The organism is Sulfitobacter sp. BSw21498, from assembly GCF_006064855.1.
Taxonomy (GTDB): domain Bacteria; phylum Pseudomonadota; class Alphaproteobacteria; order Rhodobacterales; family Rhodobacteraceae; genus Sulfitobacter.
In genome coordinates this window covers 390,118-447,788 of sequence record NZ_CP040753.1, presented here as the reverse complement: position 1 = coordinate 447,788, position 57,671 = coordinate 390,118, and the positions used below count along the sequence as shown (strand labels likewise).

General features: G+C 59.0%; 50 protein-coding genes (2 of these 50 only partly in view). 15 read left to right on the top strand and 35 right to left on the bottom strand.

Features of this window, described 5'->3' with window-relative positions; genetic code table 11:
- The 3 genes from E5180_RS02275 to E5180_RS02265 form a co-directional block, all read right to left on the bottom strand.
- Positions 1 to 56 carry the beginning of a UDP-N-acetylglucosamine--N-acetylmuramyl-(pentapeptide) pyrophosphoryl-undecaprenol N-acetylglucosamine transferase gene (locus E5180_RS02275; RefSeq protein ID WP_138922967.1) on the bottom strand. Its footprint begins 1,045 nt before the window's first position, so the window shows 56 of its 1,101 coding nt (coding positions 1–56); its start codon is at positions 54 to 56; its stop codon lies off the left edge, out of view.
- On the bottom strand, positions 53 to 1,222 hold the full coding sequence (gene ftsW / locus E5180_RS02270; RefSeq protein WP_138922966.1) for a putative lipid II flippase FtsW: 1,170 nt from the start codon (positions 1,220 to 1,222) through the stop codon (positions 53 to 55). The genes E5180_RS02275 and ftsW overlap by 4 nt, the downstream gene beginning before the upstream one ends.
- A gap of 111 nt (positions 1,223 to 1,333) precedes the next feature.
- Positions 1,334 to 1,861 (bottom strand): peroxiredoxin-like family protein, encoded by a 528-nt coding sequence (locus E5180_RS02265; protein WP_138922965.1) that lies wholly within the window; start codon positions 1,859 to 1,861, stop codon positions 1,334 to 1,336.
- A gap of 110 nt (positions 1,862 to 1,971) precedes the next feature.
- Here E5180_RS02265 and E5180_RS02260 point away from each other — a divergent pair, with 110 nt between their 5' ends.
- Positions 1,972 to 3,150, top strand: a complete 1,179-nt coding sequence (locus tag E5180_RS02260; protein WP_138922964.1) for an NAD(P)/FAD-dependent oxidoreductase — start codon at positions 1,972 to 1,974, stop codon at positions 3,148 to 3,150.
- A gap of 480 nt (positions 3,151 to 3,630) precedes the next feature.
- A complete protein-coding gene (locus E5180_RS02255) occupies positions 3,631 to 4,344 on the top strand; it encodes a lysophospholipid acyltransferase family protein (RefSeq protein ID WP_138922963.1) in 714 nt (237 codons plus the stop codon).
- Positions 4,345 to 5,216: 872 nt separating this feature from the next.
- On the opposite strand, the gene E5180_RS15865 is transcribed toward E5180_RS02255, so the two are convergent.
- The 3 genes from E5180_RS15865 to murD form a co-directional block, all read right to left on the bottom strand.
- Positions 5,217 to 5,792 (bottom strand): HNH endonuclease, encoded by a 576-nt coding sequence (locus E5180_RS15865; protein ID WP_254700516.1) that lies wholly within the window; start codon positions 5,790 to 5,792, stop codon positions 5,217 to 5,219.
- Entirely contained in the window at positions 5,789 to 6,142 is a 354-nt protein-coding gene (locus tag E5180_RS15860; RefSeq protein ID WP_254700515.1) for a hypothetical protein, read from the bottom strand. The genes E5180_RS15865 and E5180_RS15860 overlap by 4 nt, the downstream gene beginning before the upstream one ends.
- A 174-nt stretch (positions 6,143 to 6,316) precedes the next feature.
- Complete coding sequence (murD, locus tag E5180_RS02245; protein WP_138922962.1) at positions 6,317 to 7,720, bottom strand: UDP-N-acetylmuramoyl-L-alanine--D-glutamate ligase; 1,404 nt, start codon at positions 7,718 to 7,720, stop codon at positions 6,317 to 6,319.
- A gap of 46 nt (positions 7,721 to 7,766) precedes the next feature.
- Between murD and E5180_RS02240 the strand changes: the two genes are divergently transcribed.
- Positions 7,767 to 8,678, top strand: a complete 912-nt coding sequence (locus E5180_RS02240; RefSeq protein ID WP_254700514.1) for a glutaminase — start codon at positions 7,767 to 7,769, stop codon at positions 8,676 to 8,678.
- 141 nt (positions 8,679 to 8,819) lie between these two features.
- Here the strand turns inward: E5180_RS02240 and mraY are convergent, their stop codons facing one another.
- The 8 genes from mraY to E5180_RS02200 all read right to left on the bottom strand — a co-directional run bounded on the left by mraY (position 8,820) and on the right by E5180_RS02200 (position 18,347).
- Positions 8,820 to 9,902 (bottom strand): phospho-N-acetylmuramoyl-pentapeptide-transferase, encoded by a 1,083-nt coding sequence (mraY, locus tag E5180_RS02235; RefSeq protein WP_138922961.1) that lies wholly within the window; start codon positions 9,900 to 9,902, stop codon positions 8,820 to 8,822.
- Positions 9,903 to 9,933: 31 nt separating this feature from the next.
- Positions 9,934 to 11,370 (bottom strand): UDP-N-acetylmuramoyl-tripeptide--D-alanyl-D-alanine ligase, encoded by a 1,437-nt coding sequence (locus E5180_RS02230; RefSeq protein ID WP_138922960.1) that lies wholly within the window; start codon positions 11,368 to 11,370, stop codon positions 9,934 to 9,936.
- Positions 11,367 to 12,854, bottom strand: coding sequence for a UDP-N-acetylmuramoyl-L-alanyl-D-glutamate--2,6-diaminopimelate ligase (locus E5180_RS02225; protein WP_138922959.1), 1,488 nt, complete (start codon positions 12,852 to 12,854; stop codon positions 11,367 to 11,369). Before E5180_RS02225 ends, E5180_RS02230 begins: the two co-directional genes overlap by 4 nt.
- Positions 12,855 to 12,870: 16 nt before the next feature.
- Positions 12,871 to 14,658, bottom strand: a complete 1,788-nt coding sequence (locus E5180_RS02220) for a peptidoglycan D,D-transpeptidase FtsI family protein (RefSeq protein WP_138922958.1) — start codon at positions 14,656 to 14,658, stop codon at positions 12,871 to 12,873.
- A complete protein-coding gene (gene ftsL, locus E5180_RS02215; protein ID WP_005854161.1) occupies positions 14,655 to 15,008 on the bottom strand; it encodes a cell division protein FtsL in 354 nt (117 codons plus the stop codon). Before ftsL ends, E5180_RS02220 begins: the two co-directional genes overlap by 4 nt.
- Positions 15,005 to 15,997, bottom strand: coding sequence for a 16S rRNA (cytosine(1402)-N(4))-methyltransferase RsmH (gene rsmH, locus E5180_RS02210; RefSeq protein ID WP_138922957.1), 993 nt, complete (start codon positions 15,995 to 15,997; stop codon positions 15,005 to 15,007). Before rsmH ends, ftsL begins: the two co-directional genes overlap by 4 nt.
- A 5-nt stretch (positions 15,998 to 16,002) precedes the next feature.
- Positions 16,003 to 16,506: a division/cell wall cluster transcriptional repressor MraZ gene (gene mraZ / locus E5180_RS02205; RefSeq protein ID WP_138922956.1), complete on the bottom strand. Its 504-nt coding sequence runs from the start codon at positions 16,504 to 16,506 to the stop codon at positions 16,003 to 16,005.
- Between the two features lie 770 nt (positions 16,507 to 17,276).
- Positions 17,277 to 18,347, bottom strand: coding sequence for an Mrp/NBP35 family ATP-binding protein (locus E5180_RS02200; RefSeq protein ID WP_138922955.1), 1,071 nt, complete (start codon positions 18,345 to 18,347; stop codon positions 17,277 to 17,279).
- A gap of 514 nt (positions 18,348 to 18,861) precedes the next feature.
- Here E5180_RS02200 and E5180_RS02195 point away from each other — a divergent pair.
- Positions 18,862 to 19,074, top strand: coding sequence for a DUF1127 domain-containing protein (locus tag E5180_RS02195; protein ID WP_093732517.1), 213 nt, complete (start codon positions 18,862 to 18,864; stop codon positions 19,072 to 19,074).
- Between the two features lie 221 nt (positions 19,075 to 19,295).
- Here E5180_RS02195 and E5180_RS02190 read toward each other — a convergent pair whose 3' ends face one another.
- Positions 19,296 to 21,716: an ATP-dependent helicase gene (locus tag E5180_RS02190; protein WP_138922954.1), complete on the bottom strand. Its 2,421-nt coding sequence runs from the start codon at positions 21,714 to 21,716 to the stop codon at positions 19,296 to 19,298.
- Between the two features lie 332 nt (positions 21,717 to 22,048).
- Here E5180_RS02190 and E5180_RS02185 point away from each other — a divergent pair, with 332 nt between their 5' ends.
- Positions 22,049 to 25,489 carry a pyruvate carboxylase gene (locus E5180_RS02185; protein WP_138922953.1) on the top strand — a complete coding sequence of 1,147 codons (3,441 nt, stop codon included), beginning with the start codon at positions 22,049 to 22,051 and terminating at the stop codon, positions 25,487 to 25,489.
- A gap of 88 nt (positions 25,490 to 25,577) precedes the next feature.
- Positions 25,578 to 26,060: a DUF2244 domain-containing protein gene (locus E5180_RS02180; protein ID WP_138922952.1), complete on the top strand. Its 483-nt coding sequence runs from the start codon at positions 25,578 to 25,580 to the stop codon at positions 26,058 to 26,060.
- Positions 26,061 to 26,063: 3 nt separating this feature from the next.
- On the opposite strand, the gene E5180_RS02175 is transcribed toward E5180_RS02180, so the two are convergent.
- Positions 26,064 to 26,522 carry a GatB/YqeY domain-containing protein gene (locus tag E5180_RS02175; protein WP_138922951.1) on the bottom strand — a complete coding sequence of 153 codons (459 nt, stop codon included), beginning with the start codon at positions 26,520 to 26,522 and terminating at the stop codon, positions 26,064 to 26,066.
- Between the two features lie 199 nt (positions 26,523 to 26,721).
- Here E5180_RS02175 and carA point away from each other — a divergent pair, with 199 nt between their 5' ends.
- Both carA and E5180_RS02165 read left to right on the top strand, forming a co-directional pair.
- Complete coding sequence (gene carA / locus E5180_RS02170) at positions 26,722 to 27,882, top strand: glutamine-hydrolyzing carbamoyl-phosphate synthase small subunit (RefSeq protein WP_138922950.1); 1,161 nt, start codon at positions 26,722 to 26,724, stop codon at positions 27,880 to 27,882.
- 97 nt (positions 27,883 to 27,979) lie between these two features.
- Positions 27,980 to 29,893: a glycosyltransferase family 2 protein gene (locus E5180_RS02165; RefSeq protein WP_138922949.1), complete on the top strand. Its 1,914-nt coding sequence runs from the start codon at positions 27,980 to 27,982 to the stop codon at positions 29,891 to 29,893.
- On the opposite strand, the gene E5180_RS02160 is transcribed toward E5180_RS02165, so the two are convergent.
- Positions 29,890 to 30,543 (bottom strand): GntR family transcriptional regulator, encoded by a 654-nt coding sequence (locus E5180_RS02160; RefSeq protein ID WP_093732510.1) that lies wholly within the window; start codon positions 30,541 to 30,543, stop codon positions 29,890 to 29,892. The genes E5180_RS02165 and E5180_RS02160 overlap by 4 nt on opposite strands.
- Positions 30,544 to 30,641: 98 nt before the next feature.
- On the opposite strand from E5180_RS02160, the gene E5180_RS02155 reads away from it, so the two are divergent.
- Both E5180_RS02155 and E5180_RS02150 read left to right on the top strand, forming a co-directional pair.
- A complete protein-coding gene (locus tag E5180_RS02155) occupies positions 30,642 to 31,289 on the top strand; it encodes a pyrimidine 5'-nucleotidase (protein WP_138922948.1) in 648 nt (215 codons plus the stop codon).
- A gap of 3 nt (positions 31,290 to 31,292) precedes the next feature.
- Complete coding sequence (locus tag E5180_RS02150) at positions 31,293 to 32,495, top strand: UbiH/UbiF family hydroxylase (protein WP_171048885.1); 1,203 nt, start codon at positions 31,293 to 31,295, stop codon at positions 32,493 to 32,495.
- A 19-nt stretch (positions 32,496 to 32,514) separates the two neighbouring features.
- Here E5180_RS02150 and E5180_RS02145 read toward each other — a convergent pair whose 3' ends face one another.
- From E5180_RS02145 to E5180_RS02135, 3 genes are read right to left on the bottom strand one after another with little or no spacing between them, the layout of a single operon-like run.
- On the bottom strand, positions 32,515 to 33,642 hold the full coding sequence (locus E5180_RS02145) for an aminotransferase class V-fold PLP-dependent enzyme (protein ID WP_138922946.1): 1,128 nt from the start codon (positions 33,640 to 33,642) through the stop codon (positions 32,515 to 32,517).
- A gap of 49 nt (positions 33,643 to 33,691) precedes the next feature.
- Positions 33,692 to 34,153 (bottom strand): Lrp/AsnC family transcriptional regulator, encoded by a 462-nt coding sequence (locus E5180_RS02140; protein WP_138922945.1) that lies wholly within the window; start codon positions 34,151 to 34,153, stop codon positions 33,692 to 33,694.
- Positions 34,150 to 34,605, bottom strand: a complete 456-nt coding sequence (locus E5180_RS02135) for an Lrp/AsnC family transcriptional regulator (RefSeq protein WP_138922944.1) — start codon at positions 34,603 to 34,605, stop codon at positions 34,150 to 34,152. Before E5180_RS02135 ends, E5180_RS02140 begins: the two co-directional genes overlap by 4 nt.
- A 135-nt stretch (positions 34,606 to 34,740) precedes the next feature.
- Here E5180_RS02135 and ilvC point away from each other — a divergent pair, with 135 nt between their 5' ends.
- From ilvC to E5180_RS02115, 4 genes are all read left to right on the top strand, one after another.
- On the top strand, positions 34,741 to 35,763 hold the full coding sequence (gene ilvC / locus E5180_RS02130; RefSeq protein ID WP_138922943.1) for a ketol-acid reductoisomerase: 1,023 nt from the start codon (positions 34,741 to 34,743) through the stop codon (positions 35,761 to 35,763).
- Between the two features lie 105 nt (positions 35,764 to 35,868).
- The gene (locus tag E5180_RS02125) at positions 35,869 to 36,210 is read left to right on the top strand and encodes a DMT family transporter (protein WP_254700513.1); all 342 of its coding nucleotides are present in this window, start codon (positions 35,869 to 35,871) and stop codon (positions 36,208 to 36,210) included.
- Positions 36,211 to 36,240: 30 nt separating this feature from the next.
- A protein-coding gene (locus E5180_RS02120; protein WP_138922942.1) for an IS3 family transposase occupies positions 36,241 to 37,400 on the top strand; the annotation gives its coding sequence in 2 pieces (ribosomal slippage) (positions 36,241 to 36,490 and positions 36,490 to 37,400; 1,161 coding nt in all).
- Between the two features lie 46 nt (positions 37,401 to 37,446).
- Entirely contained in the window at positions 37,447 to 38,052 is a 606-nt protein-coding gene (locus tag E5180_RS02115) for a DMT family transporter (protein ID WP_441351432.1), read from the top strand.
- Between the two features lie 119 nt (positions 38,053 to 38,171).
- Here E5180_RS02115 and glmM read toward each other — a convergent pair whose 3' ends face one another.
- The 8 genes from glmM to E5180_RS02075 all read right to left on the bottom strand — a co-directional run bounded on the left by glmM (position 38,172) and on the right by E5180_RS02075 (position 48,629).
- Complete coding sequence (glmM, locus tag E5180_RS02110; protein ID WP_138922941.1) at positions 38,172 to 39,518, bottom strand: phosphoglucosamine mutase; 1,347 nt, start codon at positions 39,516 to 39,518, stop codon at positions 38,172 to 38,174.
- On the bottom strand, positions 39,515 to 40,531 hold the full coding sequence (gene folP, locus E5180_RS02105) for a dihydropteroate synthase (RefSeq protein WP_138922940.1): 1,017 nt from the start codon (positions 40,529 to 40,531) through the stop codon (positions 39,515 to 39,517). The genes glmM and folP overlap by 4 nt, the downstream gene beginning before the upstream one ends.
- Before the next feature lie 3 nt (positions 40,532 to 40,534).
- Positions 40,535 to 41,458 carry a dihydroneopterin aldolase gene (locus tag E5180_RS02100; RefSeq protein WP_138922939.1) on the bottom strand — a complete coding sequence of 308 codons (924 nt, stop codon included), beginning with the start codon at positions 41,456 to 41,458 and terminating at the stop codon, positions 40,535 to 40,537.
- 108 nt (positions 41,459 to 41,566) lie between these two features.
- Positions 41,567 to 42,205: a cell wall hydrolase gene (locus tag E5180_RS02095; protein WP_138922938.1), complete on the bottom strand. Its 639-nt coding sequence runs from the start codon at positions 42,203 to 42,205 to the stop codon at positions 41,567 to 41,569.
- A gap of 128 nt (positions 42,206 to 42,333) precedes the next feature.
- Positions 42,334 to 44,856, bottom strand: a complete 2,523-nt coding sequence (locus E5180_RS02090) for a putative PEP-binding protein (protein WP_171048884.1) — start codon at positions 44,854 to 44,856, stop codon at positions 42,334 to 42,336.
- Between the two features lie 104 nt (positions 44,857 to 44,960).
- Complete coding sequence (glyS, locus tag E5180_RS02085) at positions 44,961 to 47,075, bottom strand: glycine--tRNA ligase subunit beta (RefSeq protein ID WP_138922936.1); 2,115 nt, start codon at positions 47,073 to 47,075, stop codon at positions 44,961 to 44,963.
- A 97-nt stretch (positions 47,076 to 47,172) separates the two neighbouring features.
- A complete protein-coding gene (locus tag E5180_RS02080) occupies positions 47,173 to 47,694 on the bottom strand; it encodes a DUF6446 family protein (RefSeq protein ID WP_138922935.1) in 522 nt (173 codons plus the stop codon).
- Complete coding sequence (locus tag E5180_RS02075; protein ID WP_138922934.1) at positions 47,691 to 48,629, bottom strand: glycine--tRNA ligase subunit alpha; 939 nt, start codon at positions 48,627 to 48,629, stop codon at positions 47,691 to 47,693. Before E5180_RS02075 ends, E5180_RS02080 begins: the two co-directional genes overlap by 4 nt.
- A gap of 157 nt (positions 48,630 to 48,786) precedes the next feature.
- On the opposite strand from E5180_RS02075, the gene E5180_RS02070 reads away from it, so the two are divergent.
- Positions 48,787 to 50,616, top strand: coding sequence for a serine protease (locus tag E5180_RS02070; protein WP_138922933.1), 1,830 nt, complete (start codon positions 48,787 to 48,789; stop codon positions 50,614 to 50,616).
- Between the two features lie 75 nt (positions 50,617 to 50,691).
- Here the strand turns inward: E5180_RS02070 and E5180_RS02065 are convergent, their stop codons facing one another.
- From E5180_RS02065 to E5180_RS02035, 7 genes are all read right to left on the bottom strand, one after another.
- The gene (locus E5180_RS02065; RefSeq protein WP_254700582.1) at positions 50,692 to 52,239 is read right to left on the bottom strand and encodes a 5-guanidino-2-oxopentanoate decarboxylase; all 1,548 of its coding nucleotides are present in this window, start codon (positions 52,237 to 52,239) and stop codon (positions 50,692 to 50,694) included.
- A 44-nt stretch (positions 52,240 to 52,283) separates the two neighbouring features.
- Entirely contained in the window at positions 52,284 to 53,732 is a 1,449-nt protein-coding gene (locus tag E5180_RS02060; RefSeq protein ID WP_171048964.1) for a TrkH family potassium uptake protein, read from the bottom strand.
- A gap of 113 nt (positions 53,733 to 53,845) precedes the next feature.
- Entirely contained in the window at positions 53,846 to 54,082 is a 237-nt protein-coding gene (locus E5180_RS02055; protein ID WP_138922931.1) for a hypothetical protein, read from the bottom strand.
- Between the two features lie 226 nt (positions 54,083 to 54,308).
- Complete coding sequence (folE2, locus tag E5180_RS02050) at positions 54,309 to 55,397, bottom strand: GTP cyclohydrolase FolE2 (RefSeq protein WP_138922930.1); 1,089 nt, start codon at positions 55,395 to 55,397, stop codon at positions 54,309 to 54,311.
- 93 nt (positions 55,398 to 55,490) lie between these two features.
- The gene (locus E5180_RS02045; RefSeq protein WP_138922929.1) at positions 55,491 to 56,675 is read right to left on the bottom strand and encodes an aminotransferase class V-fold PLP-dependent enzyme; all 1,185 of its coding nucleotides are present in this window, start codon (positions 56,673 to 56,675) and stop codon (positions 55,491 to 55,493) included.
- A gap of 275 nt (positions 56,676 to 56,950) precedes the next feature.
- Positions 56,951 to 57,556, bottom strand: coding sequence for an inner membrane-spanning protein YciB (locus tag E5180_RS02040; RefSeq protein ID WP_093732489.1), 606 nt, complete (start codon positions 57,554 to 57,556; stop codon positions 56,951 to 56,953).
- A gap of 12 nt (positions 57,557 to 57,568) precedes the next feature.
- On the bottom strand, positions 57,569 to 57,671 hold the end of the coding sequence (locus tag E5180_RS02035) for a DMT family transporter (RefSeq protein ID WP_138922928.1). It continues 800 nt past the right edge of the window; the window shows 103 of its 903 coding nt (coding positions 801–903); its start codon lies off the right edge, out of view; the stop codon is at positions 57,569 to 57,571.

Sequence of the window (57,671 nt, the reverse complement as noted above, 5' to 3'; positions counted from 1 at the left end):
GGGAACATATGCCCGCCCGTGCCGCCCGCCGCGATCACCAGCAGCGGGGCGCTCATCGGGCGCGACCTCGTCCAAGCAGGTCAGAAATCTGCCCCTGCGGCCGCGACCGTGTAAATGCCAGCAACATGCCCACGGCGATACCCGACGCAATCACCGACGACCCGCCATAGCTGACAAACGGCAATGTCATGCCCTTGGCCGGCAGCAGCCGCACGGCAACGCCCATATTGATCATCGCCTGCACGCCGAACATACACGCAAGACCGGTGCCCGCCAGACGCACGAAGGGATCCCGCTCACGCACCAGACGCAGCAGCGACCGCACAACGATCACGGCATAAAGCGCGATAACGCACATCACGAGGATCAGCCCGTATTCTTCGGCCGCAACGGCAATGATAAAATCGGTATGCGCATCGGGCAGCGACCATTTCACCTGCCCCTCGCCCACACCAACACCGAACAAACCGCCTTCGCGGATCGCATCAGTGGCATAGCCAAGCTGCGTGCGCGGGTCGATATCGGGCGACAAGAAGCCGTCAATCCGGCGGGCAAAGTGTTCTGAATTGGAATAGGCAAAAGTGCCCGCCAGTACGACGAGGCCGGCCATACCGACCAACAGCACCAAAGGGGCACCTGCCACAAAATACATCACGCCCCAGCCGAACAGCACCAGACACGCCTGCCCAAAGTCGGGCTGTAGCGCCAGCATCAACACAATAGAAATACACAAGGCAAAGGACCACGTCTTGCCCGGGGGGCCGTTGATCTCAAGTGACGCCGCCATCATCCACGCCGCTACGACCACAAAGCCGGGCTTGAGGAATTCTGATGGCTGGAAGGATGCAAAACCCATCGAATACCAGCGCACAGCACCCTTGCCGAAATCCGTTCCAAAGAACGGCAGCAGGGCCAGCGCGACAAAGGAAAGAAGAAAGCCGACGATCGCCAAGCGACGGACCATAATCGGTGTCATCATTGACGTCAGCACCATCGCGATCACAGCCAGTACACCAAAGACGGCCTGCCGCTGTACATAATGGAACGAGTCAAACCCGTTTTTCGCGGCCAAGGGCGGCGACGCGGCCAGCCCTAGCAACATGCCCACGGCAAACAACAGGAGGATGCAAGACATCGCCCATTTGTCGATCGTACGCCACCATTTTGGAAGAATCGGTTCGCCATCCCGAACGGGAACCGCACCATAGACCATTTCTGTCATGGGACCTGCCTTACACTGCCTCGTTCCGCCCCTTTTCGGGGTCTAACTTGCAGTGTAGCGCGAAAGGTCACGCGGGGCTAGTCTGTTTTAACCAGCCCCGCGCAAAGCTGCCTATGCCCCCGCGTGTGTGCCGCGGATCGGATAGTCGTTGTCACGCACGAACTTGATACCTTTCAGCAGCCCTTGCAGATCGGGCCTCGCGAAAGGCGCGTTCGAGATGTCGACAATCTGGATGTTCCCCTCGGCGTTGACGACAAAGACACCCGGCTCGGCGAAGGGTTGGTCAGTTTCTTGCGGGCTGCGTGGGTCAGAAATATACAGCCCCAGATCCTGCATCTGCGCGATGCTCAAATCATAGCCCACAGTCAGGGACAGGTCTTGCTCTTGCGCCATCTCGCGCGCTTTGTCTTTCGGGTCGCCCGACACGGCCACGACGTCTACCCCGGCCTTGTTAAAGTCCGCGACCAACCCATCCAGCGTCTTCAGATAGGTTTTGCAAATCGGGCAGTGCAGCCCGCGGTATACAACCACCAACTGCCAGTCAAATTCACCCCGCGGGGTGCCAAGGGTCAGCATCCCGCCCTGCAGCTCGGCGACGGTCAGTTTCGGAAATGCGTTGCCTGCGTCTAGTACGTTCATCGGGTCTCTCCTATAATTGCTTCGTTATCGGAGGTAATCCTCATCCGCGTGATTGCCACCCCGCTCACATCCACTTGACCGACCTGCCCCGCTCAGGCAAAGGCGGGACCATGCAATATAATACGGTAATTTTAGGCGCAGGGGCCGCAGGCATGATGTGCGCGGCCCACGCGGGCGGATCGGTGTTGGTCGTGGACCATGCCAAAGCACCGGGCGAGAAAATCCGCATCTCGGGCGGCGGGCGCTGTAACTTTACCAACATGCACTGCACGCCCCAAGCCTTCATCTGCGCCAATCCCCATTTCGCCAAATCAGCTCTTGCCCGCTATACCCAGTGGGATTTCATCGAACTGGTCGACGCGCATGGCATCGCGTGGCACGAGAAAACCCTCGGACAGCTGTTCTGCGACACCTCCGCCAAAGAGATCGTCGCCATGCTGCGCGGATTGATGCAAAAATCTGGTGTGGATTTGCGGTTGCTCAGCACCCTGACCGATATCGCCGCGACGGATGCCGGTTACGGCATGACCTTGCACACGCCCGACGGCACAACGCCGATCACCGCACGCAATCTTGTCGTTGCTTCAGGCGGGAAATCCATTCCCAAGATGGGCGCGACCGGCCGCGCCTACGAGATCGCGGCGCAGATGGGCATCCCCGTCACCGACACCCGCGCAGGGCTGGTTCCCTTTACTTTCACCGACGCACGCTTCGCCCCGATATCCGGCACAGCAACGCCTGCGCGTGTGACCGCCCAAGGCCCCGCCTTTGACGAAGCCTTGCTTTTTACCCACCGCGGCCTTTCCGGCCCCGCGATCCTTCAAGCCTCCAGCTACTGGACCGAAGGCGCACCGATCACGGTAAATCTGCTGCCTGACAACGATCTGTTGGGCAAGCTGCGCGCGCAACGCCAAAGCTATGGCCGCCGCAACTTCACGACCGAACTGGCCCACCACCTGCCCGCGCGGCTGGTCGATCATCTTGCGGGCATCATGGATCTGGGCGGCAACCTCGCCGATTGGTCGGACGCAAAGCTCACCGCGTTGATCGACGCGCTGTCGAACTGGACGATGACCCCTTCGGGCACCGAAGGCTACCGGACAGCCGAAGTCACCCTTGGCGGGATCGACACCGACGCGCTGTCCTCCAAAACGATGGAGACCAAGGCCCGCACCGGTCTCTATTTTATCGGCGAGGCCGTGGATGTTACCGGTTGGCTAGGCGGCTATAACTTCCAGTGGGCATGGTCCTCGGCGATGGCGTGCGCCGCCCATATCGCAACGAAATAACCAGTTCCAAATGGCCTTAAATCCCGGGGGAGCAGCCAAAGGCTGCGGGGGCAGCGCCCCTTGCCCGCGTTAAATGTCGAACGTGTCGAAGCCTAGAAGCGCACCTTCCGCTTCGAGCCCACCTTGATTTTGGTCGCACGTGGCGACTTTGCAAGGGCAGCAACGGTTGCAATGTCGAGACCGGCCCATAACCGATCTTGGCCGCAGTACTTGACGGCGCGCAGCGATTTTCGCATTGCTGACGTTCTGGCATCGCGCAGCATTTCGGTAGCCAAAGCATCGACCAGTGGACAATCCGGATTGATGCTGTTGCGGCATTGATCGTCATGAGGCCTTAGGTTACTTTCCCGCAGAGGACATTCCCGACATGCGCGTTGTCTCACTTTTAGTCCCATTTCTCGTTGCAAATGGGGTTCAATCTACCATTGATCGCAGTGTGACTTGAACTCTTCCACCCCTCATATAATGACGAAATCTCACATGAACACGATCAAAATAAAATCACTTCTGTTCGACGGATTTTTCGCCGGCTGGACCACCTTATTCTCCTTGGGAGTGCTGGCCTTTTGGCTGCTTGGGTCGCCGCGAAAAGCAATCAGGGCTGCAACCCGTCTTTGGGTGCGCGGGGTTTTGTTCGGGCTTAGGCATATCGTCGGGCTGCGTTACGTCGAGAAAGGTCGCGACCTGATTCCGGCTGAACCCTGTCTCATTATCTGCAATCACGAATCCACTTGGGAAACGCTCGCGGCTCTGGTTCTTTTCCCCGACGTCGCAATTGTCGCTAAACAGGAACTGCTGCGAATTCCGATAATCGGCTGGTATCTCCGTAAATCACCGATGATCGTCATCGATCGGGAGAGCGGCTCCAAGGCACTAAAGGCTATGCTCAACCAAAGTCGTGAAGCACTTGCCGCTGGCCGATCGGTTCTCGTTTTTCCGCAAGGGACACGTATGGACGAGAGTGAACCAATCAGGTTCAAGCGGGGGGTCGAGCTGATGTATTCAAAGCTGGGGGTACCCGTGCTACCCGTCTTGGTGAACGCGGGCAAATTCTGGGGTGCCAGCGGATCAAGCAAGCGTGGGGGGGCAATCACGGTCTCGTATCTACCACCGATCCCACCTGGGATGTCGTCCGAACTGTTCGTCCGAAAGGCCGAAACGCAGATGGAGGCGGAGCGATCAACGTTGCCCTAATCTGCCGTATCAGATGGTGTATTCTATGAAGTAGGGGTACTGTCCTGAAAAGTTGCGTCAGCACTTCAGCCCCAAGGGCATCGACCCGCAATGCCCTTGAGATACAATCAATCGGAAAGAGCACCGCATCGCAACGCCATTTTCCCTGAAACGGGTTTCCGCTTTCTGTCGACATCTGAACTCGAGTTTCTGGTTCGTGCCCGTCATGATGTGCGCGGTTGCGATCGGGCTGTCATTCCTGCTGATCGAGCTTAATACCATGCCATTTCAGCGTTAGCCCGCTACGGGGTCTACGACGTAGATGTGGTTACGCGATTGGTAGACATAACGGGCAAGTTGAGCCTATCCCTCCCCCCCCAAAGGTCTTTCCAAACGCAGCGGAATCTATGCGTCCGCAGCGCACGACAGGAAAGTCCGCCAAACTGACCTCCAGCGCAGAAGGCTCCCGAGGATTTCTTCTGGAGCCTTGGCCGAACCTAACGTTTGGGGTAGTCCCGAAAACTGGACAATGACCTAAGCTTGGATTTGCTGTCTGCTGATCTTCACCACGAAGGGGATCGAAGATGTCGAAACCAAAGCAGCATGCCCCTGAGTTCAAGGCGAAGGTGGCGCTGAAATCCTAAACGATCCTGACCGGATTACCCCCCGGATTGTGGCTACTCTCTTCCGGGAACTGCTTGAGAAAACGAAAGTAGAAAATGCGCGGAAAATCGCTTCTTATGCGCTCTGCCCTCCGATCTCGCCAACAGCTACCAGCCCTTAACCTGACCAACTCGCCATCTTGATGCCAGCAAGGGCGCAGTAATTTCTGCGTTCTTCTGCGTTGGCGGATCAATACTTGCCTGAGACTCCACTATTGCCAGCACTCAGGGCTAATCGCTCCACGGCATCGCGCCCTCATGGAGGCTACGGCCAAACACGTTCTCTCGATGCCAACGCAGGTTTTCCGGGTGAGGCGCGTTTCGCGGGTCTTCGGGCCTTACCAGCTTGCCGTCCGGTGCCAGGAGTCGCCCGACGACATCCCCAGGAACCTTGTTATGCGACACAAGGATCGTCTCGCAGTCGTCAGCGACCGAGATCAGACCCCGGTCAAACATCCAGTGCAATGTTCCCGACAGCGCGAGCCCGTTGCGCACCGAGTCGCTTCCTTGGCTCTCAACAGGCCGAATGTGCGCCGCCTGCACCTCCGGACGCCCGCCACCATTGCGTAACATCAAGCCCGACATCGCACAGCGGTAGCCATAGGCAGCGCGCACATTCCGCCGGAACGCAACCTCCCGATAAGGCCGGCGCGTCAGCCGCTCCAATACGGGTCGCTCAAAGGGCTCGGCTCCCTCGCCAAGCTCAGCCAACTGCGGATCGTAGCGCGTCGCCTCGATGCGCTCTAGGTCCTGCGGTAGGCCGAGGTTAATGATATGCGCAAAGTCTGCCTCCGGCAGACGCCTCACGGCCAGCTGTGCGGCACCCCTCTTTTCGGCGAGCCATCCGGCTGTGTCATGGACGTCTCTAGTGGCCGCCCATTCAAAAGCCGCGGCACTTCGCGGTCGAAGGGAAGGAATCTCCTGGACTCAATCAGCGCGAGGAACCGCCCGTCTACGCCCGGCTTTGCGATCACCTGTTCGATCTTGGCCACAGCGAAGTAGCCGCGCGGCCCAGACTTGACCGGCTCGAAATATACGACCCAGTCGCCGACAGCCTCCTCAACCGCCTTAAGATAGCGGCGTGGAAATTCGTAGACGACGTCCGGCTCGTCCTCGTAGATCGAGTCGGCTTTATGAAAGAGAACAAGTTTAACCATGCGCCCAGGAAAGCGTTAACTGATCCAGAGGCAAGCATTTCCTGCATGGTAGGGGCCTTCGTAGCGTGGAGCACGCTATTGAGCGTGCACCATCGGGTTGCTATGGATCAGATCGGGCATAAACACTGCGATGAACGGCCGGGCAGCCCCCCCCGCCTCCCCTCAAAGGCGCTGCTACCCGTTCGCTAGATGCTTTTGCACCTGCGCGACAAAGTCCTCTCCGCGTCGTTCGAAACTGTCGTATTGATCAAAGCTCGCCGCCGCCGGGGCCAGCAACACGACGTCCCCCGCCTCTGCCTCTTCGACAGCGCGCGCGACTGCGACCTCCATCGTGCCGCAGACCTCTGCCTCTACGCCCAGCTTCATGGCGAATTGCGCCGCCTCGCGCCCGATGACATAGGCTTTGCGGACGGTCTCAATGGGCTCTGACAAGCTGCCCAAGCCCCCCTCTTTCTCCAGCCCACCGCAAATCCAACGGATATTCTGGAACGCCGCCAGCGCCTTGACGGCGCTGTCCACATTGGTGGCCTTGCTGTCGTTGACAAAGCGAACACCACCCGCCTCGCCCACGGTCTGGCTGCGATGCGGCAGGCCGCCAAACGAATGGAACGCCGCCTCGATAATCTTGGGCGCGAACCCCAGCGTGCGGCAGGCGGCATATGCGGCGCAGGCGTTTTGATGGTTATGCGCGCCGGGCAGTCCGGTTACTCCGCGCAGATCGATCGACGCCACTTGTTTGCCATTGCGATATTCCGACAAGAACCCCTTGCGCGCAAAGACCTGCCAGCCAAGCCCGGTGAGCTTGCGATCAACCGAAACGCGGATCACCCTGTCGTCGGCGGCCCCTTCGCTCAGCTGCCCCGCAAGAAAACGCCCTTCGGGTTCGTCCACACCGATGACGGCGCGGTCCGGCCCCCCTTCGGCAAACAGCCGGCGTTTGGCCGCGAAATAGCCGCCCATACCGGCGTGCCGGTCCAGATGATCCGGGCTAAGGTTCGTGAACACAGCGACATCCGGGGTCAGGTTGCGCGCCAGATCGGTCTGGTAGCTCGACAATTCCAACACCACGACCTCGCCATCAATCGCGGGCTCGATGTCCAGCACGCCGCGTCCGATGTTACCAGCCAACTGGGTCGGTCGCCCTGCATGCTTAAGGATGTGATGCACCAACGCCGATGTGGTTGATTTTCCGTTCGATCCGGTGATCGCGATGATCTTGGGCACGACGTCAAAGTTGTCCCAAGCAAACGTCGCAAAGCTTTGAAAAAACAGCCCGATATCATTGTCGACCGCGACGCCGGCCTCTTGTGCGGCCACGATGACGGGATTGGGCGCGGGGTACAGATGCGGGATACCGGGCGAAACGATCAACCGCGCGATATCGTCAAAGGCACCCGATTGGCCAAGATCAACGCAATCGAACCCTTCTGCCTGAGCCGCGCCACGCGCTGCGGGGTTATCGTCCCAACAGACCGGCACCGCGCCCCCTGCCGCCAGCGCGCGGGCCGCAGACAAGCCCGACCGCCCGAGCCCCAGAATGGCGACCTTTGCGCCGGTCAAACCTTGAACTGGTATCATGCCTGCTCTCCTGTTAGCGATGACCCTGAAACGTTCGGAGCCCTTAATGCCCCATCTGCCAGAGATTTTAGCCCAGCTCAACGCTGACATGCGCGCCACGGATGACTGGGGTGATGTGGCAGCCTATATCCCGCAGCTGGCCTCTGTCGATCCCGCGCAATTTGCGATCGTTGTGACCACGGCGGATGGCGAAGTATTTACCGCCGGTGACGTGGACACGCCGTTCTCGGTGCAATCCATCACCAAGATTTTCACCCTCGCCATCGCCCTTGGTAGATCCGGCGACCAATTGTGGAAACGCGTGGGCCGCGAACCCTCGGGACTGGCGTTCAACTCTATCGTGCAGCTCGAAGCGGAACAGGGCCGCCCCCGCAATCCCTTCATCAACGCTGGCGCGATTGTCACCACAGACGAAGTGCTGACGGGGCGCGAACCGCGTGAAACTCTGGCCGAGATCCTGCAGTTCGTGCGCGCAGCCGCGAGCGACGATAACATCCACATCAATGAAAAAGTCGCGGCATCAGAAACTGCTCACGGCCACCGCAACTTTGCGCTGGCGCATTTTCTGGCGTCCTGTGGCAATCTGAACAATCCACCTGAAAAGACGCTCGGCACCTATTTCCACCACTGCGCGATCGATATGTCAGCGCGGCAACTGGCGATGGCCGGACGGTTCTTGATTGAAACCGACAAGCTGCCGCGCATGATCCTGCCGCCACGCATCCGGCGGCTGAACGCGCTGATGCTGACCTGTGGGCACTATGACGGGTCGGGCGACTTTGCCTACCGAGTGGGGCTTCCGGCGAAGTCGGGCGTGGGCGGCGGCATCCTTGCCATTGTCCCCGGCCGCGCCAGCATCGCGGTCTGGTCGCCGGGCCTCAACCGCTATGGCAATTCGAAAAAAGGCACCCAAGCCATGGCGCGGCTCGCCCGCGAAATGGGCTGGTCGATCTTCTAACCCCGCCCCGCTTCATTTTGACAAATAAACTCCGGGGGAAGCGGCCAAGGGCCGCAGGGGGCTGGTCCCCCTTCCTCCAAAAGCAAAACGCGCCACATTCCTGCAGCGCGCCTTCCTGTTTTCATCAATTCCGATACCGGCTTAGCGAACCTTGAGCGTCGCCAGACCGATCATCGCCAGGATCAACGAAATGATCCAAAAGCGGATGACGATCTGCGGCTCGGCCCAGCCCTTTTTCTCGTAGTGGTGATGGATCGGTGCCATCAAGAACACGCGTTTGCCAGTGCGTTTAAAGTACAGCACCTGAATGATCACCGACAGGGCTTCGACCACGAACAGACCACCGACAATAGCCAGTACCAGTTCGTGTTTCGTGGCGACCGCGATGGCCCCTAAAGCGCCGCCAAGGGCCAATGATCCGGTGTCGCCCATAAAAACAGCAGCGGGCGGAGCGTTGTACCACAAGAACCCCAGACCACCGCCAAAGATTCCGGCGGTGAACACCAATATCTCGCCTGTGCCCGGCACATAGTGCACGTCCAGATACTCGGTGAAATCGACGCGGCCCACGGCATAGGCGATCACGCCAAGCGCACCGGCTGCAATCATCACCGGCATGATCGCCAGCCCGTCAAGCCCGTCCGTCAGGTTCACGGCATTCGCCGCGCCTACGATCACAATGATCGAGAAGGGCACGAAAAGATAACCAAGGTTGATCAGCGTGTTTTTGAATACGGGAAGGGCCAGCTGGTTCTGCAGCTCTTCGGGGTGGAACTGCGCCGCCCAATAGGCCGCACTGCCCGCGATGATAAAGCCCAGCAACAGGCGCATCCGGCTCGAAACACCTGCGGTCGTTTGCTTGCTGACCTTGGCGTAATCATCCGCAAAACCGATCGCGGCAAAGCCAATTGTGACCAGCAGCACCATCCAGACGAACGGGTTGTCCAGCCGCGCCCAAAGCAGCGTCGAGGTCAGCAACGCGCCGACAATCAGCAATCCGCCCATGGTCGGCGTGCCCGCCTTGACGAAATGCCCTTCTGGGCCGTCATCACGGATCGGCTGCCCTTTGCCCTGCCGTTTGCGCAGCACCGCGATCAGCGGTTTTCCAAACAGAAAGCCGAAAATCAGCGCTGTCAAAAAGGCCCCACCGGCACGGAAGGTGATGTAGCGGAAAAGGTTAAAGAAATCGCCGCCATCTGACAGGAGGGTCAACCAATAGAGCATCGTACGCGTCCTAACTCAAAATCTAGTGGGCTCAGCCCCGTCGTTCATTCGGGACCGGATGGCCCATTTTGCGGATCGCGTCAACGATCAGCCCTAGTTTCATGGACAAGGACCCTTTGGCGAGCACAACATCGCCACTGTCCAGATGCCCCGACAGCCCCGGCAACAGCTCGGCTGCGGTTTCGGCCCATTCCCCGCGTTGATGCGCGGGCAGCAGATCATACAAGGACTTCATCAGCGGACCGACGCAGTGAACCACATCCAGTGTTTTAGTCGCCTCCAGATGCGCCAAACCGGCATGCAGCGCGATCTCGTCGGGGCCGAGTTCTTTCATGTCACCCAGATAGGCAATACGCCTGCCCTTGCTGACCCGCCCGATGTCATGGGTCACGTCGGCAGCGGCCAGCACCTCGAGAGCCGCGGCCATCGAGGTGGGGTTCGCGTTATAGCTATCGTCGATGAGGTTCAGCGTCAGATGGGTGTCCACAATATCCAGTTGGATCACTTCGCGCACGCCGCGGCCTTTATACGGGGTCCAACGTCCCAGCGACGCGGCAGCAAGGGCCAGATCAGCCCCCATCGCCTGCGCGGAGGCCAATGCGCCCAAAGCGTTCATCGCAAAATGCCGTCCCGGTGTGCCGATCTTGAACAGCAGTGGTGTGCCGTCCGCGTCGGCACGCACCACCGTGGTATCGCCTTGCACCTGCACATCCAGCAGTTTGTACTGATAGCCATGTTCGCCGAATTCGACCTCGCGCAGGCGACGATCCACGGCCTTGGCCATCAGGATCGCGGCATGTTCGATATCGGCGTTGATCACGGCAACGCCACCCGGCTGCAGCCCGTCAAACACCGCGGCTTTTTCCACGGCGATCTCGGCGACATTCGCAAACGCCTCTAGGTGGACGGCGGCGACGGTGGTGATCATGGCAACGTCAGGCTGCGCCATTTGCGCCAGCGGAGAGATTTCTCCGGGGTGGTTCATGCCGATCTCGATCACGGCGTATTCGGTATCGGCAGGCATCCGCGCGAGCGTCAGCGGCACGCCCCAGTGGTTGTTATAGCTGTCGACAGAGGCATGCGCCCGCCCTTGATCCGCAAAGATAGCGAGCAGCATTTCCTTGGTCGAGGTTTTGCCGACGCTGCCTGTCACCGCGACGACCTTGGCCTGCGTGCGGGCACGCGCGGCTGCGCCAAGCGCCTCCAGCGCCTTGAGCACATCATCGACGACCAGCAACGGCGCATCTTCGGCCACGCCCTCGGGCACATGGGTGACCAATGCAGCCCCTGCCCCTTTGTCCAGCGCCATGGCGACAAAGTCGTGCCCGTCGCGCACATCCTTCAGCGCGACAAACAGATCGCCTGGCGCGATGGTGCGGGTATCAATCGACACGCCGTCGCAAGACCATGCGCCGATGGCGCGGCCACCTGTGGCGCGTTCAGCTTCTTTTGCTGTCCATAAGCTCATGCCAGTCTCCCATCCAGCGCCGCGACAGCGACACTGGCTTGTTCCACATCATCAAAGGGGAGCACATCGTCCCCGATGGTTTGTCCGGTTTCATGTCCCTTGCCCGCGATCAGCAGCGCGTCGCCTGCGCCAATCGCGTCGATGCCGCGCAAAATCGCTTCGGCGCGGTCGCCGACTTCGGTGGCGTCGGGAGCGCCTTGCATCACGGCATGACGGATGCTTGCGGGATCTTCGGAGCGCGGATTGTCATCGGTCACAAACACCATATCTGCATGGGCCGCAGCGGCTTGTCCCATCAGCGGACGCTTGACGCGGTCACGGTCGCCGCCTGCCCCCACGATCGCCACCAGACGCCCCATCACATGCGGGCGCATCGCCTGAAGTGCTGTGGCGATGGCGTCGGGGGTGTGGGCATAATCCACAAATACCGCCCCGCCATTGTCGCGGGTCGCGGCAAGCTGCATGCGACCGCGCACGGTGGTCAGATGTGGCAACGTATCAAACACATGCGCAGGAGTGCCGCCGCAAGCGATTACCAGCCCCGCTGCAAGCAGGACGTTGTCGGCCTGAAAGCCGCCAATGAGGTTCAGCCGTTTCTGATAGGTCTTGCCACGATAGCTAAAACGCAGGTCTTGCCCCGTGGCATCAAAACGCTGACCCGACAGGTTCAAATCGCCACCGTCGCGCCCAACCGTGATCGTCTCGCATCCCCGCGCCCGCGCGATGGCGACCATATCCACGCCTTTGGCATCGTCGATATTGATCACCGCGGTACCGTCTTCCGGCAGCACGCGCGAGAACAGACCGGCCTTGGCGTCGAAATAGGCGTCGAAAGTCTCGTGATAGTCGAGGTGGTCTTGGGTGAAATTCGTGAACCCCGCCGCCTTGAGCGTCACACCGTCCAGCCTGCGCTGGTCGAGCCCGTGACTCGAGGCCTCCATCGCGGCGTGAGTGATGCCGTTGGCGGCGGCCTCTGCCAAAGTGCGGTGCAGGGTGATCGGTTCGGGTGTGGTATGGGCCAACGGCGCTGCCCATGCGCCCTCTACGCCGGTGGTGCCAAGGTTGACGGCGGCCAGTCCCATTTCGATCCAGATTTGCCGGACAAAGGTGCTGACAGAGGTTTTCCCATTGGTTCCCGTGACGGCGATCATAACCTCGGGCTGTGCACCGAACCATAGGGCTGCCGCGCGGGACAGTGCCTCGCGGGGGGCATCAGTGACGACAACGGCCACCTTTGCCTTTGCCTGCGCCAACGCGTCAGCGGCCAGCGCCGCCCCTGCGGCGTCGGTCAGCACGGCCACCGCGCCCATGCGCAGCGCATATTGGATGAATTCGGCCCCATGTACCTTGCTGCCGGGCATGGCGGCAAACAAGGTGCCGGGCTGGACCTGACGGCTGTCAACGGCGACGCCTGTGACGGGCGGGTTGCCCCCCCCTTTCGCGGTCAGACCAAGGGAGGATAACGGGACGGCCTGTATGCCCATGGGGACGCTCTTTATATTAGTTGCTGCTGGACAGCGTTATACCAGCGAGGCTGTCCGGTTCAACAGTCGGTCGTAGCCCCAACAAGGGTGCGACGCGACGGACCATCTCTGCGGCGACGGGCACGGCTGTCCAACCGGCGGTGCGGCGCGGTTTATCGCCCGAGGTTTCAACCGGTTCGTCCAGCGTGACGATCAGCACATATTTCGGATCATGGGCGGGAAAGATGCTAGCAAAGGTCGCGATGACCGTATCCTCAAGGTATCCGCCGCGGGGGCCGGGCTTGTCCGCCGTCCCTGTCTTGCCGCCGATCTGGTAGCCGGGCACTTCCGCGAAGCTCGCTGTCCCTTCGGTTACCACGGCGCGCAGCATGGCACGGGCATCCGCCGCTGCACCCTCTGACATCACGCGGGGGCCCACCACAGGGGCCGATTGTTTGCGCAACGTTGGCGTGACCTTGTGACCGCCATTCGCGATTGCGGCGTAGCCTGCCGCCAAATGCATCGGGCTAGAGGACAGGCCGTGGCCATAGGACACAGTCACAGTGCTCAGTTCCTGCCAGCGCTGCGGCAGCAAAGGCTTACCACCAGAGGCTTCGACGATTTCGAACCCGGTCGGTTCAAAGAAACCAAGGCTCTTGAGGAACTCTTGCTGGCGCTCGGCCCCGATCTCGAGCGCGAGCCGCCCGGTCCCGCGGTTGGAGCTGTGAACGATGATACCGGTCACGGACTGCTTGCCGTAGTTTTTCCCGTGGAATTCGCCAATGCGGAAGCCACCGACCTTCATCGGGCCGGAGGTGTCGATCACCGTGTCCGCCGTGACGATGCCAAGATCGATTGCCTGCGCTGCAGTGAAAATCTTGAAGACCGAACCCAGCTCGTACACACCCTGAACGGACCGGTTGAATAATGGGCTGTCTGACGCATCGCCCTTTACCGCCGCATGGGGACGATCGTTGGGGTCAAAGGACGGCAAAGAAACGGCGCTGATGACCTCGCCCGTATGGACGTCCATCAGAATCGAGGTCGCCCCTTTGGCGTTCATCAGCTTCATGCCGCCATAGAGGATACGTTCGGATGCAGCCTGCACGGTCATGTCCAGCGACAGCTCGAGCGGCTTGTTACCATTGGCAGGGTCACGCAGATAATCGTCAAAGTATTTCTCAGCACCGGCAACGCCGATCACCTCGGCGGCGTGCACGCCCTCACGGCCATAGCTGGCCCCGCCCATGATGTGCGCAGCCAGTGCCCCGTTGGGATAAAGGCGCATGTCACGCGGGGCAAACAACAGGCCCGGTTCGCCAATCTCATGTACCGCCTGCATTTGCTCGGGACTGATTTTCTTCTTGATCCACAAGAACTTACGCTTGCCTGTAAAGTCACGCATCAGGCGTTCTTCGTTCAGGTCCGGGAACACGCCCATCAGCTTTTTCACGGCACCGCGCGGGTCAATCATATGGTGCGGTTGCGCATAAAGCGCGTGTGTCTCAAAGTTGGTCGCCAGCAGGTTGCCGTTACGATCCACAATATCGGCGCGGGTGGCAGAGATCACCGAACCGGGGGCCGCCGCGCGCGGCTCTGTCGGGTCTGTGGTGGCCATGACGCCCATGCGCGCGCCAACGACGGCGAAGGCACAAAAGAAGAATACACCCAGAACCAACAAACGCCCTTCTGCCCGCTGCCGTGACGCGTCGCGCATCTGCTCGTGACGAATGCGCTTGTTCTCGCGTTCGATCGCATCGGGGTTTTCGCCCTTTTGGCGGGCTTCAAGAATACGGGCCAGCGGGCGTAGCGGGGTGCGGATCATTCGGGTGCCTCCATGGAGGATACATCAACGCCGTCGGTGATCTCGAATAGGGGCAGTTCGGGCAAGGGCGGATAGCTGACCTGATCGATGGAGCCGAACTGGTCGGGATGCAGCGGCAACAGGTTGAGACGGTCAAAGTTCAGCTCTGCCAGATCGCGCAGACGATCGGGGCGGTTCTGGTAGGCCCACTCCGCCTTGAGCACGGCAAGTCGGCTATAGGCTTCGCGAATTTCATAGCGCAGGTCATCGGCGTCGCTCAGGGCTTGCTGGGTCGCATAATTCTCGCGGTAGGCCCAAAAGGCAAGGCCGATCACCGAAAAGGTGGTCAGGATGTAAAGTACGGTTCTCATACGGTTAATCCCCTAACCATAGGCATGCCAAGCGCCCTGCCGTCGATGCTGCCGGCAGGCGCATCTGTGCGTACTGCAACGCGCAGCTTGGCCGACCGGCTGCGCGGGTTTTCATCAAGCTCTTGCGCGTCGGGCCCGATGGCCTTGCGCTTGAGGATTTTAAACTGTGGCGCGGGCGCGTCGATTTCGGGCGCAAAACGGTTCGCATTTCCCCCTGCCCCGGCGCGGGCGGTCAAAAAGCGTTTGACCATGCGATCTTCGACCGAATGGAAGGTCACAACAGCCAGCTGGCCGCCGGGCTTTAACGCGCGTTCCGCCGCCATCAACCCATTGAAAAGCTCGCCATATTCGTTATTCACAGCTATGCGCAGCGCCTGAAAGCTGCGGGTCGCGGGGTGGGACTGACCGGGCTTTGACCGCGGCAAACAGCCCTCTACCAGACCCGCAAGCGTCAGCGTCGTGGTGATCAGAGCGTCTTCGCGGGCGCGCACAATGGCTTTGGCGATCCGGCGACTGGCGCGTTCTTCGCCGTACTGAAAGAGGATATTAGCGATCATCTCTTCTTCGGCCTCATTGACGATATCCGCCGCTGAGGGGCCGTCCTGGCTCATGCGCATGTCGAGCGGCCCGTCGCGCATGAACGAAAACCCGCGCTCTGCCAGATCCAGCTGCATAGAGGACACGCCGAGGTCCAGCACGATGCCGTCCAGATCCTGCGCATAGTCGTCCATCTTGGAAAACACGCCACGCTGCATGACGATTTTATCGCCATAGTCACCGGCCCAGGCCTGCGCCATCTCGAACGCCAAAGGGTCGCGGTCAACCGCCACCACCTGCGCAGCACCGGCATCCAGCAGCCCGCGGGTATAGCCCCCCGCGCCAAAGGTGCCATCCAGCCAACGCCCCGACACAGGTGCCACCGCCGCCAGCAAGGGGCGCAGCAGAACCGGAGTATGGGGGGCGGAAGGGGTGTCGTTGCGTCCGCTCATATCGATCAAGCCTCCGGCGTGCCGTCCAAGAAGGCCATCGGATCAAAGTCTTCTGGCAACTCGTCCAGCCATTCCTCTTCGCGGGCCTTTTCTTCGGTCTCGTAGGTTTCGGGCTTCCAGATCTGGAAGGTATCACCGGCGGCGATAAAGAATGCTTCGTTTTCGAGATCAATTTTGTTGCGCAGCTTGGCTGGCAGCACCAAACGGCCCGTTTCATCGACCGAGGTCGGAAAGGACTGACCGTGGAACAGACGTTGCAACATCTTACGCTGCATCGATCCACGTGGGAGGGCGTCGATCTTGTCGTCGACCTCGTCGATGGCCTGCATGGTGTAGCATTCAAGATAGCTGCGGCGGCTGTCGCCATAGACGATTACCAGCTCGGGCGTGCCACCGTTCTGCCAATTCGGATCACCGGCTTCCAACACACGACGAAAAGAGGCTGGGATAGACACCCGCCCCTTCGTATCGACCTTGTGTTGGCTTTCGCCTCTGAACCTGCGGCTCACGTGTTTGTCCCTGCCTGTGACGCTGATGCGCCTTAAACTTTTGCCCCCGGCGGTAGATGTAGAAACGGCGGGTTGATCTGCTGCCACTGATCAACCCGCCGCCCGTCCCGCCTTGGCGGGGAAGTCCGACTGCGCGCGCCACCTGGGGGGATGTCTGCTCGCTCGCGCGCCGGATCTCTTGGTCTGATGAAAGCGAGGTGCCTGTATGAACCTGCTAGAGTTTTATTTGGTCGTTGGGGTCGTTTGGTGCCCCGTGTCCCGTTCTCATCCGATGCACTAGGGATGCCATGGGAATTGATGGGCGTCTATAAGTTTTTTGGGAAATGCACACTAAATTTGGTTTTACACAGGGTTGTAAAACAACATGTGGGGAGAACATAGGGGGCATTTCTGGCTCATATCGGTAAGTTATGGCGTATAAACACAATATATTGACAAAAAATGAACGTGCCAAATTTTCCCACAATTTCCCAACATTTTTTGACCACAGAGTTATCCACAAGCCAGGTTCGCCACTTGTTCCGCAATTTATACATCAGATATTTAGCTTTGTTCCGCAAACTGGGGATTCCGCGCCGCAGACGGCCAATTTCCGCCGAATCATCTTGCCAATCCAGCACAAGAGGCTGAGCGGGCTCCCATGATTTCCCATGGCAACTCCCATACGCTCCCATAGCTCGGATTTATTGGCGCTCGCGTCAGATACAGAAACGCCGCACAAAATACATGCGCGGCGTTAAACTTTAAAACAGAGGTAGCTGCGGGCCGCTCTAAGCCATCCCGCCCTTGATCAACCCTTCGGCGATACGCGCATAGGCCTGCGCCATTGGACCACCACCCGCTGCCACCGGCGTCCCACTATCGCCCGAGAGGCGCGTGTCCAGATCAATGGGTAGGCTACCTAATAACGGTATATCCATCCTGGCGGCCTCTGCGGCAACACCACCGTGACCAAAAATCTCATGCTGCGATCCGCAATCGGGACAGACAAACAGCGACATATTCTCAATCAACCCCAGTACGGGCGTCTTTAGTGTATTGAACATATCAATCGCCTTGCGCGCATCAATCAACGCCACATCCTGCGGCGTCGACACCACGATCGCGCCGGACAGCTCGGATTTGGTGCAAAGGGTCAGTTGCACGTCGCCCGTCCCCGGCGGCAGATCGACGAGCAGCACGTCAAGCTCGCCCCACTCCACCTGCCCAAGCATCTGCTGCAGCGCGCCCATCAACATAGGGCCACGCCAAACGACCGCTTTACCCTCTTCCATCATAAAGCCGATAGACATCAAGGTTACCCCATGGGCATGCAGCGGGATGATCGTCTTGCCATCGGGCGACGCAGGCCGCTTGTTCACGCCCATCATGCGCGGCTGGCTGGGGCCATAGATATCGGCATCGAGCAGACCAACTTTGCGCCCTGCCCGCGCCAGCGCGACCGCAAGGTTGGAGCTGACGGTAGATTTACCTACCCCGCCCTTACCAGATCCGATGGCTAGAATACGCTGAACCCCTGCCGGCTTCATCGGACCCTCCTGCGCCTTCGGATGTCCGCCGATCTTGAGGCTGGGTGCCGCCTGCTTGGGCGCAGGGCCGTGGGCGGTCAAAGCAACCGTGACGGAACCGACACCATCAATTTCGCGCACCACCGCCTCCGCCGCGTCGCGCAAGGGGGCCATCTGCGCCGCGACCTGCGCATTCGGCGCCTCTATAACAAACCGCACCACATCGCCCTCAATAGTTAAAGCGCGGATAAGGTCGTGATCGAGAATCGACTTACCGTCTGGCAACTTCACGCGAGCCAGAGCTGTTTCAACGTCGGATTTAGAGAGTGGCATGGCGTATTCCTTTAGAGACCGCCTTTGACATGGCAGTTTCTGGCTAAATCGCAACCCTGCGTTCAAATCCCGCACAGGACCAAGGCAAAACGAACATTTTCCGCCCAATAATTACGCATTCACCCCATGTTTTCGCTGCATAGCAGCATTGCACGATTAGATAATTGTGCAGGCGCAGCAAATAGGTCAAAAAGACTTCAGGAACGCAGATACTGCGCTCCAAGTTTAAGACCAAACCATCCATCCTCCTCCCGGATGTGTTTGTTTTCGGCGGCGATACCCTCCTCCTCCCTGGTATCGTCGCCATTTTTTTTCACATCATCGCAATTCCGGATCCAAGCGTTTGCGCTGTGGTTATTTTTGTTCCCGTTCAGGACGTTACGTCACCTTCCCCTATGCACTTTCTGCATAGCAGCATTGCCGATCTGGCTGTTGTGCAGGTGCAGCATTTTCATACATAACCAACACAAGACGAATGATAACGAACTCAGACGAAACAAGACGAGGTACTCCGATGGCCTACTTGAACACCACAACCGCACCGACCCTGGCAGACCGTTTTGCCGCGCTGATGTCCACATTTGAGACTCGCCGCAAGCAACGCCGGGTATACCGCTCGACCTTCAACGAACTCAGCTCTCTGTCCAACCGCGAGCTGAATGACTTGGGCATGGGCCGCTCGCAAATTCGCGGCATCGCACTGGAAACAGCGCGCAACGCTGCTTAACTGATACCGGATCGGGCACACGCACCCTCCCTGTTGTGTGCCTGTAGAAAGCTTCGGGTCTCCTCCTCCTCCCTGAGACCGGCGGCTTTCACTAACGTCCCCTTCCCCCTTTCCTCCCGATTGGATTGGGGACGTAGATAAAGACGGCGGTGCTTTCCTCCCAAAGCACCGCCGTTCTTGCATTCAAAGTTTGATATTCGGTTAAGCTGACATCGCTCCGTTCAAAACGGGACGTCGTCCGATGTGCTCAGGTAGAGCGAAACAACCTTTTTGACGCCCGCCTTGTCAAAGGCGATCGCGAGCTTATCCCCTTCGATTCCAATAACTTCACCGTAGCCGAACTTTTGGTGGAAAACGCGTTCCCCCATGGCAAAGCTGCTAACGGCAGACATATCGATTGTCATATTGCGGGCCTCGGTGGGTTGACTGGTCCCGCGCCCCTGGCTGCGCGTCTGCAACCTGCGCCACCCCGGCGAGTTATAAACATTCGCCTCGGCCGCCTTTTCGTGCAGATTCGATTTGGGCATCGCGGCACCATACCCGCCGCCATACAGACCAGGCGGTGTCAGCACGTCGACGTGCGCTTCGGGAAGTTCATCAATAAACCGCGACGGCATGGCGCTTTGCCACTGCCCGAACACGCGCCGATTGGCCGCAAATGAGATCGTGCACAGCTGCTCCGCCCGCGTGATCCCAACATAAGCAAGCCGGCGCTCTTCCTCCAAGCCCTTAAGGCCGGATTCATCCATAGACCGTTGCGACGGGAACAGCCCATCTTCCCAACCGGGCAGAAATACGGCCGGGAATTCCAGCCCCTTGGCCGCGTGCAACGTCATGATCGACACCTTTGCGCCACCATCGTCACTTTCATTGTCCATGATCAGGCTGACGTGTTCCAGAAAGCCCTGTAGATTCTCGAACTGCTCCAGCGCCTTAACCAGCTCCTTCAAGTTCTCAAGCCGCCCGGGTGCCTCTGGCGTTTTGTCGTTCTGCCAAAAACCGGTATAGCCGCTTTCATCCAGTATGATCTGTGCCAGTTCGATATGGCTTACTTCGGGCGGGCCATATTCATTGTGAAACAGCGGCGCGCCCTCGTCGATCACGCTATCATCATCGACCATAACTTGCAGCCGAGGGCCCCTTGCCAGTTCAGACCACCTTTGAATACCATCAATAAGCAAGCGCAGCTGCGCCGCGCCGCGACCACCGATGCCCCCATTCGCCAACAGAATGCGCGCCCCTTCAACGAGGTTAACACCATTCTCCCGCGCTGTTTTCTGAATATTCTGCTGCGCCTTGTCGCCCAAACCACGTTTCGGCGTATTAACGATTCTCTCGAACGCGAGATCGTCATCCGGTGATGTCACCACTCGGAAATAAGCCATTGCGTCGCGAATCTCTAACCGCTCATAGAACCGTGGGCCGCCAATCACGCGGTATGGCAGTCCAATGGTTAAAAAACGGTCTTCAAAAGCGCGCATCTGGTGCGAGGCCCGCACGAGGATTGCCATTTCATCCAACGTATAAGGGTCCAGCGCTCTGGTTCCGCGCTGCAACGCTTCGATTTCGTCACCGATCCAGCGCGCCTCTTCCTCACCATCCCAATGCCCGATCAAACGAACTTTTTCCCCTTCACGGGATTCCGTCCACAACGTCTTGCCCAAACGCCCCTCGTTTCCAGCAATCACGCCCGACGCTGCGGCTAGAATATGCGGGGTTGAACGATAATTCTGCTCAAGCCGGACGACATGCGCCCCGGGAAAATCCTTTTCGAACCGTAGAATGTTACCCACTTCGGCACCACGCCACCCATAGATCGACTGGTCGTCATCCCCGACGCAGCAAATATTCTTGTGGCCGGATGCAAGCAGGCGAAGCCACATATACTGGGCGACGTTGGTATCCTGATACTCGTCCACCAAGATAAATTTGAACCAGCGCTGGTATTGCCCCAACACATCTTCGTGCTGTTGAAAGATGGTGACCATATGCAATAGCAAGTCACCAAAATCACAGGCGTTCAGGTCCTTCAGCCGCGCCTGATACTGCGCATAAAGCTCTGCCCCGCGGTGGTTGTAAGCCCCAGCATCGGCCGCAGGAATCTTGTCAGGTGTCAGCGCACGGTTTTTCCAACCATCAATCACCCCCGCAAGTAGCCGCGCGGGCCAACGCTTGTCATCAACGCCTTCCACTTTAATCAACTGCTTGAGCAGGCGCAGCTGGTCGTCCGTATCCAGAATGGTAAAGTTCGATTTAAGCCCCACCAATTCAGCATGACGACGCAACAGCTTAACGCAGATCGCGTGAAAAGTGCCGAGCCAAAGCATCCCTTCGATACTTTGCCCCAGCATATGTCCGACGCGGTTTTTCATCTCTCGCGCGGCCTTGTTGGTAAAGGTCACGGCAAGAATTTCATTCGGCCGGGCGCGTCCGGTATTCATCAGATGCACGATCCGCGCGGTTAACGCCTTGGTCTTGCCCGTCCCCGCACCGGCCAGCATCAAGACGGGGCCGTCCATCTGTTCTACCGCGGCGCGCTGCGCAGGGTTTAACCCGTCTAGATAGGGTTGCGGACGCGCAGCCATAGCGCGCGATGATAAGGAAGCGCCTTCGAAGGCGGCCATTTCGTCGAAATCATTCATGCCACCAATCTATCGTGCAAAAGCACCAAATAAAAGACGCGTTCGCAAAATGTTCTTGGTGCAATTCTAACAATTTCTTCGCTGAATGCGTTCTAGGGCGAAGATGTGATTTGTATCTTAGCTGTCCGCTCCTCCTTCTATCGGCTGCCGCTTTTGGACCTCCCCCTTCGTACCAGCCAACATCTTTCCAAAGGGTAAAAAATCTAAGCAATTCAAAAAAAACTTCTGCTTGCACGTAACGTCATTCAGACGCAACAATGCCGCAGCGCAGCGTTACAGATCACGCTACATGCTTGAAAACGAAGATTTCTTGCCAGCAGGAAGGCCTATATATGACCGACTTTAAGAAAATTCTAATCGCGAACCGCGGCGAAATCGCCATTCGAATTATGCGTGCGGCCAACGAGATGGGAAAAAAGACGGTCGCCGTGTTCGCCGAAGAAGATAAGCTGGGGCTGCACCGATTTAAAGCGGACGAAGCCTACCGAATCGGAGCCGGATTAGGGCCCGTTGCCGCTTATCTTAGCATTGATGAAATTATTCGTGTCGCAAAAGCCTCTGGGGCGGATGCGATCCATCCCGGTTATGGCCTCTTGTCGGAAAATCCCGATTTTGTAGATGCTTGCGCGCAAAATGGCATTACCTTCATCGGCCCTCGGGCTGAAACGATGCGCGCTTTGGGTGACAAGGCCAGCGCGCGCCGTGTCGCGATGGAAGCCGGTGTACCGGTCGTGCCTGCGACGGATGTATTGGGCGACGACATGGAGCTCGTGCGGAAACAGGCTGCAGAAGTTGGCTATCCGCTTATGCTCAAGGCATCTTGGGGGGGTGGTGGACGCGGGATGCGTCCCATCGACAACGAAGACGAGCTTAAAGAAAAAGTTTTAGAAGGGCGGCGCGAGGCCGAAGCTGCCTTTGGAAACGGCGAAGGATATCTGGAAAAGATGATCCTCAAGGCGCGCCATGTCGAAGTGCAGATTCTCGGCGACAGCCACGGCGAAATCTACCATCTATTTGAACGGGATTGTTCGGTTCAGCGCCGCAACCAAAAGGTTGTAGAACGCGCACCCGCCCCCTACCTCACCGAAGAACAGCGCGCCGAGATTTGCGAATTGGGCCGAAAAATCTGCGCTCATGTGAACTATGAATGTGCTGGTACCGTCGAATTCCTCATGGATATGGACGACGGTAAGTTCTATTTTATCGAAGTAAATCCAAGGGTTCAGGTTGAACACACCGTGACCGAGGAAGTCACCGGCATCGACATCGTACAAGCCCAGATCCTGATCGCTGAGGGCAAGACCATCGCCGAGGCGACAGGCAAGGCGACACAGGCTGATGTCCAGCTGAACGGCCATGCCCTACAGACACGGATCACCACCGAAGACCCGCAAAATAATTTCATCCCTGATTACGGTCGCATCACCGCCTTTCGCGAGGCGACAGGTATGGGCATCCGCCTTGATGGCGGCACTGCCTATTCCGGCGGCGTTATCACGCGGTATTACGATAGCCTGTTGGTCAAAGTCACCGCCAAAGCGCAAACGCCAGAGCAGGCGATCGCCCGCATGGACCGCGCCCTACGCGAATTCCGCATTAGGGGCGTTTCCACGAATATTGCATTTGTCGAAAACCTGCTGAAACACCCGACTTTCCTCAATAACAGCTACCACACCAAATTTATTGACCAGACGCCCGAGCTGTTCACGTTTGAAAAGAGACGCGACCGGGCGACGAAAGTGTTGACTTATATCGCCGACATCACGGTGAACGGGCACCCTGAAACAAAAGGGTTCGAGCGCCCCGCTGCAGCCGTGCGCGCGCCACAACCCCCTGCTGCCCGCGCCGAACCCATGATGGGCACACGTAACTTGCTCGAGCAGAAGGGCCCACAGGCTGTCGCCGACTGGATGGGACAACAGCGGCAGCTGCTGATCACCGATACCACCATGCGCGACGGCCACCAGTCCTTGCTTGCCACGCGGATGCGCAGCCATGATATGATCAAGGTTGCCCCGGCCTATGCTGCTAATCTTCCACGACTTTTCTCTATGGAATGTTGGGGTGGTGCCACGTTCGACGTGTCCTACCGGTTCTTGCAGGAATGTCCGTGGCAACGCCTGCGCGACCTGCGCGCGGCCTTGCCCAACGTGATGACCCAGATGCTGCTGCGGGGATCGAATGGCGTTGGTTACACCAACTACCCCGACAATGTGGTACAGGAATTTGTCCGCGTTGCCGCGACCGAAGGCGTAGATGTATTTCGCGTTTTCGATAGCCTGAACTGGGTTGAGAACATGCGCGTCGCGATGGACGCGGTGATAGAGAATGACAAAATTTGTGAAGGTACCGTTTGCTATACCGGTGATATTTTTGACCCGGACCGCGCCAAATACGACCTAAAATACTATGTCGCCATGGGCAAAGAGCTGAAAGCGGCCGGCGCACATGTTTTGGGCCTGAAAGACATGGCCGGTGTGCTTAAACCAAATGCCGCCAGAGCGTTAATTAAAGCGCTGAAATCCGAGGTCGGACTGCCGATACACTTCCACACCCATGACACCGCAGGCGCAGCCATCGCGACCATCATGGCGGCGTCAGAAGCGGGTGTCGACGCAGTGGATTGCGCGATGGACGCGCTATCGGGGAACACCTCTCAGGCGACGCTCGGGTCTGTTGTAGAGGCGCTGAAACACACGGATCGCGACACAGGTTTGTCGATGGACGCGGTGCGCGAAATCTCGAACTATTGGGAAGAGGTACGCAAGGAATATGCAGCCTTTGAGACAGGCATGCAGGCCCCCTCCTCCGAGGTATATTTGCACGAGATGCCCGGTGGTCAGTTCACCAACCTCAAGGCGCAAGCCGCGTCAATGGGGCTGGACGACAGGTGGCCCGAGGTTGCCAAAACCTATGCCGAAGTGAACCAGATGTTTGGCGACATCGTCAAAGTCACCCCGTCTTCCAAAGTTGTGGGCGATATGGCGTTAATGATGGTATCCCAAGGGTTAACCCGCACGCAGGTCGAAGACCCCAAAGCGGAAATGTCCTTTCCAGACAGTGTGATCGATATGATGCGCGGCAATTTGGGCCAACCCCCCGGCGGGTTCCCTGCCTCGATTGTCGACAAGATTCTAAAGGGCGAAAAACCTAATACAGCACGTCCCGGTGCCCATCTGCCCCCCACCGACCTAGAGGCAACCCGCAATGAGCTGCGCGACTTGCTAGAAGGGGCTCAGGTCGAAGACGACGATCTGTCAGGCTATTTGATGTATCCCAAGGTCTTTTTGGACTACATGGGCCGGCACCGCACCTACGGTCCCGTCCGTGTTCTCCCGACGCGCACTTTTTTCTACGGGATGGAGCCCGGCGAAGAAATCACCGCAGAGATCGACCCGGGCAAGACACTCGAGATCCGCCTGCAAGCGCTGAGCGAGACCAACGAAGACGGCGACGTCAAAGTCTTTTTCGAGCTGAACGGTCAGCCGCGCGTGGTGCGTGTGCCCAACCGCCTGGTCAAAGCAACGACCGCGCAGCGTCCGAAGGCCGAGATCGGCAACGTCAATCACATCGGCGCACCGATGCCGGGGGTTGTGGCCTCTGTCGGGGCGACTGTGGGGCAAAAGGTCAAATCAGGCGACCTGCTGCTCACCATCGAAGCCATGAAGATGGAAACCGGAATTCATGCGGACCGTGATGCAGTGGTCAAGGCGGTGCATGTCACCCCAGGTGGCCAGATCGACGCCAAGGATCTGCTGATCGAACTAGAGTAACCGATTAAGGGGCCAAGCGTGTCTATGCCGTGTCGCTTGGCCCTGATCCCCCCTATATTCGAAGCCAGCGCTGCGGATGGACGTCCCAATGCCCTATGAATGGACAACGCACTCTACCCCCCCAACGCAGATCCTAACCCTGCGGCCGCATCAATCCCTGTCGGCTAAGGGCTTTGCCAGTTTTATCCTGACAACCTTTATCCTGATTCTGATCCCTGTACTGTCCCTCTTGGGGACCGTGTTGCTATGGGGATTGCTTCCTTTCATTCTTGCCGCCGTAGCAGGCATTTACTGGGCGCTTCAGCGCAACCATAAGGCCAGAGAGATTGAAGAAGTGTTTACACTCGACCACCACACCGCCCATTTATTGCACCGCACAGCCGGAGGCGACGTCAAGGAGTGGCAATGCAATCGCCATTGGGCCGTCGTCACTAAATATGAAAAAGACGGCCCCGTACCCCATTATGTGACCCTGCGCGGTATGGGACGCGAGGTCGAAATAGGCGCATTCCTGAGCGAGGAAGAACGGATCACCCTTTACGATGAGCTGAACCGTTCATTGCTCCGTTGAGCGTTAGCTCAGACGCTCTTTAACCTTGGGCCCAACCGCGCCAAAATCCATTTGTCCCGTGTACTTAGCCTTGAGCAAGCCGATCACCTTGCCCATGTCACGGATCGAGGTCGCGCCCACTTCGGCGATCGCGTCATCCACCGCTTTGGTGCTTTCTTCTTCGGTCAGTTGGCGCGGCAAGAACTCTTCGATTACGCCGATCTCTTCACGCTCACGGTCGGCTAGGTCAAGCCGGCCACCTTCTTCATAGGCGCGTACCGATTCCATACGTTGTTTCGCCATTTTGCCTAAAATCGCGAGCACTTCTGCATCGCCAACACCGGCATCGCCTTCATCAGCGCGCGCCGCGATGTCTTTGTCCTTGATCGCCGCGTTGATCAGCCGCAAGGTCGAAAGGCGCTTGGCCGCCTTGTCCTTCATTGCCTGTTTCAGTGCTTCCGAAATGCGAGTCCGCAGTACCATTACCATCGTCCTTTTGACCCTAAGGGGAATTAAGCCGTGCAACATAGACATATTGCGCCGCGCAGGCAATGCCACGCAGGCCTGCTAAGCCATTGTTAAATATGTATATTTCATTTTAGACACCCTATTGACCCCGGCAGCACGCCGCCTTAGGTTGCCACCGTTTAACTCCATATACCTGCCGCTGGAGGCCCCCCACATGACCGCGACCACATCACCTCGTCCGACTGCCTGCTTGGCGCTAGCGGACGGATCGCTTTTCTACGGCATGGGCTTTGGCGCAACGGGCGAAACCGTGGCCGAGCTTTGCTTTAATACAGCAATGACCGGCTATCAGGAAATCATGACCGATCCGTCTTATGCGGGGCAAATCGTGACGTTCACCTTCCCTCACATCGGCAACACCGGCACCACCCCCGAAGACGACGAAACCGGCGATCCGGTAGCGGCGGGTATGGTCGTAAAGTGGATGCCTACGGACCCAAGCAGCTGGCGCTCCGTGCAGCCGCTGTCCGATTGGTTGGCGTCCCGCGGGCGTATCGCCATCGGTGGCATTGATACACGTCGCCTGACCCGGGCAATCCGTCAGCAAGGCGCGCCCCATGCGGCACTGGCACACAACCCGGACGGCATTTTTGATGTCGAAGCTCTGGTCGCCGCCGCCCGCGCGTTCGCCGGTCTAGAGGGTATGGATCTGGCAAAAGACGTCAGCTGTAAGCAATCTTACCGCTGGAATGAAATGCGTTGGGCCTGGCCAGAGGGCTATACCGAGCAGGAGAATGCGCCACACAAAGTTGTCGCGATCGACTATGGTGCCAAACGCAACATCCTGCGCTGCCTCGCCTCGGTTGGCTGCGATGTCACGGTCCTACCCGCATCTGCAACATATGAAGATGTAATGGCTCATAATCCCGATGGCGTTTTCCTGTCGAACGGACCTGGCGACCCCGCTGCAACCGGTGTTTATGCCGTGCCGATGATCAAGGAAGTTCTTGAAAAAACGGAGCTTCCGGTTTTCGGCATCTGCCTTGGTCACCAGATGCTAGCGCTCGCGTTGGGCGGTCAGACGGTCAAGATGAGCCACGGCCACCACGGTGCGAACCACCCCGTCAAAGATATCGATACGGGGAAAGTCGAAATTACCTCGATGAACCACGGGTTCGCCGTCGATGCGCAAAGCTTGCCAAGCGGTGTCGTAGAAACGCATCAATCGCTGTTTGACGGATCCAACTGCGGCATTCGGATGGAGGGGCGTCCGGTTTGGTCCGTCCAGCACCACCCCGAAGCCAGCCCCGGCCCGCAAGACAGTTTTTATCTATTCGAACGTTTCGCCGCAGCCATGGCGGAACGAACCAGCTAGGCTGGTAGGGCGCGGGCGCTTCATTCACCCGCAATTAACGCCCCATTAAGGTAACTCTGCCACGGTCGAATTATTCCGAAAGGAAGGGATTCGACCGATGAGCAACCTTGGGCTAGAGCTGAAATTACCAGAACCCGCGCGCGTGCGCGGGCGGCATCGACCACTGGGCCGGATATTGGTGGACGCCGGTCTGATCGATCAGGCCGCTTTGGTTCACGCGCTCGAAGCTCAGCATGTTCTTGATGCGCCCCTTGGGGATATACTCGTTGCCCAAGGCCTCGTCTCGCGCTGCGAGGTGACCAAGGCGCTGGCACTTCAACATCAGATCCAGCAGGTCGATCTTGACACTGACCCGCCCAAAGCGACCCTCGCGCGCCATCTATCAGCAGAAGAATGTCTACAGCACAAGGTTGTGCCGTGGCGACGCTTGGGTAAAACTCTTTTTTTAGCAACAAGCAGGCCAGATCGCCTGAGCGAAATCGAAGGGGAAGCCTTCCGTGATATCGACCTTGATATTGTCCCCGTGCTCGCAGAGCCCGCCCAGATTGATCGACGGATCACAGCACTTTATGGAACTGTTTTAGCCAAGCGGGCTGCGACCCGTGTTCCTGCAGGTCAAAGCTGCCGTACGTGGCGCATCGCCGGTCCAGGGCGACGTCTTTGGGCCGGCACCGCAAGCGGAGCCGCAGCTCTTCTTTTTATAGCGCTTCCGGCATGGACGTTCACCGTATTTGTCATCTTGGCGTTGTGTTGTAGCGCCATGATCATGACCCTGCGGCTGTCGTCCTTCGTTGCACGGTGCTTATGGGGGAACACCCCACATGTGGCTGATGCCGCCCCGCCGTCAATGCCCACAAAACGCCCTAAAGTATCCGTTCTTGTGCCCCTTCTGCACGAAGAGGAAATCGCGGGTGCTTTGATTGCGCGACTCGGTCAACTGACCTACCCCAAGGCTTTGCTACAGGTCGTGTTGGTGTTGGAAGAAGGCGATCAGATGACCCGCGACACGATTGCGCGCACCGAACTGCCTTTTTGGTTCGATGTGATCGAAGTCCCTCAAGCAGGAAAGCTGCGCACCAAACCGCGCGCGCTGAACTATGCACTGGATTTTTGCAACGGTAGCATCATCGGCGTGTGGGACGCCGAAGATGCGCCCGAGGTCGACCAGCTTGACCGTATCGTACAACATTTTGAACGCGCACCCCAAAAAGTCGCCTGCGTCCAAGGGGTACTGGACTATTACAACGCCCGGACCAATTGGATCTCGCGCTGTTTCGCGCTGGAATATGCTTCTTGGTGGCGCGTTATTCTCCCGGGCGTCGCACATCTGGGGCTGATCATTCCGTTAGGCGGCACGACGCTTTTCTTCCGACGTCCTATCCTGGAAAAGCTATGTGGCTGGGATGCCCATAATGTCACCGAAGACGCAGACCTCGGGGTGCGGCTTGCGCGGCAGGGGTACCGAACCGACCTGTTGCCAACGGTAACCTACGAAGAAGCCAACTTTCGCGCATGGCCCTGGATCAAGCAACGGTCGCGTTGGCTGAAAGGCTTCTTGATCACATGGGTCGTACACAGCCGCGCGCCGCTCCAGCTGATCCGGGACGTGGGGCTCATCCGCTTCCTTGGTGTGCAAACGCTGTTCCTCGCGACATTTTGCCAGTTTATCTTCGCCCCATTTCTCTGGACCTTCTGCCTTCCGCTTTTCGGTGCATCACATCCTGTTGAAACCACCCTTGGGCCTGAAGCATTCTATAGCCTCTTTGGGTTTTTCGTATTTGCCGAAATCCTTAGTATTGCCATCGCAATGACGGCCGTATCCGGGTCTCAGCACCGGCACCTTATTCCGTGGGCAATAACGTTGCCGTTCTATTTTATTCTAGGGTCATTCGCGGCCTATAAGGCACTTTATGAATTCGTGGTCATGCCGTTCTATTGGGACAAAACCGAACACGGCGTCAGCCACAAATCCGACAATGGGATGCAAACCAGATCGGCTCGCCCCACTTAACCCTCCTCCTTGCGTTGCGCCGCCTCTTGCTTCAGCCGCGTCATGAACGCGACCGAGATATGCGTGCGCAGCGCTTCGTCCGCGCCGTCTTCGTCTCGCTGTTCAATCATCTGCACAATGCGATCATGTTCATCCTGTGCAATTGCGCCGCGTCCGTCCACCGCCAATGACGACGTCGCCATCAGGGCCATGGACCGATGTACCAGATCAAGTTGCTGCACGAGATATCGATTATGGGATGCCAGATGAATTTGTTTGTGAAATCGCCTGTTTGCCCGTGCCAGCGCGGCCGGGTTATCGCGCAACGCGTCGTCTTCCTCGACCATCTCCCGCAGCACGCGGACTTCTTCAGTCGTTGCATGACGCGCTGCAAGCCGCGCAGCGAGCCCCTCCAGCTCTCCGCGCACAACGTAAAGCTCGGCCATCTGGTTGTGATCCAGCGATGCAACGATCAAACTCCGACCGTCCCGCGCCAGCAAAGATTGCGTCTCAAGCCGTTGTAATGCTTCGCGAACCGGCGTTCGGGACACGCCAAACCGTTCGGCCAGTTCGCTTTCTACCAAGCGATCGCCGGGTCGATAGGTGCCCACATCAATCGCGTCCAAGATCATCGAATAGGCGTCAGTGGGTCCGGAGCGTGGCGTCGTCATGGGTTCTCTTTCAAAAGGCTCCGGCACCTTAGCCCCCGCGTCCAATTGCGCAACCCCGTGATCTTGCACAGTACCCTCAGGCGGCGTAGCAAGTCCTTATGAAAAATACCGATTTCTCTCACGTGAACACTTGGGTCTTCGACCTTGATAACACGCTCTACCCGCCGTCGGCACGCCTGTTTGACCAAATCGAACAGCGCATGACCGACTGGGTAATGACCGCGCTGAACGTAGACCGACAGCGCGCGGATCATCTGCGCAAGCACTACTGGCACACCTACGGCACGACTTTGGCGGGGCTGATGCGCGAACACGACCTTGATCCTGGCCCGTATCTGCATGAGGTGCACGAGATTACCTTTGACGCGCTGGTACCTGATCCGCTGCTTGCGGCGCGGATCGCCGCACTGCCGGGGCGTCGGATTATCTATACCAACGGGACAGCCCCCTACGCCGAGAAGGTCATTGCCGCACGGGGATTATCGGGGTTGTTTGATGCAGTCTATGGCGTTGAGCACGCTCAATATCTACCCAAACCCGAACGCGCCGCCTATGATCTGATTTTCGCCACCGATGCGTTGACCCCAACGACCGCCGTCATGTTCGAAGACGACCCGCGCAACCTGATCGCCCCGCACGAAATGGGGATGGGCACGGTGCACGTCGCAGAAAGAGCAGAGCCCGCGCCGCATATTCATTTTCACACCGATGATCTTTCTGCTTTTCTTGCGAAAATTACGGACTAACTGATGACCATGACATGTGACATTTTGATTTCGGGCGGCGGCATTGCCGGTTTGACAGCGGCGGCAGCCTTCGGCAGCGCAGGGTTCAATGTGGTCTGCGTCGACCCGACGCCCCCAGTTACCGATGGGATGGCGCAGGGGGCCGATATGCGCTCTACTGCGATGTTGCAGCCGGCCCGCCGCGTGCTCGAGGCGGCAGGGATATGGGCGCATCTGTCGGATCATGCAGCACCCTTGCAGGTCATGCGCATTATTGACGCCGGCGGGGATGGCGACGCACCGCTGACCAGTCGCGCATTTGATGCCGCTGATATTTCGGATCAACCCTTTGGCTGGAATTTTCCGAACTGGCTGCTGCGGCGTGCTTTGCTAGAGCGTTTATGCGCCCTACCGAACGTCGAGTTCCGCCCTGGAACAGCGACAACTTCATTATTCACGCGCACCATCGGCGCACGCGTGGGGCTCGACGATGGCACCAAAATATCGGCCAAACTGGTGATTGCCGCTGACGGGCGCGACAGCCCGATGCGGGATGCAGCAGGCATAGAGGTGACCCGCCAAAGCTATGGTCAAAAAGCGCTTGCCTTTGCGGTCACGCACCCGACCCCACATGAAAATGTTTCGACCGAAGTCCACCGCAGCGGCGGGCCCTTCACCCTTGTGCCCCTGCCCGACCGCGACGGCCTGCCCTGCTCTGCGGTGGTGTGGATGGACGACGGCGCGGCATCGCTCGCCCGGATGGAGCTAGACGCCGACGCCTTCTCCCTCGCCGCAACCGAGCGCAGCGCGCAGGTGCTTGGTCCGCTCACATTGGCATCACAGCGCGCCATCTGGCCGATCATCAGCCAGCACGCGGCGCGGCTGTCGGGGGAACGCATTGCCCTGATCGCCGAAGCCGCACACGTCATGCCCCCCATCGGCGCACAGGGGTTGAACATGTCGCTGCAAGACATCGCGACGCTGCTGGAACTGTCCCAAAAACACCGCGACGATCTGGGAAGCCAGCCGATGCTGGACGCCTACCACAAGGCCCGTTTTGGCGATATCCAGCTGCGCCTGCGCGGCATTGATCTGCTGAACCGCGCTAGTCAGGCGAAAACGCCCTTGGCCCGCGACGCCCGCGCCAAAGGGCTGAGCGCGCTTTATGCGCTGCCACCTGTCCGGCGTATGTTGATGGAAATGGGGCTCGGTATGCGGCAGGAATAACCTGCCGCATAGCTTTTATTTACAGCACCTTATCAACCACGGCAGCCAAACGCGCGAGCGTTGCATCCACATCATAAAGCTTGTCCAGTCCGAACAACCCCAGCCGGAACGTCTGAAAGTTCTCCGGCTCGTCACACATCAGCGGCACGCCAGCAGCAATCTGCATCCCTTCGGCGGCAAAGGCTTTGCCATTATGCACCGATGGATCAGAGGTATAGCTGACCACCACACCCGGCGCGGCAAACCCCTCCGCCGCGACAGAGACGACGCCCTTGTCGGCCAGCATCTTGCGAGCAGAATCCCCCAGACGCCACTGCGCTTCCTTCAGCCGGTCGAAACCATAGGATTTGGTTTCCAGCATCGTATCGCGAAACAGGCGCAATGCATCGGTCGGCATGGTGGCATGATAGGCGTGACCGCCATCTTCATAGGCCCTCATGATGCTGTGCCACTTAGCCAGATCAATCGCAAAGCTGTCGGACTTGGTCTCTGCCATTCGCGCAACCGCACGGTCCGACATCATGACCAATCCGGCAGAGGGGGATGCGCTCCAGCCCTTTTGCGGTGCAGAAAGTAACACATCGACGCCAAGCGCTTTCATATCCACCCAAGCGCAGCCCGACGCGATGCAATCCAGCACCACGAGCGCGCCAACGGCATGGGCCGCCTCTGCCATCTGCTTGATGTAGTCGTCCGGCAGGATAACACCGGCGCTGGTCTCCACGTGCGGCGCAAACACCACCTGCGGTTTGTGCGTCTCAATGGCTTTTACCACGTCGTCGATGGGGCATGGCGCGAACGGCGACGGCGTGCTGTTGCCCTGCATCTGCGCTTTCATCACTGTCGCATTGCCGGTCAGGTCGCCGTTTTCGATAATCTGGCTCCAGCGGTACGAGAACCAGCCATTGCGCACGACCAGAACATCGGCACCCCGCGCAAACTGACGCGCGACGGCCTCCATCCCGTAGGTGCCGCCACCGGGCACGACGGCGACCGCATCAGCGTTATAGACCTCCTTCAGCAGGGAGCTTATATCGCGCATGACCTTTTGGAATACCGCACTCATGTGGTTCAAAGACCGATCGGTGAACACGACCGAAAACTCTTCAAGCCCTTCTGGATCAACTGAATTTAGCAAAGCGGGCATGGGTTCCTCCTGTTGGTTTCTTGCGAACATAGCTCCTCGTGGGGCAAAGTCACAGACCCATTGGCCCGGTCAGTCGTTCCTCGCTGAGCAGCACGTTTGCCTCTACCGCACCCGCCCCCGGCAACGTCATGACCCTCCGCCGCAGAACCCGCTCAAAGTCTGCCAGATCCCGCGCGACGACCCGCAAGCGATAGTCATAAAGCCCCAAGACGTGCTCCACGGTTTGCACCTCGGGGATGGCGCTGACCGCGCGTTCGAAATCCTCAAGGCTCACACGGCCCTTGGTGGCAAGCTTAACGCCAAGAAAGACGGTCACGCCAAACCCCAAGGCTTCGCGGTTCAATCTCAGCCGCTTGCCCCTCAGGATACCTGCGTCCTCCAGCCGTTTGATCCGCCGCCATGTGGCAGGCTGCGACAGGCCCAGATGGCGGCCCAAGGCCCCCGCACTTTGGGTCGCATCCCGTGCAAGTGACCGGATCAGCCGGTGGTCTATATCATCCAGCGCAATCATAGCGGCAACGCCTCGTCAGACTTGATCCGCGCGACATGCATCAAGGCCTCGATATCCGCGATATGCGGCAAGGTCAGAATACCCGCGCGGTAGATCTTTTGATAATGTGCCATGTCCCGCGCAATAATCGACAGGCGGACATCGACCCGCCCCAGAAATGTCTGGATCTCGATCACCTCCGGCAATTTTCGCGCCTCCTCAAGAAATCGGTCGAAGGCGTTGCCTTGTGTCTTGTCCAGCGTGATCCGCAAAGACACCTCGACAGTGTACCCCAAGGCTGCCCAGTCCACGACAGCCGCCACCCCTTGCACGACACCTGCCTCCTGCATGCGTACGATGCGGCGCGACACCTTGCCCGCCGTCAACCCTGTCAGGTCCGCCAATTCCGCCGGTGTCAGCCCCGCATCCGCCTGCCAGTGGCGTAGAATGCGACGATCCATGTCATCAAGCATGATTTTTCCATTTTTTAAACTTAATGCGCATTACCATCTTCATTTTGCCAAATAAACTCATAATCTGGCAATGGCATCTCGCGTCAGCTTCGATATGGTCACCTCAGATTTTAACGAACCCGAAAGGACGCCCCAATGCGCGTTTATTACGACCGTGACTGCGACGTTAACCTGATCAAGGACAAAAAAGTCGCCATCCTCGGCTATGGCTCCCAGGGCCACGCCCACGCGCTGAACCTGCGTGATTCCGGTGCAAAAAACCTCGTCGTAGCCCTGCGTGAAGGGTCCGCTTCGAAAGCCAAAGCCGAAGGCGAAGGCCTGAAAGTTATGGAAATCGCCGAAGCCGCAGCTTGGGCCGATGTGATCATGTTCACCATGCCCGACGAATTGCAGGCCGAAACCTACAAAAAATACGTTCACGACAACATCCGCGAGGGCGCTGCGATCGCATTCGCCCACGGCCTGAACGTTCACTTCGGCCTGATCGAACCAAAGCCCGGTATTGACGTAATCATGATGGCCCCCAAAGGCCCCGGCCACACAGTGCGCGGCGAATACACCAAAGGCGGCGGCGTGCCTTGCCTTGTTGCGGTAAACACCGACGCCACCGGCAAAGCGCTGGAAATCGGCCTGTCCTACTGTTCCGCCATCGGTGGCGGCCGGTCCGGCATCATCGAAACCAACTTCCGCGAAGAATGCGAAACCGACCTGTTCGGCGAACAGGCTGTTTTGTGTGGTGGCATCGTCGAACTGATCCGCTGCGGCTTTGAAACACTGGTCGAAGCCGGCTACGAGCCCGAAATGGCGTATTTCGAATGTTTGCACGAAACCAAGCTGATCGTTGATCTGATCTATGAAGGCGGCATCGCCAACATGGATTATTCGATCTCGAACACCGCGGAATACGGCCAGTACGTCTCCGGCCCGCGCATCCTGCCCTACGACGAGACCAAAGCCCGCATGAAAGCCGTGCTGAGCGATATCCAGTCGGGCAAGTTCGTACGCGACTTCATGCTGGAAAACTCTGTTGGCCAGCCCACGCTGAAGTCCTCGCGTCGCGCCAATGACGAGCACCAGATCGAAGTCGTCGGCGGCAAGCTGCGCGAAATGATGCCTTGGATCTCTGCCGGCAAGATGGTCGACAAATCCAAGAACTAATCGCTGCTTTAAGCGACATGAAAAGGCCCGGTTTCGCACCGGGCCTTTTCTTTTGACGAACCGACTGTCACAGATTGCGCGCTGATCGTTGACCAAGGAAACTGCATGTCAGACGTGCCCGCCATCACCAAATCCAGCTGGCTGCTGATCCTGTTGCTGGCTTTCATCTGGGGCGGCACATTTCTGGTGACGGAAATCGCGCTGACCGAAATGCCCCCGTTTTGGATCGCCGCCACCCGTGTGGGGCTCGCCGCCACTGTGATGATCCCGTTCTGGGGCCTACGCGGGTTCCGCCTGTTTACAACGCCGCCGACCCGCGCAGACATCGCCGCGGTGATCTTCATCGGGGCCGCCAGCTCTGCGGTGCCGTTCAGCTTGCTCGCCTGGGGGCAACAATACGTGACGTCGGGTGACCTGCCCCCCGAAACTTCCCTCAGTTTAATGTAGAGTTTGCTCAACCTTCGAAGGAGCAAACAGATGCGACAGAGCCGTTTTACTGAAGCCCAAATTATCGGAATGATCAAAGAACAGGAAGCTGGCATGCCGACGGCAGAGGTGTGCCGCAGGCATGGCTTGAGTCCCGCGTCGTTCTACAAGTTCAAAGCCAAATATGGTGGCATGAACGTTTCTGATACTCATCGCCTTAGATCGCTGGAGGATGAGAACGCCAAGCTGAAGCGCCTTCTGGCGGACACGATGTTGGACAATGTTGTGTTGAAGGATTTGCTGGGAAAGAACTGACGACACCGAATGTGCGACGGGCCGCAGCACGCAAGGCAATGCGAGACCATGATATCTCGCAGCGCCGGGCGTGCAGGCTTGTCGGTGTCGATCCCAAGACCGTCCGGCGCGATCAGTCACCGGATAATCCAGAAGTTCGCGAAGAGATGAAAGCGATTGCCAGCAAGCGACGGCGCTTTGGCTACCGCCGGATCGGTGTGCTGCTGGAACGCAAGGGAAGGATCATGAACCACAAGAAACTGTATCGCCTTTATACTGAAGAAAAGCTGGGCGTTAGACGGCGCAGGGGCCGCAAGCGTGCGCGTGGCTCGCGGACACCAATGCCGGTTGCTTTGCGTCCTGGCGAGCGTTGGTCCTTAGATTTTGTGTCGGATACGTTCGGCGCGTCACGCAAGTTCCGCATGCTGGCTGTAAACGACGATTGTTGCCGCGAGAACCTCTGCTTGGTGGCTGACACCAGCATCTCGGGCGCTCGTGTCGCGCGGGAACTTGACGCGCTTGTCCGTATTTATGGAAAGCCTGCCTGCATTGTCAGTGATAACGGCACGGAGTTTACCAGTCGTGCGATCCTAAAATGGGCCGGTGATAACGACGTTGATTGGCATTACATCGACCCCGGCAAACCCCAGCAGAATGGCTTCATAGAAAGCTTCAATGGCAGCCTGCGCGACGAGCTGTTGAATGAGGAAATCTTCGATACGTTGGATGACGCCCGTCGCAAGCTGGCACTCTGGCGATACGACTACAACAACGTCAGGCCGCACTCATCGCTTGGGAACCAAACACCGGCAGAAGCTCGTCGAGCGCTTGAGCAATTTGAGGGCTCCGCGCAAGACGCGCTTGCCCAAACTGACGACGAAGAATATGAAACCCAGACCCGCAAACTCTCGTTATGAATGAGGGAGCCTCGGGGGGCAGGTCACGGGGTTTGCGGGGGTCACGATGGCCGCAACCGCGCTGATCATCCTTCCGCTGGCCCATTTCTTCGTTCCAGGCGAAGCGATGAGCCCGCGCAAGGCAATCGGGTTTTCATTAGGTTTTCTCGGCGTCGTCATCCTGATCGGTGCGCAGGCTTTTGAAAGCACGGGCACCGCGCTTGAAACCCAAGGGCGACTGGCCTGCTTGGCCGCGGCGGGATGCTATGCCACCAGTTCTATCGTGATGCGCCGCCTGCCCGCGATCGACGCCATCGGGCTCGCTACGATCCTGCTGATCATCGCCACTTTCATCACCATCCCCATGGCCCTGACTGTCGAGGGGCTGCCGCCCCGCCCGTCGCCCCCGATCCTCGCTGCACTGGCGTTTCTGGGGCTCCTCCCCACCGCCGCTGCGAACTTCCTACGCGTCGTGGTCATACGCAGCGCGGGACCGGTCTTCATGTCACTGGTGAACTACCAAGTACCTGTCTGGTCCGTCTGCCTCGGCGCGCTTGTGCTGAACGAACCGCTGCCACCCTCGCTGCTTTATGCGATGGTGCTGATCCTTGCGGGCGTCGCACTCAGCCAATACGGAGCCTTCCGCCGTCTGCTGACACGCGCGCGTCCCTGATTTCCAAATGGCCTAAAATCCTCGCCGAAGGCATCCCTCAGACGCCCACGATGTAACACCGGCAAAAGCAGAGCCCAGGCCGCCAAGCAGGTTTCCCCGCCAGCGGCCTAGCTCTCAACTCAAGGTGCGACAGCTGCCGTTACAGCATCCACCACGGAATCGACTGCCCGCTCCATCAGCCCTGCATCCTCATGCTCGGCCATGACACGAACCAGCGGCTCGGTTCCGGATTTGCGGATGAGCAAACGCCCCTGTCCCGCCAGATCAGCCTCGGCCTGCGCGATGGCGCCTTGGACCTGCGCGTCTTCGAGCGGCACTTGACCCGCTGAAAACCGCACGTTCTTAAGCAGCTGCGGCACGGGCTCAAAGCTGTTCAACAGCTCCGAAGACGTCTTTTCCGACCGGATCATCTCTGCCAGAAATTGCAGCCCCGCCATCAGCCCGTCGCCGGTGGTAGCGTGGTCAGTCATGACAATATGTCCTGACTGTTCGCCGCCCAGATTGAACCCGCCTTCACGCATACGTTCGACGACATAGCGATCCCCGACCGAGGTCCGCTCGAGCCGCAGCCCCTTGCCTTGCAGAAAGTGTTCAAGGCCAAGGTTGCTCATCACCGTGGCGACCAAGGCGTTATTGGCCAGCCGGTCTTCGGCCGCCCAACGGGACGCCATGAGCGCCATAAATTGATCCCCGTCGCCGACTTTGCCGGTTTCGTCGATCAAGATCACCCGATCCGCGTCACCGTCCAGACAGATGCCGACATGTGCACCGTGTTCGACAACCGCAGCCGCCGCCCGTTCAGGGTGGGTAGAGCCGCAATTTTCGTTGATATTATAACCGTTAGGCGACACACCGATCTCGATCACCTCGGCGCCAAGCTCCCACAGTGTTTCAGGTGCGACGCGGTGCGCGGCCCCGTTCGCGCAGTCGATTACAACCTTCAACCCGTCCAGACGCATCTGGCGTGGAAACGAGGATTTGACCCGCTCTACATACCGAAAACGCCCGTCGTCGATCCGTTTGGCACGACCGATCTTGTCGGCGGGGTTCATCTCTACGCCACCCGCGATCAGGGCTTCGATCTCTGCCTCCACCGCATCGCTCAGCTTGAACCCGTCGGGGCCGAAAAACTTGATGCCATTATCCGTCGCCGGATTGTGACTGGCCGAAATCATGACACCCAGATCGGCCCGCATGGACCGCGTCAGCAGCCCCACAGCCGGCGTCGGCACCGGCCCCAACAGAAGAACGTTCATCCCCGAGGATGTCAGGCCAGCCGTCAGCGCGTTTTCAAACATATAGCCCGAAAGGCGCGTGTCCTTGCCGATAACGACACGGCGCACTCCATCGCGGCCTGCGCTGAAATAGCGCCCGACAGCGGCCCCGATTTTTAATGCGACCTCGGCTGTCATCGGGTAAACGTTTGCCCGTCCGCGAATACCGTCAGTTCCAAATAACTTTGTCATAAAATGCTCCCAAAATAGGCGGCATGCCACAAAGCAACCGCTTGGCGGGTGTCTTCGACGTCATGCACACGGATCATTTGCACACCATGCCCTAATCCTGCAAGCGCCACGGCGATTGATCCCGGCGCCCGGTCCTGCGCCTGCGGTGCATTGCCGATCGTCCCGATGAACCGTTTGCGCGATACCCCCAACAGAATTGGCGTCCCCAGGGCGTGAAACAGGCTCAGCCGCGCTAACAGTTCCAGATTGTGCTCTTGGGTTTTGCCAAACCCGATGCCAGGGTCTGCCAGAATGGCACTGCGGGGGATGCCCGAAGCCTCCAGCAGGGCGATCTGCCGTTCCAGCGCGTCGTAGACATCCAACAGCACATTGTCATAGCGCGGGTCCAGATGCATCGTCGCTGGGTCGCCTTGGGCGTGCATGACACAGACCGGCAGCCCGAGCATCTGGCACAAAGGCGCAAGCGCGGGATCAAAGGTAAACCCCGACACATCATTCACCAGATTGGCACCGGCGCTAACCGCAGCTTTGGCCACAGCGGACTTGCGCGTGTCGATAGAGATCGGCGTGTGCAGCCCTGCCCCCCGCAACGCGGCGATAACGGGCGCTGTGCGCGTGATCTCTTCGGATACGGGCACGAAATCGGCACCGGGGCGCGTGGATTCGCCCCCAATGTCCAAAATATCGGCACCTGCGGCCACCATCGCCTGCCCTGCTCGGACCGCGTCAGGCACGGCAGCATGCTGGCCACCGTCAGAAAAGCTATCGGGTGTGGTGTTCAGAATACCCATGATACGCGGGCGGTCCAGCGGAAGACCGGCAATTGCGGCACGGGGTGCAGTCAGCCGAGCCAAGACGCTTGCGGGAATGTCGGCCGCGGGCACGACGCGGGGCGACGCGCTGCGGGACAGAACCTCTGCATGGGTGAACCAGCCCCACCCCCCCGCAAGCGGCACCGCAGCATCAGGTCGCGCAGGGCCAATCTGGACGAGAGGTCTGAAATAGTCGGTCATTGCTCACAGCCTGTCTTGATCCACCGCAACGGCGCGCAACGGCACCGACGCTTTGGCGGGCAAACTGGCCCCGATCACCAGCATCTCTGTCGCGTCAAAACTGGCGGCGAACCATGCAGCCAGTGCCACGGCATCGCGTGGCTGTACCGACGGGGTATCGACGCTGTCCAACACGATCTTTGACGGAGCCCACACACTGGTTTGCCCATTCTTCATCGCCCAGTCGAGCTCTGTCCGGGTGGCCACAACAACGCAGCGGTCATCCTTTGACGCCAGCACCCATGCGTTCTGTTCAATCGCCAGCAAATCAATGCGGCGCTGCGCCATCTTATGCGCGAGCTGTGGCGCAGTGGCATCTGACGCCCCGACACATAGGATCAAGGGACGCCCCATCTGATGCAACTGATCCAGCCAGCCCGCCAAAAAAGGCGATGCGATGGCTTCGTTGCTCAGATAAACCAGTTCGGGATGCGGGACCTCTTGCGCGTCGGGCTGATTGCCGGGTGCATCATCCCGCGCGCGCACAATTTCAACACCCAAAGCTCCGGGGCCACGGTCCAGCTTTTCGATACGGACAAAAACCCGCATCGCTTGCCGCTCCAGCAAGATACGATCCGCGACCCGTTCGGCCAAGGTTTCAAGCAGGTTCAGCCGTTCGTCTGACAGCTCATAGGCGATGGCCTCGGTCACGCGGTCATAGGACAGAATGCGATCAACGTCGTCATCTACAGGGCCGGTCAACGGCTGGACTTCTACGACGATATTAAAACAGATACGTTGCGTGACGCCGCGTTCGGCCTGAAAGGCACCAATCTCGACCTCAACAATATGATCGCGCAGCGAAATCCGGTCTAGAGGTTCAGGCCCCGCCGTCGCTGCCGCACGTTCGGATGGGTGCGCAAAGGCAAGCCGCGTGTCACTCGTCATAGGATCTGGCCTCTGCTTGTCTCACCTGCACACGATCCTAGACCGTTCGCCCGGATGTACCAAAGCCAGACACGGCTGACCAGCCATCAAAGGCGACAGAAACGCCGGTTAGTTAGACGCGGTCTGGACACCATCGCGGTAGAACATATGCACGCCGATCTTGGTGGTGCGCGTAAACACGCGGGACCAGCGGGGGCTTACGGCTGTGGTGTGATAGTAGGTAGCACCGCCCGTCAGCGAAGGTGCCTTGCCATCCAGAACGGCGCGCGCAACTTTTCCGACCTGCGTGTAGGCGCGCGGTTCGGCGATCACTTCGGCGTTGCCATCACAGGTGTAGGTAAACTGGCACTGGTATTTGCGGCCGGTCCCTTGGTTGATCACACTGCAAAGCGATCCGGGAAACTGCGAAGACTTCACGCGGTTCATGATGACTTCGGCCACAGCGAACTGACCTTTGACTGTCTCGCCACGCGCCTCGAAATACAGCGCTTCTGCCAGACACCGCCACTGCTCCCCGCCGGACGCTTTGGGCTGCTCGGACAACCACGCGCGGGTGAATTCAACATCGCTGGCAGCGTTGGCGGATGCGATCATGCTTTCCAGACGTTCCGACCCGACAGACCTCAGCCCTTTGGCCTCGATGTCAGCCAGTGCTTTGGCCTGTTGCGGGCTAGCGGAGGCCACGGCAGGAGTAAGCAAAGACAGCGCCAACAGAGCGCAGGAAGAGATTTTCTGAAAAGAACGCATTGAGCGCCTCGCAAGTAGTTTCGGACAGCGCCGCGTACCCAAGAAGAACACGGGCGTAAACCCTGCTGAAACCGGTTGCGCGGGAACCCGCGGACAGACTCTATATATAGGCGATTAGACGCCAGAACCTACTTTATCTTGTCTGCGATTGCCAATTGCGCCGCGGCGAGTCTGGCAACCGGAACACGAAAAGGTGAGCAAGAAACATAATCGAACCCCGCTGCGCGACAAAAATCTATCGATTCGGGGTTGCCGCCGTGCTCTCCGCAGATCGATAGCGTAATCCCAGGTTGTGCTGCCCGCCCCCGCGCGGCCCCCAGCTGAAGCAGCTCTCCGACGCCGTCACGGTCAAGCATGTGGAACGGATCTTCGGGGAAGACGCCCTGCTGAACGTAGGTCGACATGAACCGTCCCGCGTCATCCCTGCTAAGCCCATAGGTCATTTGCGTCAAATCGTTCGTCCCGAAACTGAGGAACGAACAATAGGGCGAAATCTCTCCGGCGCGCAGCGCTGCACGTGGCGTTTCGACCATCACCCCCAACCGGTAGGTGAAGGTAGCGCCACGTTCGGATTTCACCGCCATTGCGATCTTGTCGACGCTGGCCTTGATCAGCTCGACCTCGCGCTTGGCCGACACCAGCGGGATCATGATCTCGGGCACGACAGGTTCACCATCGCGACTGGCTTCGATCGTGGCCTCAAAGATCGCGCGAGCCTGCATCTCGTAGATTTCGGGCACAGTCACGCCAAGACGCACGCCACGCAGGCCAAGCATCGGGTTGTATTCTGTCATCGCCTCGATCCGGCGGGTCACATCCGACAGCGGCAAATCCAACGCTTCGGCCAGATCGCGTTGGCCGGTGCGGCTTGAGGGCAGGAATTCGTGCAAGGGCGGATCGAACAGCCGGATACAGACCGGTTGCCCTTGCATGATGCGGAACAGCTGGATGAAATCCTCGCGTTGCATTGGCAAAAGGCGCTCCAACACCGCACGACGGCCTTCGCTGGTGTCGGCAAAGATCATCTCGCGCATCACGGTAAGGCGGCTGGGGTCAAAGAACATATGCTCTGTCCGGCAAAGCCCGATCCCCTGCGCATCGAAGTTCCGTGCGGTCTGCGCGTCGGCGGGTGTGTCGGCATTGGCACGAATACCGATGTCCGCTGCGTCCTTGGCCCAGGACATGAGCTTTTGAAAGGTCGCGTCCAGCAACGGCTCTAGCATGTCCGCGGCCCCACAAAGCACCTCGCCCGAGGTGCCATCGAGCGTAATTTCGTCGCCCGCCTTAAACATCCGCCCGTCCGAGGCCGTGATCAACCCCTTGACCAGATCAAATCGCATAGAGGACGCGCCAACAACGCACGGCAGGCCCATGCCGCGCCCGATCACCGCCGCGTGGCTGGTGATGCCGCCGCGTTCGGTCAACACGGCCTGGGCCGCATGCATACCGCGAATATCCTCGGGCGAGGTTTCGCGGCGCACCAGAATACATTTCTCGCCGCGTGCGGCGCTGGCTTGGGCGTCATTGGCGTTGAACACGATCTTGCCCGTGGCAGCGCCGGGACTGGCAGCAATGCCGCGCCCGATCACATCGCGTTTCACGCGGGGGTCAACCTGTCGGTGCAACAGCTCTGTCAGCGTGCGGGGCTGGACGCGCATCAGTGCCTCTTCGCGCGGGATAATCCCTTCGTCCGCCAGCGCAACGGCAATCCGCACCGCCGCACGTGACGACCGCGATACGCGCACCCCGTCGAGGATGAACAGCTCTCCGTCCGAGATGACAAATTCCACCTGCATTTCAGCGCGCAGCCGCACCCGCATCAGCGCGGCATGCTGTTTGAGCATCTCGAACGCTTCGGGTGCGTGTTCCTCAAGCGATGGCCCGCGTGGATCACGCGTCAGATACAGCGCATCGGCCGTATCCTGCAACGCATCGCGACCCTGCGACTGGCTCAGGTATCGTCCGGTGATCTGCGGCAGGCCGGTGGTGCTGTCGACCAGCTGCAACACGCCCGACCCGCAGATGCCGGTGCCCACACCGAACACCATCTCTTGCACGATCAGCCCAAGCCCCGCATCCGCTGGCGCGCCTTTGGCCTGACGCAGCAGCCGCGCCGACGTGCCTTCCCATGCCCGCGCCATCGAACTGAGAACGGCGGTCAACTGGGTCACGCGGTCTTGGGGGAAGCTCTCTTCGGTCTCAAGCTCGTAGGCACGCAGGGATTGCAGCAGCGCCTCGCGCCCGTCCCCTTCGACGTCGTCAAACATATCGGGGTCCAGCCGTGCTACATTGACGGCATAGGATTGGACGAAACGGGTATACAGGGCCGATGCAGGCCCCTCGCCCATGCGTTCGCAATAATAGGCATAGCGTGCGTCGTTCATGCCGATGTTCATCACCGCCCCCGGCCCGCCCCAGTCGGGGTCCTGGCTAGAGGGGCGCACACAGAGCAACGCGTCTTGTGGGAATTCATCGGCGACCGCTTGCAGATCGGGGATCTGCCCCTGCGCGATATCAAGCACGACACCAAAGGGAAGCGCCACGGTACGCGGCACCGGCAAATCAAGACGGACCAGACGCTGCAAACATTTCGCCCGCCCACCGTGGGTATCATTCGCGATGGGGGCCGTTTGGGTCACAAGGGTTGTCATGGCGATTTTCTGCACTGCGGCACCTTTTGGTTCCTGCGCAGCATAGGCTTTCACCGTGGTCTGGCAAGGCGTGATCGCCTTGCCGACGCGTCGGGTCTGCTGCGTTACCCGTCGATCTTCGTTAGATCCGCAACCGAGCTACAGATCGTGCGGATACGGCTGAGCAGGTTCAAACGATTGCGCCGGATCGTCGCGTTGTCAGAGTTCACCTGCACCGCATCAAAGAACGCATCAATCGGCCCGCGCAAGGATGCCATCGCGGACATGGCCGTGCCAAAATCCTGAGCCCCCATCGCCGGTTTGATCTGCGCCTCTGCGGTATCAAGGGCGGCAAACAGCGCGCGCTCTTCTTCCGTCTCGGCAAACTTGATGTCCGCGCCAAAGGAGTATTCCACCCCATCCGCATCCTCGGCTTGGCTCAGGATGTTGTTGGCGCGTTTGAACCCTTGGATCAGGTTTTCCCCGTCGTCAGTTTTGAGTGTCTCGCTTAACGCCTTGGCGCGTTTGACAAGCAAGGTCAGGTCGTCGTTGCCCTCCATCGCAATGCAGGCGTCGATGATGTCATGACGGACGCCTTGGTCCTTGAGGTACACCTTTAGGCGGTCGTGGAGGAAGGAGAGGAGATTCACCTTGATATCAAGGTTTGTGAAGTCCTGTTCGTCGTTGGCATCTCCAAACTCAACGCCGTTTAGCTTCAGCCCCGAATAAAGTGCAACGGACAAATTTAACGACACATCATTCTCAACTAAAATCCGAATGACGCCCAATGCCGCGCGACGTAGCGCAAACGGGTCTTTGCTCCCCGTCGGCTTTTCGTCAATCGCCCAGAAGCCTGTCAGCTTGTCGATCTTTTCGGCCAGCGCTACGGCGATGGACACGGGCGCGGTTGGCACATCGTCGGATGGGCCAAGCGGCGCATAGTGGTCTTGGACGGCGGCGGCGATGGCATCGGATTTGCCGGCGGCTTTCGCGTAATAGCTGCCCATAAGCCCCTGAAGTTCAGGGAATTGATAGACCATTTCGGACGATAGATCGGCCTTGGCGAAACGGGCGGCGGCGCGGGCCTCATCAGCATCGGCCTTAACCATCGGGGCGAGCTCTCCGGCCAGTGCCTCCATGCGCGAGATCAGCTCGGCCTGTGTGCCCAGCTTATTATGGAAGGTCACATTGGACAGACGGTCCACCCAAGTCTGCATCCCGGCATCCGATTGCGCGATGCGCAGGTCGTTTTCCCAGAAGAATTTGGCGTCCGAGAGACGTGCGGACAGCACTTTTTCGTTCCCCGCCAGAATGGTCGCGCCATCATCGGCGGTGGTGCGATTGGCGACGGTGACAAAGCGTTCGATGCGGCCCGTCTTGGGGTTGCGCACGGAAAAGAACTTCTGGTGCTCTTTCATGGAGGTTTGCAGCACCTCCGGTGGCAGACCAAGGAAATCTTCGCCAATCTGCCCCATCAGCACGACCGGATATTCCACCAGCCCTGCGACCTCGGCCAAAAGCCCCGCATCCTCGACGACCTCAAGCCCGTTGGCAAAGGCCATATTGGTCGCGTCGTTCCAGATCGTATCGCGCCGCTCTGCGGGGTCCAGCACGACAAAGGCGCGTTTCAGCTTGGCGCTATAGTCCTCAAAGCTGCTGACCGTGATCGTATCAGGTGCCATAAAGCGGTGCCCGCGCGTGGTGTCGCCAGCGGTGATCCCATCGACGGTCAGGGGCACAACCTGCGCGCCGTCTTCGGCAGAAAGGATGCACAGGATCGAATGCAGCGGACGCACCCACCGCAACGTGCCGGTGCCCCACCGCATGGATTTGGGCCATGGGAAGGTGCGAATGGTGGTTTCCAGCACCTCTGCCACGATCTCGGCTGCGGGGCGGCCCGGCTTGTTGATCATGGCGAACAGGATCTTGCCCTTGGGGGTGTCGCGCTCTTCCAACTGGTCACGGGTCAGGCCCGCGCCGCGCAAGAACCCTTCGATGGCTTTTTCGGGCGCGTCGGCCTTGGGGCCTTTGCGCTCTTCGGTCAGGGACGGGCTGGCGTCCAGCATTCCCTCGATCGTGAGGGTCAGGCGGCGCGGTGTCGAAAAGGCCGCGGCAGAGGCATAGGTCAGACCCGCATCCACCAATCCGTTCGTCACCAGTTTCTTAAGATCATCCGCCGCGCGCGCCTGCATACGGGCGGGAATTTCTTCCGAGAAAAGCTCAATCAGGAGGTCGGGCATGGGTTCGTACCTTTCGGGGCCGCGTGTCGTTCGGTGCGGTTAAATATGTGTCGCGCAAACAGCGCAAAGTTCAAAGGGCCGGTGATCCGCGTGGGGGTCAATCGGCAGGGCGTTCCGGGCAGGCTTCGCCCACCACGGTGCCGTCATAGGATTTGTCGCCACAGTCGTTCAGCTCGTGCCAGACATAGCCGCGCCCGTCCGAGGTGATCGCGACGATGCGGTCCACGCCGTAATTAATGTTCTTCTGGCCTAGAAAGGTCAGCGCGGTGCCTTCCTCTATTTCTGCGGCGATGGCTTTAGCGTCGAAGCAATGAAACCACCCCGGCGCGTTGCGCGGCGTCATTTCGTCGCTGACGACATAGGTCTCGGTCAGCATCGCGAGGCTCAGCGAGGTTTCAAAACACGCGCGATAGCGGATGGGCGAGCTGTCGGCGTCGATGGCGCGAAAGTTATCGGTCAGGATCGGTTCAGATGTGTTCGAATTGATCGACACCAGCAACACGCCTTCGTCCGGCGCGTCGACCTCGTGATAATATCCGTAGACCTGCAAATAATAAAGCGCGAGACCTGCAATGGCTGCTGCAACCAAGATGACGCCTCCTACGATTTTACCGTTCATGCCGCATCTTCCGACCAGCCGCCGGCCCGTGTCTGAACAAACGCGTCAGCGCAGGCTTTGGCAAGGGTGCGCACGCGTCCGATATAGGCCTGACGCTCGGTGACCGAGATAACGCCGCGCGCGTCCAGCAGGTTAAAGATGTGGCTGGCCTTGATGCATTGGTCATAGGCGGGGTGCGCCATGACGATGCGCTTGCCGGTCTTGGGGTCAAGGGCATCATGCGCAAGGATCGCCTTGCACTCGTTTTCAGCCTCGACAAAGTGATTCAGCAGCACGTCGGTATTGGCGACATCAAAGTTCCAGCGGGCGTATTCTTCTTCGGTCTGCTTGAACACATCGCCATAGGTCAGCGGGATCGGCGCGTCGGGGCTGTTGAACGGCATGTCCATCACGTGATCGACCCCCAGAACATACATCGCCAGACGCTCAAGCCCGTAGGTCAACTCTCCCGATACAGGATGGCAGTCGTGACCGCCGACCTGCTGGAAATAGGTGAACTGCGACACTTCCATACCATCGCACCAGACTTCCCAGCCCAGACCCCATGCGCCCAATGTCGGGCTTTCCCAGTCATCTTCGACAAAGCGGATGTCATGCAGCGCCATGTCGATCCCGATTGCCTCGAGCGACCCAAGGTACAGCTCTTGCAGATTGGGCGGGCTGGGTTTGATCAGCGCCTGAAACTGGTAGTAGTGCTGCAAGCGGTTCGGGTTTTCACCATATCGCCCATCGGTCGGACGACGCGACGGCTGCACATAGGCCGCGGCCCATGGGTTGGTGCCAAGCGCGCGCAGGGTCGTCGCCGGGTGGAACGTACCCGCGCCGACTTCCATGTCGTAGGGTTGTAGAATCGCACAGCCCTGACGCGCCCAATAGGACTGTAGAGCGAGGATGATTTCCTGAAATGAACGGGGGCGCTGGACCGGGTCGGACATAAGATTTTGCCTTTGCTGCTGCGCGCCTTTCCTAAGGCGCTGTCGCGGTCGGGTCAATTGGCAGCTTTGTGATGATTTGCCCTGTCTCAAGCATGGTATTTTGCGCGCGTTCCTGCTTATCTACTGCAAGTTTAAATCCTTGAGAGCACCCTTACCTATGACGCGACTGTTTGCGGCCCTGATCGCCGCCTTGTTTATCGCCCCGTTCGCCTTTGCACAGTCTGCCGATGATGTGGTTTGGATACAGGTAGAAGCCCAGCCTAATCTGGCGGCGGCGACCGATCGCGCGCGTGCCTACAGCGCCAGCCTTGAGGATGTAAACGGGTTTGCCCTTGGGGGCAGCTGGTATGGAATCGCGGTTGGTCCCTATTTGCGCGACGACGCCGAACTGCTGCTGCGGCGCTACCGACAGGACGGGGTGATTCCACGCGACAGTTTCATCCAGCTCTCCGATAAATTCCAACAGCAATTCTGGCCCGTGGGTGCGAATGTCTTGAACATTCCGCTGATCGCTCCGATTGAACCCGCCACCCCGAGCGAGGCGCAGACGGACGAAGAGATTACACAGACCACCCTGCCCCCCGCCGGCGAAACGCTGGACCAAGAAGAAGCCCCCACTGCAGAGGCCGAGACGACACAGGTGCCCGTCCTGCCAGAGCCGCCCAAAGACGAGACCCTGTCAGAGGCCCGCGCCAGCGAGCGTGATCTGGACCTCACCGCACGTGAACAGCTACAGATCGCGCTGAAGTGGGCCGGCTTTTACAATGCATCGATTGACGGTGCATTCGGGCGAGGCACGCGCGGGTCTATGGCCGATTGGCAAGAGGCCAACGGCTATGAAGCGACCGGCGTGCTGACCACGTTGCAGCGGGCAGATTTGATAGGCCAATATAATGCCGTGCTAGAAGGGCTGGGCCTGCAGACCGTGCGCAACGCCGATGCTGGCATCGAAATGGTGATGCCCACCAAAGTGGTCACCTTTGACCGGTTCGAGCCCCCCTTTGCCCATTACAATGGTACCGGCGACATTGATGCGCGGGTTCTGCTGATCAGTCAGGCTGGCGATCAGGACACGCTCTTTGGTTTGTATGACATCATGCAGACCCTTGAAATCGTGCCCGAAGAAGGCCCACGTGACCGTAAATCCAACAGCTTTGAACTGATCGGCGAAGACGGGCGGATCGTCAGCCAGACGCAGGTGTCCCTCGAGAATGGCGAGATCAAAGGCTTTACCCTGATTTGGCCCGCCGGTGACGAAGACCGCCGTCGCCGCGTGATCGCCGAGATGACGAAATCCTTTAGCCGCCTACCTGGCACGCTGGATGCCGCTGCAGGGTCCGGTGATCGTCAGGCTGTCGATCTGGTTTCCGGTCTGCAAATCCGGTCGCCAAAGATCTCGCGCTCGGGCTTTTTCATCGACGGGCGTGGTACGGTTGCGACGACCTCTGAGGCTGTGCAAAGCTGTGGCCGCCTGACGCTGGACGACGAGACAGAGCTCGACGTGTTGGTCGATGATACGGCCAGCGGCATCAGCTTGCTGAAACCCCGCGTTGCTCTGTCACCGCTGGATGTGGCCGCGTTCAACACAGTGCCCCCGCGGTTGCAGTCTGAAATCGCGGTTGCCGGCTTCCCCTATGAGGGCGTGCTTGGCTCTGCCACCGTGACCTATGGCACTCTGGCCGATGTGCGTGGGCTACAGGGCGAGGAAAACATCGCCCGCCTCGCGCTTTCTGCCCGCAGTGGCGACGCAGGCGGCCCGATCCTTGATAGCGACGGGCGCGTGCTGGGGATGCTGCTGCCCCGTGCAAATGGCGCGCGCGAACTGCCCGAAGATGTCGCCTTTGCCGTGGAAGCCAAGGTCATTGCGGACCTCGCGCAAAGGGCCGGTGTCAGCGTGGATACAACGGTTGCCAGCACCGCGATCAAGCCGCACGACCTGCGCGAAAAAGCCAAGGGTATGACCGTTCTGGTCAGCTGCTGGGAATAAAGAAAACCCCGGCCCTCGGCGTTATGCTGGGGACCGGGGCAAAGCTGCAATCGCTGCCATAAAAGTTAAGACAGATCAGCCCGCGGTTTGCGGCGTCAGATAGATCAACGTCGGACGATCTGCCCTGAACGCTTTGGCCAGAACCTCGGGTAGGTCTGCCAATGATTTTGGGGCGACTGCATTTGCGCCGTAGGCCTCTGCTAGTTTACAGAAATCGGGATTGTGGGCGATGACCGCATTCGGTGCGATCTGCGCACGGGTCATGCTGTCTTCGATCTCGCCCAATTTGCCGTTGTCCCAAAGGATGATGGGCAATGCCAGGCCCAGTTCTACCGCTGCGCCAAGTTCTTGCACCGTGTATTGAAAGCCGTAGTCGCCGATGATCGCCAGTGTGGGCAGCCCGGGTCGTCCGATGGCCCCGCCAATCGCCGCAGGCGTGGCATAGCCCAAGGTGCCAAAGCCGTAGGGGTGGTGCCAATGGCCGGGGCGGTCCATCTCCCATACTTCGGTTGCGGCATAGGCGAATTGCGTCATGTCGGAATAGACCATCGTGCCCTCGGGCGTGGCGGCCTTAACGGCGTCAACCACGGCGAGGATGCCCGGACGCTCCATATCCACCTCGGAACGCCAACGCTTGCACCACTTCGCGACCTCGGCGGCGGTCCACCCCTTGGCGGTCCCGTCCTCGGGCAAGGCGGCATCCAGCGCTGCCATCACCTGCGCCGCATCCCCAAGGATTGCAAAGCCCGCCGCCTGCGGGTCGGCCAGAACGGAAGGATCAATATCAATCCGTACCAGTTCGCCCGAATGTCCCAATTCAGGGCGCCACATATCCACCTCTGCCAGTTCCGTGCCGACTGCGATCACCAGATCTGCCTGCGCGATCACATCCACGCTGCTTTCCCGCGCAAGGCAGGCCCCAAAGTGCAATGGCGCGTCGGGCGATACGATGCCGCGACCTGCATAAGTGGTCATGCTCGCGGCCTGCCAGCGGGCCAGCAACGCGTCGGTGTTTTGCACACCAACAGCGCCGCCGCCAAAGATGAACAACGGCTTTTGCGCCGCCTGCAGCTTTTGCGCCAGCGCTTTGATCTGGGCGGGATCGCCGGCGGGTCGTGTTGCGCTGACCGACCTAGGCTGCGCGGGCGCAGCTTCGGCTTCCAGCAGATGGATCGGCACAGAGATGTGTTTGGATCGCGCCCGACCGGAGGCGAATTCGGTCAAGGCCCGGTCGATCAACTGATACGCCGCGGGCGCGGTCAACGCCACTTCGGACCAGTCGCAGACGGTTTCTGCCGCGGCGCGCTGGTCTTTCATCTGGTGCAACTGCCCCTTGCGCGCCGCCGTTTCGTCCAGACACGAGGACAGCACCAACACTGGCACGGAATCGCTATAGGCCTGCCCCATGGGCGTCATCACGTTGCACAGACCCGGACCGGTAATAACGTATGCCACCCCGGGCTTGCCCGTCGCACGGGCATAGCCGTCGGCCATGAAGCCGGCCCCCTGCTCGTGCCGCGCAAGCACATGGGTCAGCCCCGCCTCTTCGATGCCGCGATACATTTCCTGGTTGTGCACGCCGGGGATCCCAAAGATCACCTCTACCCCGCGGGCCTTTAGCATATGAGACATCTGGGCCCCCAAGGGACGGGTTTGTGTATCGCTCATTATGCTCTCCAAAATTTGAATGTCAGAATAACGTAGACCGCCATAAGTTCCAGCCGTCCGACCAGCATCGCAGCCGTCAGGATCCACTTGGCCGTATCGTTTAGCGTGCTAAAATTGCCAGCAGGGCCGATGATCTTGCCCAGACCCGGCCCGATGTTGCCCAACGCGGCCCCCGCCCCCGATACCGAGGTCACAAAATCCAGTCCGGTCATGCTCAGCGCCACGGCAACCAGCCCCAGCGTCAGCGTGAAGAACATAAAGAAAGACATGACCGAAATCATGACATCGCCACTGATAGGACGGCCATCATAGCGCGGGGTAAAGATGCCGTGGGGCGAGCGGATGCGCTGCAACTGGGCGCGGATTGACGCGAACAACAACTGATATCGGAAGATCTTGATCGAACAGGCCGTCGACCCCGCGCAGCCGCCGATCAGGCCGGTGAAAAAGAACAGCGCAACGGGAAACGGGCCCCAGGTCATATAATCGACCGACGCAAACCCTGTACCCGAAATGATGGAAGTGATGTTGAACAATGCTTCGCGCAGGGATTGCTCCCAGTGCTGCGGAAACACAGACTGGATCGAGATGAAGATCAGCCCGACCAAGACAGCAATCGTCATCAAGAACCCCCGCACCTGCGGATCACGGTGGAGCGCCAGCGGGTTGCCGTTCAACAATTGCACATAGCGCACGAACGGTAACGCCGCGAGCACCATGAAGATCGACGCCGCGTATTCCGCATTGCCAGCGAATGTCCCAAAAGACGCGTCATAGTTCGAAAACCCGCCCGTGGACACGGTTGTAAGCGCATGAACCGTGGCGTCAAAGACGTTCATCCCCAAGGTTAAATACGTCAGGGCACAGGCAAAAGTAAGCCATACATAGATGACCGAAATCTGGCTGGCGATCTGACCGGCGCGTGGCAGAATTTTTCCAAAGGTGTCAAAGGCTTCGGATTTGAAGATCTGCATACCGCCAACCCGCAGCTCGGGCAGGAAAACCATCGCAACAACAATGATACCAATACCACCAAGCCACTGCAGAATTGCACGCCACAGCAGCAACCCTTTGGGCAGATCATCCAATCCGGTAAATACCGTCGATCCGGTGGTGGTCATGCCCGACATGGCCTCGAACACAGCATCGACGAAACGTGCTTCGGTCGCGCCCAGCATAAACGGCAGTGCGCCGAACAGCGGCAGCATCAACCAGACGGCTGTGGTCAGCAAAAAGGTCTGCTGGATGGTCAGCCCTTCCTTGACGCCATTGGCGCAGGCCAGCGCGATCATACTGCCGCCCAGCATCGTGATCAGACCCGCCTCTACGAACACGGGCCAGTGGCCGCGCCCTTCGGCAATATCGACCAACATCGGCACGATCATCGCAATGCCAAGCACCGACACCAACAGGCCGATGACGTATCCAACAGGGCGCAAATCCAACATCCGCGCAGCGTTGGCGCGGTGGCGCGTCGGTGTCAAGGACACGCCCTATCGTAAAACGCAAAACGACCCGAGCAAGACACACTCGGGCCGTTCAAAATCAAACTGAAAGACGTTCAGACGTAGAATGTATCGCGGAAGACATGGTGCACGATTTCGTCACGCTTGATGCCCATTGCCGACAGCTCTTCGTCCGTTCTGGACTGCAGGAACGTCACCTGACGCATCCGGCCCGAGTTTGCGCCCATATTAACCAAGCCCGTCCAGATCGCTGCGAAAAATCCGCCGATGACGGCGAAAGGCGCTTTGATGGTTGGGACGTTGCTGTGCGAAATTGTGTTGTTATAAGCCATACTAAACTCTCGATTTACCTTGGCATTTCTGCCGGTTACCTTGTTCTACCTCTCAATATAGCGAAGCAGTGGGGGATGAGAACCGACGTTTCTGCATAGCAGCATCCCGAACATGCCGCATCGCAGCATAGCTGCGCCCATGTTTCAAGCAAACACCCCGAGGGCCTGCGTATAAACCGCGCAATGTGAAAATTCTGGACGCCACCCCCGCAAAGGGGGCACGTGCTCAGCCGACGTGGAACAGCGTGCTGAACAGTTTTGGGTCGATGCTCTGTGCGGCAAAGGTTTCCCCCTGCGTGAGCATCGAAATCGCGTCATGACTGTGCAGGCTTTCTTGATGGCTGGCCACGACGCGAAAATCGCCCACCCGAGGTTCAGCCTGTAGCTGTTCACAAAACAGCCGCGCCGCGTCTTCGACAAAAATCGGATTGGCGGCATTCAGCTCGGCAAAGGCCTGTTCATCCTCACGTTTCACCATCACTTGCGTCTCTGTCGGAACAGCACGGCGCGCGAGGTCGATCAGGTCTTCGAACCACAGGCAGGTTTCATCGCAATTCACTTCAACGGAAATACGCGCGACCGACCGTTGCGAATGCGGCGTGGCCAACTGCCCCCGCGTGGCACGCGCATGTTCGGACAGTTCCAGCGAACACGGGCAGGTCGAGGAATAGACGTAATCCAGGTGAATGATCTTCTTGCGCGCGCCGCCTGCCTCGACCAGTTCCAGCGCGATGTCGTAATACTGATATCCCGAAAGACCGGACCGCAGGCTTCCGATCTTTACCGGAAAGGAGAACCGCATTTGGATACGCGCGTCATAGCTCTCGAGGTCGGATTTATAGTCGTCCAGCGCGGCTTCCATCACCTCGAAGCTGAACACCTCATCCGCGTGCTTGTAGAAACTGCGCATAATGCGGGACATGTTGATGCCCTTTTTATCCGCCTCCAGACTGACCGATCCGGTGACCGAGGTCTCGAGTGTCAGATCGCCGCCGTCACGTGTATGGAATCGCATTGGCAGGCGAAAATTCGAAATCCCAACATGCTGGATTTGCTGTTTCGCACCGCGGATCAGGCTGGACGGGCCGTTCTGCAAATCCGGCAACGTCGCTTTATAATTATCGCCGACCGCAAAATCACTGGGATAGTCACGGTTGAACTGCGGATAGCTTTCGACGTTCTGCAACAATTTAGCGAGCGACGGATCCAGCGCTTCTATCTCGATCGCATCGGCCTTGCGCGCCCAGGCCCGCAACGTATCAAGTGCTGCAACCGCGTCATCACGGTCCGGTATCACTGTCGCGGCGATATTCATGGCAGGGCCCTTTCGCAAGATATCCCCTATATAAGCGAAAACGGGGGCTTTACCAATGTTCCGTCCAGCGGAACGGGTAAAGCCCCTGCTGCATCACTTCAATGTGTCCAATGCCTGATGGATGTCGGCGATCAGATCATCCACATCCTCGAGCCCGGCTGACAAGCGCACAAGACCCGGTGTGATCCCGAGGGTTGCTTTCTGGTCGTCTGGCAAACGTTGGTGCGTTGTCGTCGCCGGATGGGTTGCAATGGATTTCGCATCGGCAAAATTATTCGAGATGGTGATGATCTCGAGCGCGTTAAGAAAGGCAAAACACGCCTCCTTGCCACCTTTGACCTCTACCGCAAAAACGGTACCCGCCGAAGGCGCATGAGACATAGCCAGCGCGTGCTGCGGATGGCTGGCGTGGGTTGGATAGCGCACCGCGCTGAGCTTGGGGTGCCCGTTCAACGCGTCAGCGATCTTCCAGGCGGCGTCGGCTTGGGCCCGCACCCGCAGGTCGATTGTTTCAAGCGCCTTAAGATGTGTCCAGGCGGTGAACGGATTCATCGCGCCACCGGTATGCTTCATATAGGCTTCGACGGGGCCGCGGATCAGCTCTTTGGGCCCGCAGATTGCGCCGCCCAGCATACGTCCCTGCCCGTCCACATGTTTCGTGGTCGAGATGATCGCGATATCCGCGCCACATTCCTTGGCATAGGAAAACACCGGCGTCGCCATCGCGTCATCCACCAGCACCAGCGCGCCCACGGCATGCGCCGCCTTCACCACATGGCGCATATCGACGACTTCCAACGTGGGGTTCGAAATGCTCTCGAAGAAAACCATGGTCGTGTCAGGGCGGATAGCGGCATCCCATGCAGCATTATCCGTTCCGTCAATCAAGGTGACCTCGACCCCGAAACGCGCCAAGATATCCTCAAGCACATACAGGCACGACCCAAACAGCGCGCGCGCAGCCACCACATGATCGCCTGCCTTCAAAAGCGACGTTAGCGCGCCGCTGACTGCGGCCATGCCAGAGGTACAAGCGAAACAATCCTCATATCCCAACAGGTCGGAAATACGGTCTTCGAACATGCGCACGGTCGGGTTGCCGTAGCGTGCATAGATGAATTCGTCGTCACCCAGCGACTGGAACCGCGCCTCGGCCTGTTCGGCGCTCTCATAGACGAACCCCTGGGTCAGGAACACTGCCTCAGAGACTTCGTTATACTGGCTGCGGCGCGTGCCACTGTGCACAGCCTTGGTCCGTGGTTTCCAATTGTCGCTCATGCTTTTATCCTTCCTGACCTGCTGCGCAGCAGGCGTAAAAAAACCCCAGACGCGGTCAAGCGAAAGGGGGCTTTCATCCTGACCTTTTAGCGGAATTTGGCAGATTTCGCTGCCCGTGGCCCGCAATCCGGTATCAAATCGCCACATATCATCTGCTACGCCCCTCGCCCGCTCTCGTCAACTACAACAGCAGGATGCCTTGCCAGCCGCCTTCCAAATGGCAAAAAATCCCGGGGGTGCTGCCCCATTTGGGGCAGCGGGGGCTGGCCCCTTTTTCAACTTTCGTCCTTCTCCAGACCGTAGGTCTGAAACAACCGCCCTTGCGTCATGAAAAACACAAACACCGCTGCCGTCAGCCCGAAGGTTTTGAAATAAACCCATGTCTCGGTGCTGGTGAAACGCCAGATCAGCTCGTTCGCGAGCGCCAGACCAAAGAAACAGAGCATCAGCCGTTTGGTCAGGATCATCCAGCCCGCGTCGTTCAGGGGCATCATCTCTTCCATCACGTATTTCAAATACGATTGCCCGCGCGCCAAGCCGATCGCCAGCAGCACCGCGAACAGAAGGTAGATCGCAGTAGGTTTCATCTTGAAGAACCGTTCGTCGTTCAGCCAGACCGAGAGCCCGCCAAACAGCGTCACCAGAATGACTGTGGTGACCTGCATCCGGCTGATCTTGCCCGTCAGCGCCCAAAGCGCCCCCGTCGCCAGGATCAACAGCGGTACAAAGGCCGCCGTGACAACAATAAAGCCGCTGTAGTCGGTCCCCCAAAGGGTGAACGTCTCGTCCTTGAACCGCAGATAGGCGACAAAGAATATCAGCACCGGCCCGTATTCAAGCGCCGATTTGACAAAGGGGTTAATCTCGCGTGTCGTGCTCATCTTGCTCTCCAGTTATCCGCCCATTTCCACGATCACCGCCCCAAGCGCGATCAGCGCCATTAGGGCAATGCGGCGCGGGCCTACGGTTTCTTTCAGCACCAACCAGCCGATCAGC

Coding starts and splice junctions, on each gene's coding strand:
- E5180_RS02135 (WP_138922944.1), bottom strand. CDS start 34,605: ATGCTTGATGACATGGATCGTCGCATTCTACGCCACTGGCAGGCGGAT.
- E5180_RS02185 (WP_138922953.1), top strand. CDS start 22,049: ATGACCGACTTTAAGAAAATTCTAATCGCGAACCGCGGCGAAATCGCC.
- mraY (WP_138922961.1), bottom strand. CDS start 9,902: ATGCTCTATTGGTTGACCCTCCTGTCAGATGGCGGCGATTTCTTTAAC.
- E5180_RS02080 (WP_138922935.1), bottom strand. CDS start 47,694: ATGAACGGTAAAATCGTAGGAGGCGTCATCTTGGTTGCAGCAGCCATT.
- ftsW (WP_138922966.1), bottom strand. CDS start 1,222: ATGACAGAAATGGTCTATGGTGCGGTTCCCGTTCGGGATGGCGAACCG.
- E5180_RS02190 (WP_138922954.1), bottom strand. CDS start 21,716: ATGAATGATTTCGACGAAATGGCCGCCTTCGAAGGCGCTTCCTTATCA.
- E5180_RS02115 (WP_441351432.1), top strand. CDS start 37,447: ATGGCCGCAACCGCGCTGATCATCCTTCCGCTGGCCCATTTCTTCGTT.
- E5180_RS02255 (WP_138922963.1), top strand. CDS start 3,631: ATGAACACGATCAAAATAAAATCACTTCTGTTCGACGGATTTTTCGCC.
- E5180_RS02195 (WP_093732517.1), top strand. CDS start 18,862: ATGGCCTACTTGAACACCACAACCGCACCGACCCTGGCAGACCGTTTT.
- E5180_RS02045 (WP_138922929.1), bottom strand. CDS start 56,675: ATGAGCGACAATTGGAAACCACGGACCAAGGCTGTGCACAGTGGCACG.
- E5180_RS02260 (WP_138922964.1), top strand. CDS start 1,972: ATGCAATATAATACGGTAATTTTAGGCGCAGGGGCCGCAGGCATGATG.
- E5180_RS02265 (WP_138922965.1), bottom strand. CDS start 1,861: ATGAACGTACTAGACGCAGGCAACGCATTTCCGAAACTGACCGTCGCC.
- folP (WP_138922940.1), bottom strand. CDS start 40,531: ATGACCGACTATTTCAGACCTCTCGTCCAGATTGGCCCTGCGCGACCT.
- E5180_RS02180 (WP_138922952.1), top strand. CDS start 25,578: ATGCCCTATGAATGGACAACGCACTCTACCCCCCCAACGCAGATCCTA.
- folE2 (WP_138922930.1), bottom strand. CDS start 55,397: ATGAATATCGCCGCGACAGTGATACCGGACCGTGATGACGCGGTTGCA.
- ftsL (WP_005854161.1), bottom strand. CDS start 15,008: ATGAGAACCGTACTTTACATCCTGACCACCTTTTCGGTGATCGGCCTT.
- E5180_RS02150 (WP_171048885.1), top strand. CDS start 31,293: ATGACCATGACATGTGACATTTTGATTTCGGGCGGCGGCATTGCCGGT.
- E5180_RS02225 (WP_138922959.1), bottom strand. CDS start 12,854: ATGGGCATACAGGCCGTCCCGTTATCCTCCCTTGGTCTGACCGCGAAA.
- ilvC (WP_138922943.1), top strand. CDS start 34,741: ATGCGCGTTTATTACGACCGTGACTGCGACGTTAACCTGATCAAGGAC.
- E5180_RS02125 (WP_254700513.1), top strand. CDS start 35,869: ATGTCAGACGTGCCCGCCATCACCAAATCCAGCTGGCTGCTGATCCTG.
- E5180_RS02065 (WP_254700582.1), bottom strand. CDS start 52,239: ATGCTAAAGGCCCGCGGGGTAGAGGTGATCTTTGGGATCCCCGGCGTG.
- E5180_RS02155 (WP_138922948.1), top strand. CDS start 30,642: ATGAAAAATACCGATTTCTCTCACGTGAACACTTGGGTCTTCGACCTT.
- E5180_RS02160 (WP_093732510.1), bottom strand. CDS start 30,543: ATGACGACGCCACGCTCCGGACCCACTGACGCCTATTCGATGATCTTG.
- E5180_RS02090 (WP_171048884.1), bottom strand. CDS start 44,856: ATGACAACCCTTGTGACCCAAACGGCCCCCATCGCGAATGATACCCAC.
- murD (WP_138922962.1), bottom strand. CDS start 7,720: ATGATACCAGTTCAAGGTTTGACCGGCGCAAAGGTCGCCATTCTGGGG.
- E5180_RS02200 (WP_138922955.1), bottom strand. CDS start 18,347: ATGCCACTCTCTAAATCCGACGTTGAAACAGCTCTGGCTCGCGTGAAG.
- E5180_RS02175 (WP_138922951.1), bottom strand. CDS start 26,522: ATGGTACTGCGGACTCGCATTTCGGAAGCACTGAAACAGGCAATGAAG.
- glyS (WP_138922936.1), bottom strand. CDS start 47,075: ATGCCCGACCTCCTGATTGAGCTTTTCTCGGAAGAAATTCCCGCCCGT.
- E5180_RS02070 (WP_138922933.1), top strand. CDS start 48,787: ATGACGCGACTGTTTGCGGCCCTGATCGCCGCCTTGTTTATCGCCCCG.
- E5180_RS02165 (WP_138922949.1), top strand. CDS start 27,980: ATGAGCAACCTTGGGCTAGAGCTGAAATTACCAGAACCCGCGCGCGTG.
- rsmH (WP_138922957.1), bottom strand. CDS start 15,997: ATGAGCGGACGCAACGACACCCCTTCCGCCCCCCATACTCCGGTTCTG.
- E5180_RS02095 (WP_138922938.1), bottom strand. CDS start 42,205: ATGCGTTCTTTTCAGAAAATCTCTTCCTGCGCTCTGTTGGCGCTGTCT.
- E5180_RS02230 (WP_138922960.1), bottom strand. CDS start 11,370: ATGAGCTTATGGACAGCAAAAGAAGCTGAACGCGCCACAGGTGGCCGC.
- E5180_RS02140 (WP_138922945.1), bottom strand. CDS start 34,153: ATGATTGCGCTGGATGATATAGACCACCGGCTGATCCGGTCACTTGCA.
- E5180_RS02100 (WP_138922939.1), bottom strand. CDS start 41,458: ATGACGAGTGACACGCGGCTTGCCTTTGCGCACCCATCCGAACGTGCG.
- carA (WP_138922950.1), top strand. CDS start 26,722: ATGACCGCGACCACATCACCTCGTCCGACTGCCTGCTTGGCGCTAGCG.
- E5180_RS02075 (WP_138922934.1), bottom strand. CDS start 48,629: ATGTCCGACCCGGTCCAGCGCCCCCGTTCATTTCAGGAAATCATCCTC.
- E5180_RS15860 (WP_254700515.1), bottom strand. CDS start 6,142: ATGGTTAAACTTGTTCTCTTTCATAAAGCCGACTCGATCTACGAGGAC.
- E5180_RS02240 (WP_254700514.1), top strand. CDS start 7,767: ATGCCCCATCTGCCAGAGATTTTAGCCCAGCTCAACGCTGACATGCGC.
- E5180_RS02055 (WP_138922931.1), bottom strand. CDS start 54,082: ATGGCTTATAACAACACAATTTCGCACAGCAACGTCCCAACCATCAAA.
- E5180_RS02220 (WP_138922958.1), bottom strand. CDS start 14,658: ATGATCCGCACCCCGCTACGCCCGCTGGCCCGTATTCTTGAAGCCCGC.
- glmM (WP_138922941.1), bottom strand. CDS start 39,518: ATGACAAAGTTATTTGGAACTGACGGTATTCGCGGACGGGCAAACGTT.
- E5180_RS02040 (WP_093732489.1), bottom strand. CDS start 57,556: ATGAGCACGACACGCGAGATTAACCCCTTTGTCAAATCGGCGCTTGAA.
- E5180_RS02060 (WP_171048964.1), bottom strand. CDS start 53,732: ATGTTGGATTTGCGCCCTGTTGGATACGTCATCGGCCTGTTGGTGTCG.
- E5180_RS02145 (WP_138922946.1), bottom strand. CDS start 33,642: ATGCCCGCTTTGCTAAATTCAGTTGATCCAGAAGGGCTTGAAGAGTTT.